Here is a 57,671-nt window from a genome sequence, read left to right as displayed (position 1 = left end):
ACAAGCATATGTCCCATTTCAGGGTGGCTGAAACCTTCTACAAAAGTGCCATTTTGCAAGGCACCGCCACCAATACCTGTTCCAATCGTGTAGTAAACAATAGTGGAACGCCCTTTTCCATTCCCCGCGACATATTCTCCGTAAGCAGCTGCATTGACATCGGTGGTAAAGACAATCGGTAGTTCTTTTAAATTTTTATTTAAATAACCGATAAAATCAAAATTCTGCCAAGCTTTTTTTGGCGTAGAGGTGATATATCCGTATGTTGCTGAATTGGGATGAATATCAATCGGTCCAAAAGAACCTATTCCAATCGCTGCCAGTTGTTCTTGGTGTTTTTTGAAGAAATCAATAACGTTATTCATCGTTTCTATCGGCGTGGTTGTAGGGATTTGTATTCTTTCAATTACTTCTAAATCTTTCGTACCTACTGCGCAGACAAATTTTGTTCCGCCAGCTTCAATTGCTCCATATAACATAAAACATTTGCTCCTTTGCAGTTAAGTCGTTTTACCTTGAATCAGCTTTACTGGTAAAACGTAATGTGATTCCAGTGGTTTTTCAGCATCTTGGATTCTTTGCAGTAGCAAGTCTACAAGGATGTCGGCAATATCCGTTATTGGTTGAGCGATAGTAGACAGATGCGGAAAATAATTCTGGATAAATTTTGTTCCGTCATATCCAATGATTTTCAATTGCTCAGGGATGCGGATATCGAGCTCTTGACACAGATTGTATGCCAATACAGCTGTAAGATCATCTGTGCAAAAAATACTGTCAATCTCTTCATTTTGCAAAATCCGTTTAATTTCTAAATTTTTTAAAGCAGTGGAACGAGCAGTTGAATGGAATTGAAAAATCTGTGGTTCTAGCTGCTGCTCATCCATAAATTTCAAATAGCCGTTCATTCGGTCATTTGTGGGGGAGTTGGATTCTTGCGAGCCCGTCAAAATAGCGATTTTACGAGCTCCTTTTAGATAGAGATTTTCTGTCGCGAGATAACCGCCTCGGAAATTATCACTGCTGACGATTGGTGTTCCGTCTGCCAGATAGCGGTCAAAAGAGACGATTGGCAACTCAATATTTTCGTACTCCTGTATCCCGAGATTATGAGCGCCGGCGATGATGCCGTCCACTTTATTTGCTGCTAACATGTTGAGATAATTTCGTTCTTTTTCTTTATTATTAGCACTGTCACATAAGATCGAACGATAGCCTAAATCAAATAATTTACTTTCCAACTGTTCGACTAATTCGCCAAAAAACGGATTAGCAACTGTTGGGAAAATCAAGCCGATCAATTGAGTGTTTTTTCCTTGAAGTGAACGGGCTAACGAATTCGGCTGATAATTGAGTTCTTTCATTGCTTGATTCACTTTATCGATTGTTTTTTGACTTAAAGAACCATAATTATTTATCACTCTCGAGACAGTAGTAGGAGAGACTCCTGCTTTTTTTGCCACATCTGTCAATTTAACAGCCATTTTCTTCATCCTTTATTTGTTCATATTCCGCAGATGCCATAATTTCCCTTTAAATTCCCTGTCACTTTTTATATACAAGCCCGTTTGATCATCTGTCGGAAAGACACGGGCAGTCGCTGTTTGCTGTCCATCATTTACAAACACCTCTACAACGGAACGATCAACAAATATTTGTAGTTTCAGCGGTTTCTTTTCAATTGAGAATTCACGTACAGTTCCAAAATTTTCAGCGAAAGATTTGCCGGCATGGCTGCGATCCATACTCATTTTACCATGTATCGTATCAAAGGATAGTGTTAAACCGTGTTTTTGTTGATCATCTGCAAACAATAAAATAGTACCTTTCTGTGAGTAATCGAATTCTAACTGGAGTTCATATTGATTTATTTCCGCGTCAATAGTGGTTTCCAAACCGCTAAAGTGATAAGGTTTTCCTTTTCGCAACTGCGCTGTTTCTTTCACCGGTCGTTGATAGAGCTGCTCTTTTTCAATAGTAAGTTCTTTTACGATGCTCAAGCAGTGTGCCCATCCTTCTTCGTCAGTTGGATAGCTGATTTCAGGCAACCCAATCCAACTGATTGCCAAGGTTCGTCCATTTCCATCACTGAAACAATGCGTCGCGTAAATGTCAAATCCTTCATCTATATTTTTTATGTGAGTAGGGTCGGAAAGCTCATTTTTTTCAAAATCAAATGTTTGACCGATCACGTAAGTATTCGGGTAAATATTACTGTATGAGTGGATCTCGTGAGATAAACCTTGTGGGCAGAAGACCAGTAGTGCTTTGCCGTTCACAAATAATAGATTTGGACACTCGATCATAAAACCCATTTCTTCCTCTGTAAAACCCAAAGTTCCTAAAAACTGCCAATTTTGAAGATCTTTACTGTAATAAGTTAGGATACTTCCTTGTTTTTGTTCAGTTTGTGCTCCGACAATGAGCAAGTAACCGTCATCATAAGCAATCAGCTGAGGATCACGGATTTCTTGTGTATATCCCGGAGGTGGGGAGCTGATCAAAGGAGTCGGTATCTTAGTGATATTACCATTTTTGTCCATCCATGCCCCTAACTGGAAGGAATGACGTCCCCAATTCGAATCACGCACATTTCCGGTATATGCAAGGAACAGTTGATTATCAATCGGCAAAGCTGAACCTGAGTACACACCGTGACTGTCAAATGAATTATCCGGAATCAGTTTGAGGCCATCGTTTTTCCAATCTATCAGATTAACTGAGGAGAGATGGTACCAAGATTTCAGACCATGAACAGACCCCATCGGATATGCTTGATAAAATAGCTGCCATTTCCCGTCGAAATAGGAAAAACCATTCGGATCGTTCAATAAACCAGTAACTGGTTGTATATGGTAGCCTAAGCGCCAATGGGAAGAATTGATTTTTTTCTCTAAGGAATGCAAATGTTCTTCAGACCATTCTTTATATGGACGATAACGATCCGTTCGTGACCAATTTTCTTTAAGTTTCATGACAAACTCCTTGTAAACGTATTCTTGACGTTATAATATATTTTTTCTGATGAAATGTCAAACGAATATCAAAATAAAGTAGCTTATAAATGCTATTTTTTATATATAAAAAATTATTTTATTTAAGATTTGATAATCGATTGACAATTGTTTTAAATCATGGCATATTGTGCTTAAGAAAAATTTATAGTTACTGCTTCAATAATTTTGGATTAGGAGGAAATGAAATGGATTACAAAAAAGTAGCTGAAGAAATCAGCAAAGCGCTTGGAGAAGACAATGTACAAGCAGCTGCTCATTGTGCAACACGTTTACGGCTTGTCTTAAAAGATTCAGACAAAGTAGACCAGAAGGCTCTGGATGATAATGAAAGTGTGAAAGGAACTTTTGAAGCAAATGATCAATTTCAGATCATTATCGGAGCAGGTGATGTGAATAACGTATATGATGAATTCGTTAAGATCACCGGCGTAAAGGAAGCTTCAACTGACGTTTTGAAAGCGGTAGCATCGAATAAGAAGAATAATCCTGTCATGTCCTTTATCAAGGTGTTGTCAGATATCTTCGTTCCGATTGTCCCTGCATTGGTTGCGGGTGGACTGTTGATGGCTCTGAATAATGTTTTGACGGCACAGGATTTGTTTGGTCCTCAGTCAGTGGTTGAGTTGTATCCATCAGTGAAAGATTTTGCTGGCATCATTAATTTACTTGCTTCAGCGCCGTTTGCTTTTTTGCCGATTTTGGTAGGTTTTTCAGCAACTCGACGTTTTGGAGGCAATCCGTATCTTGGAGCAGCAATGGGGATGGCGATGGTCATGCCGGATTTAGTGAATGGATACAGTGTGACGAATGCTATTGCAGAAGGATCGATGCCTTATTGGAATATTTTTGGAATGAATGTGGCACAAGCCGGTTATCAAGGATCTGTTCTTCCAGTCCTTGCAGTTTCTTGGATTTTAGCTACTTTAGAAAAATTCTTCCATAAACGGTTGGCTAATGCTTTCGACTACACATTTACTCCAATGCTAGCTATTATTATTACTGGTTTTTTAACTTTTACAGTAGTAGGGCCGGTGATGCGTACTGTCGGAGACGGCTTAGCTGATGGATTAAGCTGGTTATACAGTACTACTGGAGCTTTCGGCTTAGGTGTCTTTGGTCTCTTCTATTCGCCGATAGTCATTACCGGATTACATCAAAGCTTTCCAGCAATCGAGACTACTTTACTAGCAGATGTTGCCAGAACGGGTGGCTCTTTTATCTTTCCAGTTGCCTCAATGGCAAATGTAGCGCAAGGAGCGGCTGCTTTGGCGATTATGCTGCTGACAAAAAATAAAAAGCAAAAGAGTCTAGCTACCACTGCAGGTGTTTCCGCTATGTTGGGGATTACTGAGCCAGCGATATTCGGTGTGAATTTGAAACTGAAATTTCCGTTTATTTGTGGAATGATTGCTGCAGGAATTGCTTCATTCTTTATCGGCTTGTTCCACGTATTAGCAGTTGCGATGGGACCGGCAAGCATCATTGGCTTTATTTCCATTGCACCTCGTTCGATTCCTTCATTCATGATCGGAATTGTTATCAGTATAATGATCGGTTTTTTAAGCACTTACTTCTATGGAAAAAAACATATGGAACTTCTAGCAGATGGTGAATCAAAAGGAACAGAAGCAGCTGAGTCAATCAGTTCAGCTCCTAAAGCGACTAGGAAACCGCAAGATGAAGTTTTAGCTGCATCAGTCAGCGGGAAGATTCTCCCTTTAACGAAGGTAAAAGATCCAGTTTTTTCCACTGAAATGATGGGAAGAGGTATAGCAGTCAAACCAGATGACGGGGTAGTCCATGCTCCAGCAGATGGTATATTGACAGTTGTCCACGAATCTAAACATGCATATGGCTTGAAAACAGAGAAAGGAGCGGAAGTACTGATCCATATCGGTATTGATACAGTGAATCTAAAAGGGGCCGGATTCACGACACAGCGACAATATGGTGAATTAGTGAAAAAAGGGGATATTCTCGGTACATTTGATCGTAAATTGCTTAAAGAAGAAGGGTACGACGATACAATTATGGAAATTGTCACTAATTCCTCTGCATATGCTAATGTAAAAATTCTTGAAAAAAACACGGTCAAAAGTGGTGAAGATATTCTGATAGTGAGTGAAACAGATGAAAAATAAATGGTGGAAAAATGCAGTAATCTATCAAATCTATCCTCGAAGTTTTCAAGATACAAATGGAGATGGCATTGGAGATATTCCTGGTATTCTTTCAAGGTTAGATTATCTATAAAAACTGGGAATCAATGCGATATGGTTAAGCCCGGTTTATGAATCACCTAATGATGATAATGGCTATGATATCAGTGACTACAGAAAAATAGGCGCAGAATATGGAACGATGGCAGATATGGATTTACTGATAAAAGAAGCACGACAAAGGGGAATAAGAGTCATCATGGATCTTGTTATCAATCATACGTCAGACAGACATCCATGGTTTCAATCGGCAAAAAAAGTGTTACCAGTCCCTATCACGACTATTATGTTTGGCGTAAAGAACCGAATGGATTAGAGTCGAACTTCGGCGGTTCAGCATGGACCTATGTGCCCGAAGTGAATCAATATTATCTGCACTTGCATTCGAAAAAGCAGCCGGAACAATCTATTACTAAAAATGGTCCTCTTTTACATGATTTATTGCAAGAAATGTACCAAAAAACATTTGGTCATTATGATGTAGTGACAGTGGGAGAGACTTGGGGGGCAACGCCCAAGATTGCGCAGCTGTATTCAAAAGAAGAACGCAAAGAATTATCAATGGTCTTTCAATTCGAGCATATTAATCTAGACAAACAGAATGGCAAACGAAAATGGGATCTAAAGGATTTAGATCCACAGGAATTACATCGGACTTTTTCTAAATGGCAGATTGAATTAGATGGTTGTGATTGGAATTCTTTATTTTGGAATAATCATGATCTCCCACGAATCATTTCTCGCTGGGGGGACGATCAAGAATATCGAACAATCAGTGGAAAAATGCTAGCGATATACCTCCATTTTATGCAAGGTACACCTTATATCTATCAAGGAGAAGAGATCGGCATGATCAATTATCCAGTAAAGAATATTGATGAGGTAGATGATATTGAAAGCCAAAGAATGTATGCAGAACGTATAAAAAAAAGGCTATTCGAAGGAAGAGTTGATCCAATCAATCAACTCGAAGGGGCGAGATAATGCTCGCCATCCGATGCAATGGAACAATCACAAAAATGGTGGATTTACAGAAGGAACTCCTTGGTTGCCAGTGGGGAATACAGAAGAGATCAATGTAGAAGCAGCATTAGCTGCTCAAAATTCCTTGTTTTATACGTATCAAAAACTGATCGAATTGCGCAAAGAATTACCTGTGATTGTCTATGGAAAATATCAAGTCATTGAGACAGAGGAACCGAATGTTTTAGCATATCTACGCAGTTTAAAAAACCAAAAAATACTAGTTGTAGTTAATTTTTCTGATCAAAAGACTACTTTTCCAATCGGTAAGTATCGTGTCAAACAATTCTTGATCCAAAATTACAAAAAGAAAATTACTAACAATTTACTCCCATATGAAGCTTTTAGCGCGCTGATCTATTAAGTGTTTTTTTCTATAGATGAATCTTTGTTATGAGGTAGATAGTTCAATGAAACAGTTATTCGATTTGTTTATAGAAAACAATTTAGTCAGCAAAAAGGGGGACAAACTTTTAATTGTCTCCCTTTAATTGTTAGGATGGAATATTATCACTCTTAAACAATAAGTTAAAAAAATACTCATTTACATAAAAAAAGATTATTTAGATGCGATAATATCATAGATAAAGAAACATTCATCATAAGAAACAGTGATCCCAAATTCTGTTTCAATATTTTTGAAGGCCTTTTTTACATGAAAAATTGTTTCATGAGAAAGTCTTGTGTCATCTTCTGATATAATTTTAAGTTCATGACCGTTTATCAATGTACGCTCAATTAAACACGCTGTATGAATCAAAAGTTTTAAAAGAATGGAATGAGTGAATTTTTTGTGGAAAGTACATTCCAATTCTTGGATGAAATCCATTAAGCTTTTTTGGATCTTATTCCCAGCTAATAAGTAGAGATATTTGTCCACTGCTTCAATTCCCATATCAAAAACGATATTTCTTGTGAATGAGTGGCTGCTGCCCTTTTTTGATTGTTGTTCTTCAGTCGTAAGATGACAAAGCATCTTATCTTTGAATAAAAAAATAGAACTACCTAAGGAAGCGTCTCGGCGCTTCCTTTTTCTATATGATCGTTTAATGACTGTAGGAATTCAGTATACCAAAAGAAAACCACCTTTTTGACTAAACTTGATAGTGGTCAATTTTTTATGATGGATAAGTATCTATACTTAGTCTCGTAAGAACGAAAAGGAAAAGAGGGAGAAAGATGAAATTTCAAAAGTGGATCCAAGAGCATCGAAATCATATCACCGCCTTATCAGCTGTGTTGATTATTTTTGGTTTTATCGGAAAATTTACTGGATTTGTCTTGTTCTATAACATTGCTCTAGCCATAGCTTCTATTATTGCGGTCATACCTATTATGATCTATGCGTATCAGGCAGTAAAAGTCAAAGTTATCTCAATTGATTTACTCGTTACTATTGCTGTGCTTGGTGCCTTTATGATCGGAGAATACAAGGAGTCAGCTATCGTTACATTCTTGTTTTTGTTTGGTAGTTATCTGGAACAAAAAACATTGACCAAAACGCGGGAATCAATCAAGGATTTGACCGAGATGGCCCCATCGACTGCCAGCGTTGTCCAAGAAGATGGAACGACTGAAGAAGTGGAAATCGATGACGTGGAAGAAGGCGATATCGTCTTAGTAAAAACTGGTGGAGCTATTCCTGTGGACGGCCGAGTCATTGACGGGAAAGGGTATGCGGATGAAGCCGCAGTGACGGGTGAATCACGACAAGTCGTCAAAATCAGTGGAGATGACGTATTTTCTGGAACGATTTTAGCAGATGGCTACGTGACGATTAAAGCAACTAAGGTCGGAGATGATACGACCTTTGCCAAAATTATCGAATTAGTAGAAGAAGCACAAGATACCAAATCACATGCGGAAAAATTCATTGATCGATTTTCTCAGTATTATACTCCAACCGTTTTACTTATTGCATTGCTTGTTGGTCTGATCAGTCGTGATTTTCGTTTAGCCATCACTGTTTTGGTTCTTGGTTGTCCTGGCGCTTTAGTCATTGGTGCGCCTGTTTCGAATGTAGCAGGAATCGGTAATGGAGCGAAACGGGGCATCTTAGTCAAAGGCGGTGAAGCAATGGATACTTTTTCCAAAATCGATACTTTTGTCTTTGATAAAACCGGTACATTGACCAAAGGAACTACTGCTGTATCCACTATCAAGAACTATACAGAGGATGAAGGGGACAGCTTAGCTTTAGTGGCTCGATTAGAAACGTTATCCGATCATCCTCTGGGGCGCGCCGTGATCCATTATGCTCAGGAGAAAGTCCTTGATTTTCAACAATTAGCAGTCAAAGATAATCAGACGATCAAGGGACAAGGAATCACAGCTGAGATTGATGGTCACGCAGTTTGTGCGGGCAACACCAAATTGATTGCCGCTCACAAACTTTCTCTTACACCAAAGCAAGTACAAGATTTACATCAATTACAACAAACAGGCAGCTCAGTCATTATTGTAGCAATCGACAAAAAAATTACTCAAATCATTGGTGTGTCAGATGTGATTCGACCAGAAGTCGCTGAACAATTAGCTAAGTTGAAACAAGCAGGAGCAAAACATTTAGTGATGCTGACAGGTGATAATCAGATGACTGCTGATTATGTTGCTGATATGTTAGGCATTGATGAAGTCCATGCTGAATTATTACCAGACGAAAAGGTTCAATTTGTGAAAAAATACCAAGAAGAAGGATTGCGCGTTGCTTTCATTGGAGATGGAATCAATGATTCTCCATCTTTGGCTGCGGCTGATATCGGGATTGCTATGGGATCAGGAACGGATGTCGCTATCGAAACGAGTGACGTTGTCTTGATGCAATCTAGTTTTGGATCGTTGGTTCATGCCTACCGTTTGGCTAAGAAAACTGTTTTGAATACCCGTGAAAATGTAGTGATTGCCATTGGTGTCGTCTCATTTTTACTCATCGGCTTATTTGCCGGATTTATTTACATGGCTAGTGGGATGTTCGTTCACGAAGCTAGTATCTTGATCGTTATCTTTAACGCAATGCGTTTATTGTATTTTGGACACGAAAGCAAAGAAAAAAATCGTAAAACTTGATAAGAATCAATTTTTTTATGGAAGCTGTAATCTAGAATAAGACTATCAAGAAAAAGGAAGGAAGAACTACGATGAAAAAAATGATTATGCAATTAGATACACTAACTTGTCCAAGCTGTATGCAAAAAATCGAACATGCGGTTTCTCAACAGCCTGGGGTAAGCAATACGAAAGTTTTGTTTAATGCGAGCAAAATCAAAGCAAACTTTGATCCAGATGAAGTCCACCCTGAACAATTAGCTGCAGTTGTGGAAAAATTAGGTTATGAAGTCCAATCAACAAAAGTAAAAGAGGCGTAAATCAATGAATATAGTGGAAGAAAAATTTGCTCAAGAAACAAAACAAGCAGATATCGACCATCATAAACCAACTGCTGGCGCCATGGTGGGACATGTATTAGCAAATTTTAAATTAGAAGAAATGAAATTGATCCAAGCACAATTGTATGTTTTGGGTACATCTTCGCAAGAATTAAGTACCCTTTTTTCGGAATATGCTGATCAAGAAGCGAGATGGTTCAATAAAATCTCTCATGAGTTAGTGATTGAGAATGAAATCGTTCCGTCTACTTTAGAAGAAGTCATGCGTTATGGAAAAATTTACGAACATGGTCAAAACAAATATTTACCAGCCTCAACAATGTTAGAAAACTTTGCAAAAGATTTCGATTTCCAAAATGTCTTTATCACACGGGCAATCAAGTTAGCTGAAAAAGAAGAAAAGTATGGCTTGCAACAATTGCTTGTTGAACTTTTAAGTTTCAATAAAGAAATCATCTACCAAGTACAAAGACTCCAAGGAAAAACTCTCCGACAAGATTTGGATGAAGAAGACGATGATGACTAAAAGTCTATGTTTCTTCAAATACAAATATAAAGTGTGAGAAAAACAGGAAAAAAACACAACGTTTTGTCTTAAAAATAAAATAAAAAGAAGCACCCGCTGATGTTGTCTATAAGACATCAGCGGGTGCTTCTTAGTTTTTAAATGGTTTAAAAGATGGATGAGAAAATACAAAAAATCAATAAAATCACATTGCTTATTTGATAGAATAAAGAAGTGGGAGAGTAATCGAAAGGAGTTTTTTTAATTGAAAAAGAGGATTTTATTAACAATGGGCCTAGCTTTTTTGTTAGCTGGTTGTACCAACGGGAATGAACCAAGAAAAGAATCAACAAAAGAAACAATTGCAACTATTACAACAACTAGCACAGAGAGCAAGTCAACTGCAACAAGTACAGAAACAGCAGATACCTCTACTTCGTCAGAGTCTTCCAAAACGACTGAAACGACTCAAACATCTACTTCAAGTTCTTCTTTAGAGGCTTCATCTTCCTCTTCAGAAAGCAGCGAACAAGTTGAACAAACACTGTGGAATGCAGACAAAGCCGCACAATTAGAGGCATTTATGACCACATGGGGCCAAACAATGGGGCAACAATACAAAAGTTATACGAATCAAATGAGTGTGGACTTATATGGTCTTAAAGTCCCTCAAGCTATTTTGAATGGGGAGTGGAAGATGGCTATTGGTGGAGTGCCTGCTTCTGCAGAATGGTCAGAAAGTGGGACAGGTCAAGCAGATTATCAAATTACAGCCGTCTATTCCGATGCAGAGACAGAACCATATCTGAAAAAGCACGTCTATCTATTTGGATTTCAGCAAAATCAGCCAAAAGTATTGGTGACACAACAAAATCAGGGGAATCCCGATAATTATCTTTACTTCAACGAGACAGCGAATAATGAATTGAAAAATGGCTTTAATCAAATCGTTTATGGGTAAGTAAATTAGTGAGAGAAAGAAGAGACTCAGTGGAAAATATTAATTGATTGCTATGTCTAAGAATTAAGATGAAGGATGAAACTTCCAGTTTCATCCTTCATCTTAATTACGTTTTACTTGGATAACTTTAATAATAACGATAAATAGTTTTCTCTCGACTTCTTTAGAGATTGAATAAACCCTCCAATACTAAAACTGAATGTTGCAAGAGCATGAATTGCCAATTGTATTGTTAGAATTTTTAGAAAATTACACCTTTAGTTTCTTTAGATAAAATGATACAATGATTGTTAAAATTGTGAAAGGGTGGTCATTTGTTAGAGAAGTTTTTGGATATGTCGTTAGTTCAACGTATTGTTGTTGGTATTTTAGTCGGAATATTGTTGGGTATCTTTTTCCCCACATGGACATTTATTTCAATATTGGGGACGTTGTTTGTCAGTTGCTTGAAAGCAATTGCGCCTCTTTTAGTTTTTTTCTTGACGATGGCTTCAATTGCCAAACATAAAATAGGAAATAAGACATTTGTGAAGCCTATTTTAGTCTTATATTTAGTAGGAACATTGCTTTCGGCACTTGTAGCAGTGATTATAAGTTCAATTTTTACTGTTCCTATTACTTTACAAGAAACAGTATCTGAACAAGCACCGCAAAATTTGGAAAGTGTTTTATCTACGATGTTGACAAATGTCACACAAAATCCTGTTCAATCGCTTATTGATGCGAATTATCTTGGTGTCTTATTCTGGGCTGTGTTGTTAGGTCTAGCTTTTCGATCACGTTCAGAATCGACAAAAGAATTGGTGGATCAAATATCTGTAGCATTATCACAAGTCGTACAAGTGATTATTGCATTCGCTCCGATAGGGATTTTAGGATTGGTTTATCAATCGATTGCCACGACTGGAATCGCTGGATTGGCAGAGTATCTGCAGCTTTTACTTGTGTTGATCGGCACGATGCTGTTTGTCACATTAGTTGTGTACCCGTTCCTCACGTTTTTGTTTATTAAAGAAAACCCCTATCCATTGATTCTCTTTTGTTTGAAAGAAAGCGCGCTTCCAGCTTTCTTTACCCGAAGTTCTGCCGCAAATATTCCGATAAACATGATGCTGGCTGAAAAATTGAAATTGACGAAAGAGTCTTATTCCATATCGATCCCATTAGGTGCTACGATCAATATGGGCGGTGCTGCGATTACCATTTCCGTGATGTCATTGATGGCTGTACATTCCTTAGGGATTGAAGCACCGTTTGTTTTGAAAGTCCTTTTATGTATTTTGTCTGCTTTAGCTGCTTGTGGGGCTTCAGGTGTTGCGGGCGGTTCACTGTTATTGATTCCACTAGCATGTAGTTTGTTTGGTATCTCTAATGATGTTGCGATGCAAATCGTCGGTATCGGATTTATTATCGGTGTTATCCAAGATTCAATGGAAACTGCCTTAAATTCGTCAAGTGATCTGTTGTTTACTGCAATAGGAGAATTAGGCGCGCGTAAAAGAAGTGGAGAAAAAATCAAATTGAAAGATCGATTAGACGGATTAAATGAACATTGAACATTAGATATTTAGGGATGAACCTTAAGACGATTCAAATTTTTAATGAGTTATATAGATGTTCCTGTAGAATAGAGGTTCCTGTTAAATCGAGATAAAGTCGTTTATAATAACAATTAAAAGCATAGGTAATTGTTATTGGAGGCGCATCATGGATTTTTTACGTAAACTTGGTTTTTTCTTTTTACTATTAGGCGTGTTGAGTGATTTTTTGACTCCGTACGTATTAGGATTGTATTATCCTGAATTAGATCAAATGAAGAGTGTGATCAGTGTATTTGGAGAGGTTTTCAGTCCTGTAAGAAAGTCGTTTCTTATTTGGTCAGTGGTTTCAGGGATTTTTTTCATCCTGTCATTGCCTGCGTTGTATGCTGCATTTGCAAGTATATCTCGTGTGTTAGCTACCTTAGTTACAGCATCTATCGGTTTCTATGGTATAGGTGATTGTATTTTTACAGGTTTGTTCAGTATCAATACTCATGAATCTTCGTGGAATGTCTCGACATGGGTTCATAATATCGGATCAGGTTTAGGTTATAGTGGTTTTTTATTGTTTCCAGTTCTTCTTTTCTTGATCTATCGAAAAAATGAGCAACTGGACGTAAGCCACTTATACCTTGGACTGTCTGTGATCAGTTTGCTTTTTGCGGCGATTTATGGTCTGGCAAGAATCCCTTCTATAAATTCTTGGCCATTACTGAATAAAATAGGATTTTGCCAAAGAATCAGTTTTTTCTTTAATTATGTGCCCATTGCCTGGTTGAGTATCTTGCATCTCAAACAGTAAAACTTGAGTCGTCAAATTGAACAGTCAGCGGACATTTCGTCCGTTGGCTGTTTTTTTGTTTTTCTGAAATATAGTTCCATAATTTTCTTGTATAACTTCTGTTTTAGCGTATATTAACTGAGAAAGAGCAGTGTATGATTTCTCAGGTTATTTTAATCTTTTATTTGGTCTAGTTCTCCTTATAAGAAAAAATTATAGTGAATATAGAAGGTGATGGAAATGAGTGTAATACAATATCAAGAAAGCAAACTTCGAAGAGTAGCGATCCTGAACAGACTGTCCAATTTCGAGCATGTAAGCTACCAGCAACTTTCTGAAGAATATTATGTTTCCAGAAGCAGTATCGCAAATGATATTTCTTACATCAAATATGTATTTGCGAAAGAAGGGTTGAATCTCAGTTTTGATCGTTTCGGGACATATTTTGAAGGAAATGAAATACAGGTTCAGAAGGTACTGAAGCGTATGATCCTGAATCATTTTGATGAATTGGAGATCGTAAGAGAAATAGTGGATCGAAAGCTTCTAGAAACAGTCGAACGATCTTTTCGCGAGAGCATTGCAGACAAGCAAATTGAGATACCAGAAAGCTACTTTTCAAGTATCATCGTTTCGAACTTATTGATGATTCAGCGTTCAAGAGAAGGGAAGAAAATCAGCTTAAAAGGTAAAAATCAATATGGAAAGTATTTTTTAGAATTCAATAAATATCCCCTCGTTTGTGAATTGCTGCATCAGTTAGAGGAACAGCGTATTTACCAATTTTCGCAAGAAGAAGTACAGTATTTGACTTATGTTATTGTGGGAAGTGGTTTACGCTTTTTCATGAAAAATGAAACGATCCCTTTGGTATTTCGAGAAAAAATCCGGCAATTGATCCAAAAAGTGAGTAGAGGCATTCAGATAGATCTTACCCAAGATAGTCGTTTAGAAGAAGATCTGCTTGTACATCTGTATCAGCTGCTTTTACGTATTGAGGCTCAAACGACCATCGTAAATCCTTTGATAGATGAGATAAAACAAAATTATCCTTCTTTGTATGGTGTTGTCTGGTTTGCGTTAAATGATTTTCGCTGGCCTTATCAAGTAAGCTTGTCCGAAGATGAAGTAGGTTTTGTAGCTATCCATTTCCAAGCAGCAATCGAGCGTGTCAAACGATTAAATAGACTCTTATTCGTATGTCCCAATGGCATGGGAACCAGTTCATTTGTTTCTGCAAAAATCAGAAGAATCTTACCTGATATCGATAGTATCGAAACAGCATCTGTCGATAAATTGAACAGACTAGATTTGTTTGACGTAGATTTGATTATCTCCACTGTCGATATACCTAAGCAAATTAGACCAGTAGTAAGAATTTCTCCAATGGTTACTGCTAGAGATATGAAACGTATCATGAATCATTATATCGATCTGGTCATAGATAACGAACAAATAAACATTGAAGGCTCGATATCTGAAAAAGTGAAACATCTTATTTCCTCTAATGTCTATTTTGATCACTTGGATTCAAAAGAAGCTGCTATCCGTTTTTTGGTTGATCAGCAACAGTTTGAGAATGAAGATTTGAAACAACGATTTCTCCACTCTATTTTTGAGCGTGAGGAAATCCAATCAACATACTTGGAGAATGGTTTTGCTATTCCTCATGGCAATCCTAATGTCGTTAAACAAACTTCGGTTGCTGTATTGATAGCAGACAAGCCATTTTCATGGGGATATCAAAAGGCAGATATCGTTGTTCTGCTAATGATCCGAGAAGAAGATGTGAAAGAAGTCGAACCTGTGATGAAAATGGTCATGCAAGGAATAGAGGATAAAAATTGGTTTATTTCAAAAATGTTGGAGGTCAGAGAATGAGTACTATCAATAAATTGCTGCCGAAAAATCAAATCCAAGTAATAGAAACGGCTGAAAATTGGATGAAAGCAGTCGAAATCGCTAGCAATCCATTATTAAAAAACAAAATGATAACGCATACGTATTTAGAAAACATGATCCGAAGTGTAGAGGAAAATGGACCATATATGGTGTTGGCTGATTATTTTGCGCTGATGCACGCAAAACCAGGTCTTGGAGTAAACGAGCAAAGTATGAGTCTTTTAGTCGTAAAAGATGCCGTAGATATGAAAGGGAAACCAGTCCATATTTTTTTGGTTTTAGCTGCCAAAAACCACGAAAGCCATCTGGAGAGATTGAAAGATATCATGGAAATATTTATGGACAATGAAAAATATCAAACGATTTTATCAGGAAATAAAGAAACGATCATTCAGTTATTTGCATAAGGAGGAAGAAAAATGAAAATTTTAGCAGTATGTGGATTTGGTGTGGGGAGTTCTATGGTTTTGAAAATGTCTCTTGATAAAGTAATTAAGGAGCTTAGTTTAAAGGCGACAGTGGAAAATACAGATTTATCCACTGCCAAAGCAACGATGGCAGATGTTTATTTTACAAGTCATGAATTACTTCCAGAACTAAAAGCTTCTGTAAAAGCGCCTGTTTATCCTATTAAAAAGTATATGGATACTTCAGAAATAAAGGCGCAATTGGAACAATATCTAGCTGATAAGGGGGAATAAAAGAATGAATTTCATTAGTGAACACATCTTGAAGAATCCGCCCGTCTTGTTAGGTTTGATTGCGATGCTCGGGCTGATCATCCAGCGAAAATCATTTTCAGAAACGATTAAGGGAGCTTTGACCGCTGCATTTGGTATGGTTGCTTTGACCGCCGGAGTCAATATGCTGGTCGGAACGATTTCTCCAATCAATGTAGCTGTCCAAACACAGTTGGGTGTAGAAGTGACAGAAGGACTATCTGATGTGACGTTTACTGCAGAATATGGCGGAACGGTCGGATTAGCTATGTTTTTAGGATTAGTTATCCATTTATTGATTGCTCGGTTTACACCTGTGAAGACGATCTTTTTAACAGGTCATATGCTTTGGTGGTTTCCTTTCGTATTTGTAGCAGCTGGTGTGGAAGCAGGACTGTCAGGGGGAGCATTGATTGGAATCAGCGGGATTTTATCGGCTTGTTATTGGTCTTTCATGCCGTGGATCATGCGCAAATATGTCTGGGATGCTACGGGAGATGATTCTTTCCTGATTGGTCATCCAACGGGTGTTTTGTCTTTAGTTTCAGGATTTGTAGCAAAACGAGTAGGAAATAAAGAAAAATCGACAGAAGATATCAAAGTACCTGAGAATCTTTCATTTTTCCGAGAAATCTCAATTACAGGTGCACTAGTCATGTTCTTGATGAATACCGTAGTTGGGATCATCGCACCTGTTTTGATACCAGAAGGGGATAATCTCCTGATGTTTTCGATTGAAGCAGGGTTGAATTTTGGTGCAGGACTACTCATTATGCTATATGGTGTCCGACTACTGATCAATCAAATCATCCCAGCGTTTCAAGGGATTGCAGAAAAAGTCGTACCGGGAGCGAAACCAGCATTTGATGTGCCTATTTTATTCAATTATCGACCAAATGCAGTAATTATCGGTTTTATCGTGGCAATGATCACTTCTACGATTTTAGTTGTTTTGGCGAATTCATTCCATCTATTCGGCGTGTTGCTTGTGCCATTAGTAATCACAAGTTTCTTTGAATGTGGTGGTGCAGCAGTCATCGGTGAAGGTCAAGGTGGCTTTCGTGGAGCGGTTGTCGGAACAATCACAGCTTCATTTGTCATGGTCATATTAGCTGGTTTTTCAGCTATTGTTTTTAGTACGACGATCCAAAGCTGGATATTGATTTTCGGCGGAAACGATTTGTCGTTATGGGGAATGATCGGTAGAGGATTCAGCGGTTTGTTTGGAGGGTTCTAGATGTTCAAATATATGGATAAAATCAAACAGTTATTAGATTTGGTTGAAAAGGAAGAAAAAAAGTCAATCAAAGAAGCAATCGATGTATTGACCCAAGCGAATCTGCAAAAACGTTCGGTCTATATTTTTGGTGCTAGTCATGCTGGTATCTTAGCGGAAGAGATGTATTATCGGGCAGGTGGGATGATGACCATCAATGCTATCTTTGGACGAGAAGTGATGCTAGATCGTTCCCCTATCACCTTTACCAGTCAAATGGAACGTTTAGAAGGATATGGAACGAATTTAGCAAAAACAATTTCATTTAAAAATCAAGATGTATTGATCCTTCACTCGGTATCGGGAAGAAACCCAATCATTATTGATTTAGCGTTAACTGCAAAAGCGAAGGGCGTAAAAATCATTAGTTTGACGAATGTCCAATATTCACGATCGGTGACTAGTCGTCATTCATCAGGGAAACGATTGTTTGAGGTTTCTGATATAGTTATCGATAACCATGGGGATATAGGAGATGCTTGCTGTGAGCTGACAGGTATCGTACAAAAAGCCGGTCCTTCCTCTACTGTAATCGGTGCAGCCATCCTCAATACGATCATCGTGGAAGTTTGCGAACAGCTTATTGCAAATGGGATAAAACATCCTCCTATATTTTATTCGGCGAATTTAGATGGGGGCGATCTGCGAAACGCGGAATTATATGAGGAATATAAAGAAGTGATTCATTATGAATTCATGTAATTCATAATGGCAATTTATCTTTTAGAATATAAGTGAAATAAAAGGGCTGCGACAAAAGTATTGTCACAGTCCCTTATTTCGAACAAAGGGTGTTCCAGAAGTATCTTTCGGAAATAAACCCAAATTTCTTGAATTATTTAAAAGAAAATCGTTTTTTCAAGATAATAGTGAATAAGAAGATGATCCATCCAACGATAGTGAGCATCCAACCTGTCGTTAAACCAGGTGTATGATAGATCAGTTTGATTTGATGATTACCTGGATTGAGGAGTAATCCTGTATACATATAATTCGATTGGATAATTGGTATTTTCTTTCCGTTATCATAAGCAGTCCATCCTTTTTCATAAGGGATGGTTAATAAAAGCAATTTTTCTTTTTCCAGATTTAGTTCACCAGATACTTCATTTGCCGAAAAATGGACATTCTGAAGTGTGTTTTCCCTTAATTTAGCTATTTCCGTACTTAATTGACTATAGTCACGCGTATATAACTCAATAGAATCAAATGTATAGACTCCTTGATTTCTAAAGCTGACTTGAATAGTTTGATTAGGTTGCACTGCCCCTAAATTAAGTAAGGAATTTTTGATCCCTACGTACCATCCTTGATATTGATTTCGAAAATTAAACTCTTTTGACAGTTGTCCATAAGTTACTTTTAAATACGTGGCAGTCTCAGTTGGAAGAAATAATCCTGGTTGTGTATTAGGATAATTTATTCCCTTAAACCGTAGAAACAAATAATTATTTGTCAATTCAGATGGAGCGTCTACAGAGAACGTAACAGTTGCATTGTTCTTAGAAACGATATACTGATTTCCTTTTATCTCTACTCCATCCGTTTGCTGAATATGATCGTTCAGTTTTTTGATTCCTTTATCGGTCATCTGATTTTTCTTTAGACCAGAGATATCTTTATTTATAATAACACTTTTTGTCATACTATCCATAATAGCTAATGAACTAGTTTGAGTATCATTTTGTTTGATATAGGAATCGTACGTATAGCCAAAAGGTAGGAAATTTGTATTCTGATAGATTTCTACATCTTGACCATTTTTATTGATTGTTTGTAAATAAGTATAACCAAAAGGAATATCTTGATTAGTGTCAGTTTTTAGTTTTGCGTAATATTTGCTATTTGCTAAAGTGCCTAATTCTGCACGACTATCTAGCCCATAATATTCATAGTCACTGTTGATATTGTTCTCAATAGACTGATTGAAGGAAAAAATATTTTTATTTGCTAAACTAAAATAAAAATTCGTACTATTTATTCCCCTTAACAAAGCATTGTTTTCTTCGGAACGAGGATTTCCAGTTTTAGACAATTCATACCGAGACCAGTCAGTATCTTTATTGATAATATCTGAGATAGCTGAACTTTTTGGTGCCCAATAATCATTTTCTACGATATTTTTATCAGTATAACTGTTAATGATAAGGGGATTGATTTTGATATTTGTTTGAAAGGCTCCATAAACTAGAGCATTCAAAAATACCAGTATACTCAACGCGATTTTTGTTTTTTTCGAATTAGCAAACAATAAAAAGATAGTTGAATAGAGCAACAGGAAGATCAAACCGATATAAGGCGGTACATCACGCTTATAGTTTGCAAAAGTGAAAAGGATAAAGAAAAAGAAAACAATAAAAGAAATATGCACAAACCGTTTTCTTTTTGATAAATCAGTTGCGGATTCAACTAAAACAGGTAAGTATTTTGCTGTTAGAAAAGCCCAAAAGAATGCATAACCAAACATCCAACGATTCGTGCTATAAGAGAATCCGTTGAAAAGACTACCAAAAAATGGAAAGAATAAAAAAATAGTCAACAAGCTAATGGCTAAAAGATCAAGTCTTGCAAAATTATTTTTTTGCTTAGAACGATATAAAATAACGGATAATACAAAAACGATGATTGGGAAAAAGGCTGTGACAGTTGAGGCTTCTCCTCCGTAAACTGGTGAAATAAAGTTTTTCACAAAATTCAAATAAAATGATTTCGTGTAAAAAGGTAAGAGCGTTGAATGAATCTCCCCACGTCCAGCATTGAAAAATTGATTAATTACGGGAATGAAAATAACGGAGCCCATCATTATTCCTAATACGTAACTACCAATAGATTTGAATAAAAGAGAAAACAACACTTTATAGTCCTTTAAAGTATAAAGTTCAAAATATCTGTAAACAGCGTATAAAAAGATTAAGATAGAAAGCATATAAAAGAAATAAAAGTTGCTGATAACAGAAATGAAAATCATAAACGTAAAGAGTTTATATCCTCTTTTCTCGAAGATATACTCAAGCCCCAAACATAGCAATGGTAGATAAATCATCGGATTGATGAAGTAAGGGTGTTTCCAAGCAGAACTTAGTACGAAACCAGAGAATACATAAATGAATGTGGCGATAAAAGTTTGATAGTTGGCCATTTTCTTATATCGAAGAAAGATCGATATAGAGATTCCGGAAAAGAAAATGCGTAACATGATTGCTAATGAAAAGGCAAATTCTGCATACTTTGGTTTAGCAAATACTGCTAATAGTGAAAACGGATCACCAATGATATAGTAATGTAATGTTCCTAAAATATCTTGACCATAACCAATACTAAAATCATAAGTTGGGATAGAAAAGTTATGATCAATCAAAATATTTTTGATTATTTCCCGAATATATTCGCCAAAATAAACAAATGAAACAAAGTGTTGGGATTGACCATCCCATAGCTCAACAGGGGCTTTTCCAGCAATAGGCCACCACATATAAAGACTAACGATAACGACCCATAAGCAGATGCTTAAAATAGAATAGTAAGTGAAAGCATCTTTTTTTAACAGTTTTTTCAAAACAAGTTCCTCCGATAATAGATTAAAGAATATATATCAAGTATAGACAATGAGAATTAGGAAAACTAGCATTATTTTAAAATGAGTATCTGAAAATCAAGGGGACATCAATAGTTTGCAAGCTACGCTATTTAGATTATGTTATACTCATGAAGCAAATAAATTGTAACTGATCATAAAGGAGTTAAATAAATATGAGAAACATCAAGTTGACAATCGAATATGACGGAAAAAGATATTCAGGCTGGCAAAGACTTGGAGATGACGATAAAACCATCCAAGGGAAAATCGAAAAAGTGTTGCATCAGATGACAAATGAAGAAATAGAAATTATTGGATCAGGAAGAACAGACGCCGGCACGCATGCGCGAGGACAAGTGGCAAATTTCAAAACAAACACAGAAATTGAGCTGTCAGAAATGATCGACTTTATGAATCGTTACCTTCCGCGAGATATTGTCATCAAAAGAATCGAAGAGATGCCTGAGCGCTTCCATGCAAGATATAATGCGGTGGGCAAAAAATACAGCTATTATGTTTGGAACAACGTGATTCCTTCAGCATTTGAACGAAACCACAGCTTTTATTTTCCTCAAGAGTTGGATATGGATAAGCTGAATGCAGCTTGCGAAAAATTGATGGGTACACATGATTTCATTGGTTTTTCTGCATTGAAAAAATCAAAAAAATCTACGGTACGTACGATTGATGAATTATCTATCGAACGTAAGGGAGAAATGCTTCATTTTACTTTTGTCGGAGACGGATTTCTATATAAAATGGTGCGAATCATCATGGGAACATTACTAGAAATCGGTACAGGTGCCATGCCGATAGAAACAATCGATGAAATATTCGAAAGCAAAGTGCGGCAACATGCAGGAGAAACCGTCCCTGCACAAGGTCTGTTTTTGGATGAAGTTTATTATCGTTCATAAAAAAAGAATCATCTTTACTCGACTTCTGAGAACTGGAAAACATCCCTTTTTTCAGAGGTCGTTTTTTAGTTAAATCAAACCATAGACCATAGAGTATGCTTTTTAAGATAAAGATCATCTTATATCATCTGAAGCCGCTTATCTTCTTTGAATAAATACGATTCAATCGCTTATTTCCTCACTTTATGATAAATTACAGCTAAAGTCACTAGCTTGTCTTCTTCGGAAAGGAGGAGAGTCTATGGATAAGGAACAAGTATTCATTCAAACTCTTTATAATCTGATTTTAAATCCGAATACACGAGATTGGGAACGAAAAGTATTGATCCAGACAAAGAATGACATAAGAGAAAATACATCCGTTAAAGAACAGTTATCGAAACTAGAAGCAACACTACGTCCATTAGCTATCCGGATGAACCTAACGCCTGATGTAATGGATTTTTATTTATTGCTTACAGAAGGATTTGACACGCAGCAAAAATATGACTTTTCCAAGCATGCTATGCAAGATGCTGACTATCAAGAACGTGCAGTATTTGCAGGGGGATGTTTCTGGTGCATGGTCGAGCCGTTTGAATCGAAAAAAGGGATCCTATCTGTTTTGTCAGGATACACGGGCGGACATGTTGAAAAACCAAATTATGATCAAGTGAGCGGTGGCTACACAGGTCACATGGAAGCTGTGGAGATCATTTATGATACGAGAGAGATAAGTTATAGCGATTTATTGACAATCTATTGGCAAATAACTGATCCCACAGATGCCTTTGGACAATTTCAAGATAGAGGGAAGCAATACCGTCCGGTGATTTTTTATCAAGACGAACGTCAGAAAGAATTAGCGGAGCAATCGAAACAGGAACTAGTCAGTTCAGGAACGTTCCACCAACCAATCGTCACAAAAATTGAACCAGCTAGTACGTTTTGGCCAGCAGAAAATTATCATCAGCAATTTTACAAAAAACAACCAAAACGCTATAAAAAAATTCAGCAAGCACGTAAGCAATTTCTGATTTATCAACGAATAAAAAACAAATGGTAAAAAAATACAAGAAAAAATCATTTTGACTAACTCCTTTTCTTTAAAATGTAGTAAACTAAAAGCAGAATAAAAGAAAGCGTTTTAAAAATGGTGAGGAGGAGAAAATTTGTATATTGCAGATAGTGCACGTTATGAAAAAATGGAATATCGTAAATCCGGTCATTCAGGTTTAAAATTACCAATTTTATCTCTCGGATTATGGCAAAATTTTGGAGATTATGATCCTATCCATAACCAAAGAGAGATTTTAAGAGGTGCTTTCGATATGGGAATTACCCATTTCGACCTTGCGAATAATTACGGAGGCCCTGCTGGAGCTGCAGAGAAAAACTTCGGGCGTATTTTTAGAGAAGACTTTCAAGCCTACCGTGATGAACTGATTATTTCTAGCAAAGCAGGTTATCATATGTGGGAAGGTCCATACGGAGAATGGGGCTCGCGTAAATCTATCATTTCAAGTTGTGATCAGAGTCTCCAAAGAATGGGGCTAGATTATGTTGACATCTTCTATCATCATCGTCCAGACCCTGATACACCTTTGGAAGAAACAGCAGAAGCATTGATGCAACTTGTAAGACAAGGAAAAGCATTATATATTGGTATATCCAACTATAATGGAGAAGACACCAAAAAAATGACTGAAATTTTAAAAAGAAAAGAAGCACCGTTCATTATTCATCAGATGCGCTACAATATGTTTTCTCGTGAACTACTAGAAGACGACTTATCTCCAGTATTAGAAGAAGAAGGGCTAGGAGCAATCACGTTCAGCCCGCTTGCCCAAGGTTTGCTGACAAATCGTTATCTGCATGGGATTCCTGAAGATTCTAGAGCACATCGTAAGGAAATACCATTCCTTTCAGAAGAACAAGTTGGATCAACTCTGGAAAAAATCAAAGCACTGCAGACAATCGCCGTATCACGAGGACAATCATTAGCGCAAATGGCCCTTGCATGGAATTTGCGACAAAAATCTGTTACGAGTGTACTGGTTGGAGCAAGTCGGTTAAGTCAGTTACAAGAAAGTGTTCGAATGATGGATAATTTAGATTTCTCACCAGAAGAAGAATTGAAAATCGACCAAATTCTAGAATAGAAAAGATGTAATCAAATTTTTTATCCATCTATCAAAAAATGAACAAAAAATGTCATCAAGAATCGAATGAAGAACATCTATTATTGAACATCATACGTTTTGTCGTTCAAAATAAAAAGGATCGAAGGCTAGGAGTGAATTTTATCCTAGTCTTTTTTTATGGTAAATAGCTTCGTTTGTATATCCATGAACGGATGAATCGATTTTTTATACAAAAAATCATCAGACGATTCAAACGTGTTATAATAATTACGAAAAAATACATCAGATGAAAAGGAGGTATATGGTTTGGAAGAAAATAAAACCCTAGTAGAAGTAACCACGGACAAGATCCTTAGATATTTAAAGGAAAAGCAGTTGCAAGTAGGAGATAAGTTGCCGAATGAATATGAGTTGTCCGATTATTTAGAGGTGGGACGCAGCACGGTGCGAGAAGCTGTCCGAGCGCTTGCTTCTAGGAATATTCTTGAAGTTCGGCAAGGGGCGGGGACATTCGTCAGTGATAAGCGAGGGATTGCTAATGATCCGCTCGGTTTTTCTTTGATTGAAGATCAGGATCGGATGATACGAGACTTGTTTGAGCTGAGATATTTATTGGAGCCAAAGATGGCAGGGTTAGCGGCGGAATATGCAACGAAAAATCAAATCAGCCGAATGAAAAGCTTAACGCAAAAGATTGAAACGTCTTTTCGAGAAGGTACACAAGATCATGTTCAATTAGACATCGATTTTCATACGACGATTGCAGAAGCTAGCGGAAACGTAGCGTTACTGCATATCATTCCGATCATTAATGAATCGATTGCTTTATTTAATAAAAATTATGATATCCAGCATTTGAAAATCGAGACGATCGATATCCATACAGAAATCGTTCAGGCTATCGAGAGGCGGAATGTACTTGCGGCATTTGATGCGATGACTGTCCATATGGCAATAAATCGGAGAGAATTACAGAAAATAATTGGGAAGAAAGAAACTAATTGACAGTTCATCTGATGTATTTTATGATAAATACATCAGATGAATTTTTGTTTTATATTTGGTAAAACGGACAAGCAAATAGTTTTTATTCACCGAAATGTAAGCGCTGACTAACAGACAAAAAGAGATGGCGGCAAGGAGAAGAAGTAGGAATGAGGGGATCTGGAATGAGTTTTATGGATAAATTAGCCAATGTTTTAGGGAATGTGGCAACGAGAATCAATAATTTAAGGTATATCATGGTGATAAAAAACGCATTTGCTGCATTGATTCCGGTAATTATTACGGGTGCTTTTGGCACGTTGTTTTCAGCAATGGTCTTTGATTCGGAAAATGGGTTAGCACAGATAAGTTTTTTGCGTTTTTTAGAAGAATTAAAACCTATCGCATCTGCCATCAGCTATGTCACACTAAGTTTCTTGACCATCTATGCTGTTTTTCTGATAGGGATCGAATTAGCAAAGCTGAATAAAGTGGATGGTGTATTCCCTGGTATCATCGCAGTGATGTCTTATTTATCTGTTAATCCAACTGTTTATGAATTAGTGAATGAAAATCAGACTGTTATAGTAGAAAACGTATTGGCTAAACAATATACAGATACGAAAGGGTTATTTTTGGGAATGTTGGTCTCCATCCTTTCCATTGAACTTTATTGCTGGTTGAGGAAACAGAAGAAACTACAGCTGAGAATGCCTGATACCGTGCCAACGAATGTTTCTGCCAGTTTTTCTGCGTTATTTCCCACGATTCTGACAGTATCAGGTATCGCGGCTGCGGGATTTATCATCAAAGAACTTACAGGGATGTACCTTTATGATATCATTTACAATATCGTACAACGCCCATTAGAAGGTGTCGTTCAAGGGCTACCTGGTATCTTGTTACTGATGTTTATTGCACAAGTCTTTTGGGTGATTGGTATCCATGGGAATCAAATGGTGAAGCCAATTCGAGAACCGTTGCTTTTAGCGGCAATTGCTGTAAATACGGAAGCTTTTGAAGCTGGAAAAGAAGTACCAAACATTATCACTATGCCATTTTGGGATATGTATATGAGTATGGGCGGGTCTGGGGTCACGATAGGTCTACTGATAGCAGTATTGCTAGTGGGAAAACGAGAAGATATGAAACAAATCGCCAAGTTATCTCTTGCTCCTGGGATCTTCAATATCAATGAACCAGTTATTTTTGGTATGCCGATCATGCTGAATCCTATTTTAGCTATCCCGTTTATCTTAACGCCGCTTGTTACAGGAACGATCGGTTATTTTGCAACCGCTTTAGGATTTGCGGCAAAAGCAGTTGTAATGGTTCCTTGGCCGATGCCGCCGATTGTCAATGCTTATCTGGCCACAGCAGGAAATATCGGTGCAGTTATTACGCAACTTGTTTGTATTGTTGTTTCTATTTTGATTTATCTGCCATTCGTAAAAGTAGCAAATCGTGTGGAAAATGATGGGATCTAAAAAAACAGGAGGAAATCATGAAAATTACTATTCCAGAAAATTTTATTCTTGGTGCAGCATCTTCTGCTTGGCAAACGGAAGGTTGGAAAGGAAAAAAAGAAGGACAGGATTCGTTTATAGATAGCTGGTATAAAAATGAACATTTTGTTTGGCATGATGGGTATGGTCCAGCCGTAGCAACTAATTTTATGGAGCAGTACCAACAGGATATAGATTTGATGAAATCCATCCATCTAACACATTATCGGACTTCTATCAATTGGGCTCGTTTTTTCACTGATTACGAGAATTGTATAGTAGATGAAGAATATGCTCAGCATATAAGTGAAATGATCGACTCTTTGATCGAAGCAGACGTAGAACCGATGATTTGTTTAGAACACTACGAAGTCCCTGCTTTTCTTTTGGAAAAATATGATGGTTGGTCTTCAAGAAAAGTGGTTGATTTTTATGCTAAGTACGCAAAGATTGCTTTTGATCGTTACGGTGACAGGGTAAAAAACTGGTTTACATTCAACGAACCAATCGTTCCCCAAACGCGTTGCTATTTGGATGCTGTTCGCTGGCCGCATGAACAAAACACAAAAAAATGGATGATGTGGAATTATCACAAAGTTTTAGCAACGGCTAAAGCTGTAGAAATTTACCATAGTGGCAATTATGGCGGAAGGATTGGCTGTATTTTAAATCCTGAGATGGTCTATGCTCGTTCCAGTTCTCCAGAAGATCAAAAAGCTGCTTATATGTATGATCTGTTTTATAATCGAGTATTTTTTGATCCGATGGTAAAAGGATACTACACAGAAGAGTTCCTGGAGTTGTGTCGAAAACAATCGATTTATTTTGATCCTGCAACAGAGGATTTAGAAACGATCCAACATCATACAGTAGATTTCCTTGGAATCAATCAATATTACCCTAAACGCGTTCGTGCTCCTCGTTATCAATGGAATGAAGAGACACCGTTTCATCCAGAACGATATTATGAAGTCTTTGATTTACCTGGAAAGAAAATGAACAATTCCAGAGGGTGGGAGATCTATCCAAAAATCATGTATGATATAGCTATGTATCTAAAAGAAAATTATCGTAATATTCCTTGGCTGATAACAGAAAACGGTATGGGAAGAGAACATGAAGAACAGTATATGGATGAGAAAGGGATCGTGCAAGATGACTATCGTATCGAATTTATCGGACAGCATTTGCGTTATTTGATCAAAGCAGCAGAAGAAGGTGCCAATTGCGAAGGTTATATGCTATGGGCATTCACTGACTGTGTTTCACCAATGAATGCATTTAAGAATCGATATGGATTAGTTCGAATCGAATTGAACGATGAACGAAGCAGAACACTGAAAAAGTCTGCTTCATGGTATCAGTCTCTGATTGATAAGAGAGAATTAAGCTTACCTGATGAAGCCTATAAATAACTAGAATTTTTTCGAAGATATTGATTCTATTTGCTGGTTATTTGAAATAAAAGAGGTTGTGAAAGAAGCATTTTAACCTCTTATTCAAAAAAGTTGTGACAAAAGATTTGTCATAACTTTTTTTGTGCACGTTAAAAGAAATAAACACAATAAAAAAGAATTTGTGTGTTTAGTGTGCGCTTTCTTTTTTAGTGTGTATGCAACTTGGTATAGACCATAAACGTGATAATATCAACTTTTTAAAGCGCTTTTAAAGTTGGCACACTACTTGCTTTATATACAAGTGTAAGAATAGAAAGGAACGTGTTTAAAATGGAAAAGAGAACAATCATGCTTGTATGTTCAGCTGGAATGAGTACAAGCCTCCTAGTCACAAAAATGCAAAAGGCAGCAGAAGCAAAAGGAATGGAAGCAGATATCTTTGCTGTCTCTGCCTCAGATGCAGATAATCAACTAGAATCTAAAAATGTAGACGTTTTACTTTTAGGTCCGCAAGTACGTTTTATGCAAAATCAATTTGCTGAAAAGCTAGCACCTAAAGGCATTCCTTTAGATGTAATCAATATGGCTGACTATGGCATGATGAATGGTGAAAAAGTACTTGACCAAGCAGAAAAACTAATAAATAAATAATAAAAATATCGGAGGAAACAAGAAATGGAAGATCAAAAAAATCTAGAAGCCATCATGGGTCTGATTATGTTTGGCGGAAATGCAAAAAGCGATGCAATGGAAGCGATTGCTGCGGCGAAAAAAGGAGATTTTACTTTAGCAGAGGAAAAAATCAAAGATGCAGAGGAATCTTTAGTCCAAGCACATCACTCTCAAACAGAGATGCTGACGCAAGAAGCACAAGGAAACCACGTTGAAGTAACACTTTTGACAGTTCACAGTCAAGATCACCTCATGACATCTATTGCTTTTACAGATTTAGCAAAAGAGATCATTGATCTGTATCGTCGGTTGGACGCGTAATCCACAGTAAAGAAAAGAGGGAAGATTTATGGATAAATTTGTTGCATTTATGGAGAAACATTTTATACCTGTCGCATCAAAAATTGGTGCACAACGGCATTTAGTTGCGATTCGAGATTCATTTATGGTGAGTATGCCGTTAATGATTTTAGGAGCATTAGCAGTAATGATCAATAACTTACCGATTCCCGGTTTCCAAGAATTGATGAATTCAATTTTTGGCGGTGAATCATGGAAAGGATTCGGGGCTGCAGCTTGGAACGGCACATTTGCCATTCTTTCTGTCTTGATTGCTTTCTTACTTGCGTATCATTTAGCTAACGGCTACCGAAAAGACGGTGTTTCCGCAGGTGTGATTTCTTTAGGCTCTTTCTTTGCTTTAGGCGGAGCATTAGGTATGAGCTCAAACGGTTTGTTTATTGCTATTATTGTTGGGATTATTTCAACAGAAATCTTTGTACGTTTAAGCGGAAATGAAAAATTGATTATCAAAATGCCTGATGGTGTGCCACCAGCAGTTGCGAAAGCATTTGCTTCATTACTGCCAGCAATGATCACTATCTCTGCCTTTGCTTTAGTTGCTGCAATTTTTGCTGCATTTGGGGTTGATGATATCGTGGGTTCATTCTATACAGTGGTCCAAGAACCATTTATGGGACTTGCGAACTCTTATCCATCTGCATTATTGCTTGCATTTATCACCCCATTCTTATGGTTCTTTGGTTTACACGGGGCGAATATGGTCGATCCTTTGATGCAAACGATCAATGCGCCAGCAATCGAAGCAAATGTCAATGCGATCGCAGCTGGACATAGCGCGCCATTTATCGTGAACAAACCTTTCTTCGACAGCTTTGTCAATTTAGGAGGAACAGGTGCAACATTAGGTTTACTGTTAGCTATTTATTTAGTAGGACGTAAAAACAAACCATATATGGTTGTAACAAACTTGTCGATTGCGCCAGGTGTTTTCAATATCAATGAACCAACGATGTTTGGTTTACCAATCGTATTGAATCCAATTATGTTCATTCCATTTATTTTGACACCAATGGTTTTAGTTAGTGTTGCGTACTTTGCGACTTCTACAGGTTTAGTGCCAGCAGCTACCGTTATGCCACCATGGGTAACGCCACCAATTATTGGCGGTGTAGTGGCAACGAAGAGTATTGCAGGTGGTGTACTGGCCGCTGTCAATCTGATCCTTTCTATTTTGATCTATCTGCCGTTCGTCAAGGTAGCTACGATCCAAAAAAGAAGAAAAGAAGCTTTGGATGCTTAATGAATAAAGAAAGCAGAACCGGTTATCTGGTTCTGCTTTTTTTATGAAAACAAGTAATTTAAAACTTAGGATCGAATAATGAATGAGAAAATCGAGGTATATTTGTCTTGGAATTTGTGTATAAATAAAAAATCCCATTCATTCAAAAAAATCGAGCGATTGAAAAGCTATTTGAAATACAAGGTGCTATAATAGACCAAATATGAATGGGAGAGAGTACAAATGGAGAGAAGAACAGTCATAAAATTGCGGGATCGACCGACGTTGATAAAAGAAACAGCCGAATGGTTTGCTTCAAAATGGCATCTGCCAGTTGCTGTTTATGAAGAAAGTATCCAAGCAAGCACGAGAAAAAATGCATCGGTTCCGCAATGGTATGTGGTGTTGGATGAGTGGGGAGAGATTATTGCAGGTGCAGGTGTTGTTGACAATGATTTTCATGATCGAGTAGATTTGACTCCAAATGTCTGTGCGCTGTTTGTTGAAAAAGACTACCGAAACCAACGGATTGCCAAAATGATTTTAGAAACGATCAAGCAAGACTTTGCAGAAATGGGCGTAAAGATGCTTTATCTTGTGACGGACCATACGGATTTTTATGAAAAATACAATTGGCAATTTATCGGGATGGCTCAGGATAATGAAGGAATTCCTGTGCGAGTGTACCAAATGCCGCTGTAAGAGTAGGTACATGAAACAGCATATAGAGAAGGAAACCGAAAAATTGTTCTATACTTAGAAATTTTTTCGAATCGCAGTATGCGAAATATGCACAACACAAGAATAACAAAAAAGCATGGAGAAGGCTAAACGGCCTTCCCATGCTTTTTCCTTGTTCTTTTCTCGTCGTAAATAAAAATGTTCCTAACGATTCTGAGAATAGGACGAATCGTCAAGAAAATAGCACCAGCCAAATAAAAATAGGTGCCATATCGATCGGGGATTTTAGTTAAGGAAGCAAGGCTTCCAAAAATATAGAAAATCCCGGTTAATAAATCGACAGCTAGTGAGATCAATGTGTAACGGTTTTGGAAATAGAAGCGGAAGCGACGCCCTCGTATTTCGATATCTTCTTCTTTTCCTATTTCAATCTCATGGGTATTTTGTTTGATTTTGGGCATAAAGAAAATCACCTGTATTTTTTACTGATTTCAAGGTTTCAAAACAACTTTTATATTTTTATCTTCTTTTTTGTCAAAGATCTCATATGCTTGTGCTGCTTCTTCTAGTGGTAGCGAATGAGTAATGATCTGTGTAGGATCAAATAGTCCTTCTGCAATCATTTCGTAGATTTTCGGCATCAGATGGATAATGGGTGCCTGTCCATGTTTGACCGCAATATCTCGCATGAAAAACTCTTGAAGCGGGTAAGAAGAAGCTGGCGTCATATACACACCAGTTACTTGGACGGTTCCGAATTTTTTGACAGCTTGCGAAGCCATCTGTAAAGGCGAAATCGTGCCGCTTTGTAGGCTCACCAAATTTTTTGCTTTTTCTTTTACAGGCTCTAACCCGTCCATTCCTACACAATCGATGATGACATCGGCACCACCTTTAGCCAACTCATATAATTCCGTTCCAGCTTGTGCTGTGTCTTCTAAGAAATAAGTTTCCACGCCGTTGTAATTAGCCGCTTTATCTAAACGATGTTGTACTGGATCCACTGCAATCACGCGCTCTGCTCCAGCCATTACAGCGAATTTTTGAGCAAATAGACCGACTGGACCAGATCCTAGAATCACAACTGTATCGCCTTTTTTTACGCCTGCATTTTCAACGCTCCAATAAGCTGTAGGCAAAATATCTGATAGAAACAAAACTTTTTCATCAGGAAGATTATTATCTGGAACGACAAACGAAGTAGAGTCTGCATAAGGTACTCTTAGGTATTCTGCTTGCCCACCCCAATGATTGCCATTCAACTTGCCAAATCCGAAAAGCCCACCATATAACTGATCTGGATTTGATTCATCACATTGGCTTTCCATGTGATTCAGGCAGAAATGACAATGACCACAACTGATATTAAAAGGGATAACCACTCGTTGCCCTTTTTTCAATGTTTGAACTTGTGATCCTACTTCTTCAACGATTCCCATAGGTTCGTGACCTACAACATACCCTTTTTCCAAAACTGCTTCACCATGATGGTAAAGATGCAGATCGGATCCGCAAATGGCGGTTGCTGTGATACGGATGATTGCGTCTGTTGGTTCTAATATTCTTGGATCATCTACGTTTCTGATTTCCATTTTTTGTTTTCCTTGCCAAGTGACTGCTTTCATTGGAGATGCTCCTTTCAGATTCACAAAATTGTCTGCATTATTGGTACTACAGATAGTTTCATTCTAAAGGAGTTCTTATCTTTTTGATAATGAAACGCTTTTTTCTCAAAATAAAAATCCTCAAAAAAGCAAGAGTTCCAAATTTTTTTTTTATTAGAAAAAGAAGGTGTGTGCCTTCATTGTATCCTTACGTACAGTAAAGTATAGTTGAACTATTGAATCATTTTAACTATTTAAACAATAACCAATCATCATTCGTTTCAGTGAAAAAACAAATACGAGGAGGCGTAATGAAACAAATTCAAAATAAATGGAATAAACGGATCATTGTTATGATTAGTTCTGTCTGCCTGTTTTGCCTGACTGTTATGCTTTGTTTAATAAGCACCTTGGCAAATCAACATTTTATGTTAGAGCAAAACATGCAATCGGACTATGCGAAAAAAGTAGCTGCTGAGATCAATCAAGAGATCCAAAGCTATCATTATGAGATTGGAGCTCCGGCTGAAGCATTGGAAAAGATTGTTTCTGAAGAACTAGTACAAAAAAATATCGAGCTTTTCATCCGCAACAGATATGAAAAAGAACCAGTAGAACTGATCGGAGAAAAGGAAGTAGAAGAAAAGCTCCAAGAGATAATCAATACATACAAACAAGAAGAAGCAGAGGATGATCCATTTGCTAGTGAAGAAAACAATTTACTCATCTATATGACTTCTGGGATTTTTCGATGAGGAATACAATCAATTTATTTGATGTCGTTCATCGATCAGATATTGACGATACGAGAGCGAATGGTTTCTTTTCTTCCAGTGATTAGTAGTATCTTACTTGTATTGCTGAGCGGAGTGTTTTATTTATACAGAATGTCTTGGAAAAAAGTTCTTTGGTCATTTGCAGTGGTGATTGGAGGAGCAGGCTTCCAATTATTAAGTCTGTCAGTCAGTCTCTATTTGTACGATATGACCAGTCAGTTAGATATTCGAACCCAAGCACTGCAACATTTGTTAGACACATATATTTTGTCATTCATCCAATTTTTTAGTGTAGTGGCAATCGTTGAAGTAGTGATAGCAGCTGGATTATGGTGGATTGGCAAGAGAGTGAATACTGAAAAAATGGTTTTTTCAAAAAGAAACGAATATAAATAACAAGAGGTTGTGACATGAAATCTGTCACAACCTCTTGTTATGAATAAACGGTGTTCAAAAGCCAGTTTCTCGGTATTAAGCCAAATTTATGCAAAAATGTAGAAAGCCATTTCCCAAAAATTTTTCTTAATACTCGAAACTAAACGACTTTTTCACAACCTCTTGGTAAACGGTGTTCAAAAGCTTGCATTTGCGGTAATAAGCCTAACCAAACGAAAAATATGAGAAGCTATTTTTGCTTGGCTGTTCTTATTACTTGATGCAAGGCAGCTTTTTCACAACCTCCTGATTATTCAAACATTTTTTTTGCGGCACGAGCTAGAGTAGGGATGTCTTTGTCGTAACGCGGTGTTTTGACAAGACGGGACATAGGGATGCCCGCAAAATGGAAAGCAGCGATTTCTCCAGAACGTACAGCACTTTGTTCAGTAAAGATCATCTGATAAGGCTGCTCAACAAATTCTCCTGTAAAGGCCAGATTGGTTGAATGTTTAGGAATGACTTTTGGTCGATCACTTTTTGCACGGTTATTAAATAATGCGGAAGCATAAGGCATATAGACAGGGATATTATTTATTACGCTGTCGAAAATCTCTGTTTCTTTTTCACGAATATTCACTGGTCCAGGATCTACTTTTGAAAGTTGTCCAATCAGTTCTTCCAACATTTCTTTTCCGTTCATCTTAATATACTGTTTATCCACAAATTCGCCACGTCGTCTTGGATAAAGGAAATAACCCCAAATAACTGTTTCATTTGGTTTTTGAGACGTAAAATGCGGTTGATGATGCACGACGATAGACATATTGACATCTTTTTGGCCTAACGACGTGATCGGTGTGGTTGAAATAAATGAATTCAAGGCATTTCCTGGTTCTTGAGTCGTGATACGGGTGATTTCATTCAACAACAAATGGTTTTTCGTCGTCAGGGTAAAGCTGACCCATTCGCTCGCATCTCGATCCGCGAAAAATTTATCGGGATTTCCTAAGTTATAGAAACGTTCGCTGGCTTTTTTCCAGAGACTAGAAGCTGCACCATAATCCATATTTTCTACAGCTGGTGTTTCGTAATCTCCCAAAGTAGCTGAATCTGTAATGGAACCATTCGTGAAAATGACCGCTGTATCTTCATCTACCGTGACATGTTCCTCTTCCTGAGTCAATGTATTGGTCATTTTCAAACCAGTCACAGTGATTTCATCTTGCATCGGTGTTTCTTTGAATTCCCAGTCAGTGACACGGCGGTTCAAAATGATTTTGCATCCTTGTTCTTTCAAGTACTCGATCAAAGGAAGCATGATACTTTCGTACTGATTGTAACGTGTTCGATTGACGCCCACTAAATGTTCGATTTGAGTGAATTCATAAATCATTTGATGCATATAGCGACGCAATTCTTGAGCAGAACTACGTGTTCTGAAAGCAAATGTTGTTTCCCACATAAACCAGAAGTTTGTTTCAAAAAAGTGTGGATCATCTTTGAAATATTCTTCGATAGTGATATTGTCTAGTTTTTCTTCTTCTGAATCAGGCATGGCAATCAGTTTAGTCAGAAGAATACGGTCCTTGTTGTTGAAGCCCAGTTTTCCGCCGTCAATGATCCCTTTACCACCTTCCATCAAACGTGCTTTGTCAAAGGTACGGTGTTTTGCATCAAAATCTCTTGTATCTTCTTCAGCAGTCATTCCTGGCTCAGTAACAGAAGGTATTCGACTTAATAGATCCATCAAATCTACATAGGTACGGTAATTAAGCATACGACCGCCTCGAGCAATATAGCCTTTTTGGTTTTCTAATGGATGATTTTTATTCCAATATTCATCCACTACAGTGTCGGTCGGTGCACCATCATTTGAACCGTGATCATCCAATGAATAAAAGGTAATCTGATCCCCTTTCCATTTGCCTTCTTGAATCAAATAAACAGCCGCTGCCATATTGGCAATACCGGCACCAATCATTATTGCTTTACTTTTTCTCATTGTGATTCCTCCAATGTCTTCCAAGTATGTCCGTAGTGATTCAACGAAATAGGATGCTAGATGGATTCAAATTCATCATATAAATGACTGTCATCTTCGAATAGCCCTGTTTTTTTTCCTAGATATGCAGCGCCAAGGGCAAGCAAACCTAAACCGATGCCGACTTTGATTAATTTTTTACTCATGAAAAACGCCTCCTTGTTTTCTCTTTCTATATCCAAGGATAGTTCGTTTTTATGAGAATGCCAAATGATAGGGTGAGAAGAAAAAGGAAATTTTGACAAAAAAGAAGAAGTGTCTGAATGCCGTGTAAGAAAACAAGAAAATGGAAGAAGGAAAAAAGTAGAAAAAGACGTACAAAAAATAACAATAAATATTTTTGATGAATGATAAAACAACGTACAAAAAGTCTGAATAGCAGAAAAAAGTGAATCATATTAAAAAAATTATATGATATAATTTTAGTGAAAATGGTTTCCTGTCTGGCAAGAAGATGAAGGGATGATTTTGAAAAGCAAAGCACAAAAAAAGCGCCGAGAACAGCGCTGCTTTAAAAAAGCTGATGACGGACAAAGCCTTATTTTAACTTGCTATATTGATTTGAATGCTACCAATATATTTATTATAGCAAAAATCACAGCTTTTACAATAGGTGTTTTCGTTTTTTCAATTATGATGAGCTGTTGGATGAAAGGATGATTTAGCGCATGAAGAAAGAGTATACGATCGGATTAGATATCGGGACCAATTCCGTCGGGTGGTCCGTATTGACAGATGACTATCGACTGGTTTCCAAAAAGATGAAAGTAGCAGGAAATACAGAAAAGAGTAGCACGAAGAAAAACTTTTGGGGTGTTCGACTTTTTGACGAAGGCCAGACTGCCGAAGCAAGAAGAAGCAAGCGGACCGCGCGCAGGAGGTTAGCGAGACGCAGACAACGAATCCTTGAACTGCAGAAAATATTCGCACCAGAGATCTTAAAAATAGACGAACACTTTTTTGCTCGACTGAATGAAAGTTTTTTAGTCCTAGATGAAAAGAAACAGTCGAGACATCCGGTCTTTGCTACGATCAAGCAAGAAAAAAGCTACCATCAGACTTACCCGACGATCTATCATTTGAGACAAGCGCTAGCTGACTCTTCAGAGAAAGCGGACATCCGTCTCGTTTATTTAGCGATGGCTCATCTCTTGAAATATCGGGGACATTTTTTGATTGAGGGTGAATTAAATACGGAGAATTCCTCAGTGACAGAGACTTTTCGTCAATTTCTGAGCACATATAACCAGCAATTCAGCGAAGCAGACGACAAACAAACAGAAAAATTAGACGAAGCGGTCGATTGTTCTTTCGTTTTTACAGAAAAGATGTCGAAAACAAAAAAAGCAGAAACGCTCCTGAAATATTTTCCTCATGAAAAATCCAATGGTTATCTCAGTCAATTTATAAAATTAATGGTAGGGAATCAGGGGAATTTCAAAAATGTATTTGGATTAGAAGAAGAAGCAAAACTGCAATTTTCAAAAGAAACATATGAAGAAGACCTTGAAGAATTGTTAGAGAAAATCGGAGATGATTACATCGATCTTTTTGTCCAAGCGAAAAATGTTTATGATGCTGTCTTGTTATCTGAGATTCTTTCTGACAGCACGAAAAATACACGAGCGAAGCTTTCAGCAGGGATGATCAGACGCTATGACGCACATAAAGAAGACTTGGTCCTTCTGAAACGATTTGTGAAAGAGAATCTGCCGAAGAAATATCGCGCCTTTTTTGGGGATAATTCAGTCAACGGATATGCAGGGTATATCGAAGGGCATGCGACACAAGAAGATTTCTATAAATTTGTCAAAAAAGAACTGACAGGTATCCGAGGCAGCGAGGTGTTCCTGACAAAGATCGAACAAGAGAATTTTTTGAGAAAACAGCGCACATTTGATAACGGTGTGATCCCGCATCAGATCCATTTGACCGAGCTGAGAGCAATTATTGCAAACCAGAAAAAGCATTATCCTTTTTTAAAAGAAGAACAAGAAAAGCTGGAAAGTTTATTGACCTTCAAGATACCGTATTATGTTGGTCCGTTAGCAAAAAAACAGGAAAATAGTCCATTTGCGTGGCTTATCAGAAAATCAGAGGAAAAGATCAAACCTTGGAACTTACCTGAAATAGTGGATATGGAGGGCTCTGCTGTCCGGTTTATCGAACGAATGATCAACACAGATATGTACATACCACACAACAAGGTATTGCCAAAAAACAGCCTGTTGTATCAGAAATTTTCGATCTATAATGAGTTGACTAAAGTAAGATATCAAGACGAACGTGGTCAGATGAACTATTTTTCCAGCATAGAGAAGAAAGAAATCTTTCATGAATTGTTCGAAAAGAATCGAAAGGTAACCAAAAAAGATTTACAAGAATTCTTGTATTTGAAATACGATATCAAACACGCGGAACTGTCCGGCATCGAAAAAGCATTCAACGCTTCCTATACAACGTACCACGATTTTTTGACCATGAGTGAAAATAAAAGAGAAATGAAACAATGGCTGGAAGATCCTGAATTGGCATCAATGTTTGAAGAAATCATCAAAACGCTGACTGTTTTTGAGGATCGGGAAATGATTAAAACAAGGCTGAGTCATCATGAAGCGACTTTAGGTAAACACATAATCAAGAAACTTACAAAAAAACATTACACTGGTTGGGGTAGATTATCGAAAGAACTGATTCAAGGAATCCGAGACAAACAATCGAACAAAACAATCTTAGACTATTTGATCAATGATGACGATTTTCCTCATCATCGAAATCGTAACTTCATGCAGCTGATCAATGATGATAGTTTATCGTTCAAAAAAGAAATCAAAAAAGCACAAATGATCACAGACACAGAAAATCTGGAAGAAATTGTCAAAGAATTAACAGGCAGTCCGGCTATCAAAAAAGGTATCCTCCAAAGTTTGAAGATTGTAGATGAAATCGTTGGCATCATGGGCTATGAACCAGCAAACATCGTGGTCGAGATGGCCAGAGAAAATCAAACGACGGGCAGAGGACTCAAAAGTTCACGGCCGCGGTTGAAAGCTTTGGAAGAATCACTTAAAGATTTCGGCAGTCAATTGCTGAAAGAGTATCCGACCGATAACAGCTCCCTGCAAAAAGACCGATTATATCTCTATTATTTGCAGAATGGTCGAGACATGTATACAGGTGCGCCTTTAGATATCCATCGATTATCAGATTACGATATCGACCATATTATCCCAAGAAGTTTTACGACCGATAACTCAATCGATAACAAAGTTTTAGTTTCCTCAAAAGAAAATCGTCTGAAAAAAGACGATGTACCAAGTGAGAAAGTCGTGAAAAAAATGCGCAGTTTCTGGTACGACCTTTATTCGTCTAAGCTGATCAGTAAAAGAAAACTTGATAATCTGACAAAAATCAAATTGACGGAAGAAGACAAGGCAGGATTCATCAAACGGCAGTTGGTGGAAACGCGTCAGATTACCAAACACGTAGCCGGTATTTTACATCATCGGTTCAATAAAGCAGAAGACACAAATGAACCGATACGTAAAGTTCGGATCATCACGCTCAAATCTGCACTAGTCAGTCAATTCAGAAACCGTTTCGGGATCTATAAAGTACGTGAGATTAATGAATATCATCACGCACATGATGCATATCTGAACGGTGTGGTCGCTCTTGCTCTTTTGAAGAAATATCCGCAACTAGCACCGGAATTCGTTTATGGCGAATATCTGAAGTTCAATGCGCATAAAGCAAACAAAGCGACGGTAAAAAAAGAATTTTATTCGAACATCATGAAATTTTTCGAAAGTGACACACCGGTTTGCGATGAAAATGGCGAGATTTTCTGGGACAAATCAAAAAGTATCGCACAGGTAAAAAAAGTCATCAATCACCACCATATGAATATCGTGAAAAAAACAGAAATTCAAAAAGGAGGCTTCTCAAAGGAAACAGTTGAGCCTAAAAAAGATTCTTCTAAGCTGTTACCTCGGAAAAACAACTGGGATCCAGCTAAATACGGCGGGTTAGGTAGCCCAAACGTTGCTTACACAGTCGCTTTCACTTATGAAAAAGGAAAAGCGCGCAAACGGACAAATGCGCTAGAAGGCATCACAATCATGGAGAGAGAAGCATTTGAACAATCCCCCGTTTTATTTTTGAAAAACAAAGGGTACGAACAGGCAGAAATTGAGATGAAATTGCCTAAGTACGCGCTATTTGAACTAGAAAACGGGCGTAAACGAATGGTCGCAAGCAATAAGGAAGCACAAAAAGCCAATTCATTTCTCTTGCCGGAGCATCTAGTCACACTTCTTTATCATGCAAAACAGTACGATGAGATTTCTCATAAAGAAAGTTTTGATTATGTGAATGAACACCACAAGGAGTTTTCAGAAGTGTTTGCCCGTGTCCTCGAATTTGCAGGGAAATATACCTTGGCAGAGAAAAATATTGAGAAACTGGAAAAAATTTACAAAGAAAACCAAACGGATGATCTAGCTAAACTAGCAAGTTCTTTTGTCAATCTCATGCAGTTCAATGCGATGGGCGCACCGGCTGATTTCAAATTTTTTGATGTGACGATCCCGCGAAAAAGGTACACTAGCTTGACTGAAATCTGGCAGTCAACGATTATTCATCAATCAATCACCGGATTATATGAAACTCGTATCAGGATGGGGAAATAAATGGGATGGCGCACAGTAGTGGTCAACACACATTCAAAATTAGCATACGTAAATAATCATTTGATTTTCAAAAATGCTGAAAAAACCGAACGTCTCCATCTGTCAGAAATTGATGTGCTGTTATTGGAAACCACAGATATCACTATCACAACGATGCTCTTGAAACGATTAGTCGATGAGAAAATACTCGTGTTGTTTTGTGATGACAAGCGACTTCCTGTTGCTAAGCTGTTGCCGTTCTACAGTAGACATGACAGCAGTTTGCAGTTAACGCGACAATTGGCGTGGTCTCCTGAAAAAAAGGGGCAGGTATGGACAGCAATTATTTCCCAGAAAATCCAGAACCAAAGCAATTTCTTGCAAAAGCAATTATTTACTGAAAAAGCAGAGTCAATACAAGAATTGCACGAAGGTTTACTTGAATTTGACCCAACGAATCGCGAAGGCCATGCTGCAAGAATCTATTTTCAAACATTGTTCGGCACGAAGTTTACTCGTGAAGAAAACAATGAGATCAATGCAGGATTAGATTACGGATATACACTGTTGTTGAGCATGTTTGCCCGAGAAATCGTCAAAAATGGTTGCATGATACAATTTGGATTGAAACATGCGAATCAATTCAATGATTTTAATTTGGCTAGTGATTTCATGGAACCATTCCGACCGGTCATAGACGAGATTGTTTATCGCTACCGCAACTGCGAATTTCCTGTGATCAAGCGGCGTTTGTTTGATTTATTTACCAATAAATACAGTTATGGAAAAAAAGAAATGTTTCTTACCAACATCGTATCGGATTATACGAGTAAAGTAATCAAAGTATTGAATAACGAGACGGAAGGAGTCCCTCAATTTCGGATATGAGTTATCGTTATATGAGAATGATTTTAATGTTTGATATGCCTACTGAAACAGACGATGAACGAAAAGCATACAGGAAATTCAGAAAATTTTTATTGAGCGAAGGATTCATCATGCATCAGTTTTCCGTGTACAGTAAATTGTTGCTGAATCCTACAGCTAGCCAAGCAATGCTGAAACGATTAAAAAGCAATAACCCTAAAAAAGGATTTGTCACACTACTCACGGTAACGGAAAAACAATTCGCGCGTATGGTTTATTTGAGCGGGGAAAGAGATACAAGTGTGGCTAATTCGGATAAGCGAGTCATTTATCTAGGGGAGGACGAAGATGCTGAATCTTAATTTTCCATTATTGGAACAGCCTCTGTCACTGGAAAAAGCTACATTTTTAATCGTAGAAGATGTCACTGTGTTTGCAAAAATCGTGAAATGGTTCTATCAGTACAGTGAATCCCATGAACTAAAGCTGTTCAACGATAAATACAAAGAATTAAAAGAGTCAGATTTACTGATTATCACAGATGTTTTAGGTTTTGACATCAATTCGGCATCGACTTTAAAATTGATCTACGCAGATTTGGAGCGTCAGCTCAATGAAAAAGTAGAAGTGAAATCAATGATTGATAAACTGACAGCGACAATCAGTGAGCTGATCGGGTACGAGTTGTTGGATCACGAACTCGATTTAGAAGGAGACGAGATCACGGTCTTGGAATTATTCAAAGCATTGGGTATCAAGATCGAGACAAGAAGTGATACTATTTTTGAGAAATTACTTGAGTTGCTTCAGGTTTATAAATACTTGTCTAAGAAAAAATTATTGGTTTTGATCAATGTGTGTTCCTATCTCACGGAAGAAGAAATAAGCGAAGTGCAAGATTATATTTCGTTATATCATATGGAAGTGCTATTTGTAGAGCCGCGTTCGATCAAAGGGATAAAACAATTTGTCTTGGATAAAGACTATTTCTTGAACTTGGAAAACATGGTATAATGGTAAAAAAGAGAAGCGTTCAAAGCTGAAGTTTTGCTATGAACGAGTAGCGTGATTATGAAACATTGACGGAAAAATTTTTTCTGCGAGGTTTTAGAGCTATGCTGATTTGAATGCTTCCAAAACCAGTACGTACTGCTAGTTTACCATCATCAGGTTTTAGAGCTATGCTGATTTGAATGCTTCCAAAACTATTGGAGAAGAGTATAATGCTCGGTTCGGGTTTTAGAGCTATGCTGATTTGAATGCTTCCAAAACGTTGGTAAACCATATGCTTTAGACACGTCAGTTTTAGAGCTATGCTGATTTGAATGCTTCCAAAACAATAGTTTTCGGTGGAGTTCGACGCTTGGCGTTTTAGAGCTATGCTGATTTGAATGCTTCCAAAACTCAAGTCACCTCGCTTTCTAGAGGTTTGGGGTTTTAGAGCTATGCTGATTTGAATGCTTCCAAAACCAGTACGTACTGCTAGTTTACCATCATCATGTTTTAGAGCTATGCTGATTTGAATACTACTCTAGAAAAACAGCCTTGCACTTATCGAAAGAGGATTAGTGTCAAGGGTGTTTTTCATATGAGTGGACGGAATTATCTGTTTTCTTTTACAATTGATAATAGATACTTTGCTGTATAGTCAGTAGCTGATATAAAAGTATCGGCTCTTAAATGGAAAAAAGATAGGTGGCGACGCAATGTTTAACACACAATTGATCGGTTATTTAGAATGGATCATTGCTATTTTAAATATTTGTTCTATCGGTATCTTAATTGCTGGGATCGTTCTTGTTCTATTCAAACTTTTTGATTGGTCTCATGTCAAGAAAAACTATGCAGAACGTAATGCTCGTAATGCAGATACAAGAAAACTGTTAGCAAGTTATATTTTGTTAAGCTTGGAAGTACTAGTCGTTGCTGATATCATCGAGTCAGTTATCAAGCCGACTTGGACAGATATTTTGAAGCTTGCACTTATTATTATCATTCGAACAGTCATTTCTTATTTCTTGAATCAGGAAATAGAAGACAAAGAGAAACAAAGAAGAGGAGAGGTAGGATGACGACAGAGTTGATGCAGTTTCTTCTTCCATATTTTGAAAAACTTGTACTGGGACTTGATATTTTTGCTATCTGTTTATTGATTTGGGGAGTTTGTCTGTCGATTAAGGATTTCTTGAAATACTTATTTGTCCATACAGAAGCGAAAAACGACCGAGTCAGCGAGAACAATGCTATTAAAAAGATGTTAGGAGGCTATATACTTCTAAGTTTGGAAATTCTTGTTTCAGCTGGAATCATCGAATCGATTATCAAGCCTACTTTGCAGGATATTTTCCAACTAGCTGCATTGGTAGTTATCCGAACGATCATTTCTTATTTTTTAAATAAAGAAATCGGGCCAGTAGACGTTCCAAATAAGTGAGGTTATGAGCCCGCCGTTTATCGAGAGGTTGTTAAGAAGTGGGCAGATTCAAGGAATGAGAAGAAATTTACGAAAATTTCGGCTTATTTCCGAAGAAGTTACTTTTGGAATATTGTTTACTCAGAATAAGAGGCTGTGACACAATGTTTGTCACAGCCTCTTATTTATTTTGCACAGCTGAAACGATTGCTCGTTCGATCGTATTGATTGAAATAGGAATAATATTCTCATATTGGACTGCATCCGGTGTATATAATGTACGTTCACATAACACTCTGTTCGAGGATTGCTGTGCATACTTCTTTATATCAGATATACTTGCATAAATTGTTGGTGCAACTTGAAAATCAAAAGTAGTTACAGCTTCCAAGGCTTCCCGATAAATCAGATAATGAACATCCGAATTTGTGACGATATAGATAGTCAGACGTTCTTTTGTCAGACGGAGAATTCCACTTAATTCGATGACAAAAGCTCGCATGCAATTAGGATTAAACCGTAGATCATAAGGTAGTCGTTTGGCCCAACTGGAAAAAAGAGTTTGGACTTCTTTATACAAATTTGTCTGTTCCTCATTTAGAAGATAAAATTTTTCTGGCATGAATAATTGATAGTTATCCCAAGCCGAACGCATCAGATGAATCAGCGCACGTTCAAATGGCTGATTCCCGAATAATTCTTGATGGAAATGAGTTTCAAAAGTAGCAACTAGTTCTTTTATTTCGGGAGTATTGTCAATAAACACTTGGTGTAGCTGTTGAAAATCTTCCGCAATCAACTGATAAGAATGGCAACCATAATTACAAAGATTGAACAGTGTCAAAATAAAGGCAAATTCTTCTTTTTTATAATAGGTTTGGAAATCAGTGGTTTCCCATGCTGACTCGACATAATTGTAAATAGGACGTTTTTTGATTTCTTCGATAAATGTTGGATCTATTGTCACAGTACATAACTGTTGGCGTAAGAAACTAATAGCAAAACCAATCGATAAGATTTCTTTATTTTCTTTATCATAAAATCTACCGCTATTCTCCGTTACAGATTCAATGAAACGATCCGCACGTTCAAAAAATGATTCAGGTAGCTCCCAGGACTTAAAGCTGCCTAAACGATAAGCCACATTAAGAAGCAACAGACGTCTTTCCATTTCAGTGAATCGAGGGGAGTAGCGGTCGATTTCGATCCCACAATCATGAAAATAAGCCAATACTTGTTTTTTTAAGGAGTAAGCTTTGCTGACAGAGATGAATTCACACTCAGTTAGTTGGAGATAATCAGGTTCATTTTCTTCCAAATAAAGCAGGCAAGTTTTTAAAAACAACGAATTTTGGGTCAATTGCTGCATGATCTTACATCGAGGTATATGTTCTGAAAAATATAAAGTGTAACAATCTTTTTCTCGATGCGTATAAACAATTTGTTCTTCAAATTCTTTTTTTATGTTATTGATATCATTGAGTAAAGTGGTTTTGCAAACATGTAGAAGATAGGAGAGCTTTTCTAGATTGACTTCTTTATTTACATAGAATTGCCCACATAAAAACAGCTGTCTCAAAATATTCTTCTCAATATATTCTTCAATCATAGTAAAGCCTCCATCTTGTATTTTTTTGCACAATATGGAAAATATTATGACATGTTTTCTTTTTGAAATCATCAGTTAATTTCTGAAAAAGCCTGTAAATTCCGTTAATAAAAGATTTTTATGTTATAAAAATTGAAAAATAAATATTTTCATTAGAAAATAGATTGTGAATTTTTAACAATTAAACGGAATGCAAATACAGTTGATGAATGAATGATAGTCATTTAAGTTATTTGTTCGTTTTTTTTAGACTATCCATTTTAGAAGTCTGATTTATTAAAAAATTGTTCGTTTTTCCACGTTTAATTATCAGAAAAATCCGACTTTATTTATTTTTGTTTGAAATATTCTACGTGAATCTGATGTTATAAAAAAATTTTTCTCATTTTTGGCGCTATAGTGAAGTGGTGTTACAGATAAGTACATGTATCTGCGAGACATTGACCAACGAAATATGGAGGGAAGAAACATAATGGAAAATAGACAACTGGTTATTCTGGCAAATTAGTTGTATTCCCCCTGTTTTCCATCTATTTTTCCCACGAGATAAGTGCCGTTATCCTATAAGAGGCAACAAGCGACAATCTAATATTTATGTTTTTTGCTCGGCAAAACGAATTATTTCAGACTTCCCTGAAATAATCGATACGCCTGAAAAATCTTCCTACGTATAATAAAAGTATCAATTAAGTAGGAGGAGATAGGATGAACTGGTACAAATTGACGGTAGAAGATACATTGAAAAACCATCAAACATCAACAGAAGGGTTGTCGCAAGAAGAACGGCAGAAACGCCTGACTGATCAAGGATATAATGAGATAGAAGCAAGACAGCAGACAAAACGATGGAAAAAAATAGCAAAACACTTTACTGATCTGCTGATGATCGTGTTGATCATTGCCTCTTTTTTGAAATTTGCTTCGAGCGAATACATCGAAGGAAGTATTATTTTATTCGTAGTGATCGTCAACGGACTCGTTAGTTATTGGCAAGAAAGAAAAGCAGAAGAATCGTTGAATGGTTTGAAGTAGCTGATGGGACAAGAAGCGATAGTACTATCGAACGGGATGCAAGTAAAAATCCCTGCGAAAGAACTAGTAAAAGGAGATGTCATTGTCTTACGTGCCGGATATGTCGTTCCAGCAGATGTTCGGTTAATCGAAGTACATGATCTACTAGTAGAAGAATCGATTTTGACGGGAGAATCAGAAGCATCTGAAAAAAATCATTCCGTTTTGGCAGCAGAAGAATCAATCGGTGACCAGAAAAATATGGCTTTTTCAGGAACACTTGTACAATTTGGTTCTGCAGTCGGTGTCGTTGTAGAAACAGGAAACACGACAGAAATCGGTAAAATCAATCAAGCACTGCAATCGGTCGAACAACAAACGACGCCTCTGATCAAAAAGATCAACCGATTGAACAAACAAATTTTCAAGGCATTCTTTGTTTAATCTTGTTCTTAGTTGTTTTTACAACATTCCGCTATGGCATGGATTGGCATATCCTTCTTTCAGCTATGATCGCTTTGGTGGTGTCAATGGTACCCGAAGGATTACCAGCTGTTTTGACCATGATCCTATCCGTTGGAGTACATGAAATGGCAAAAGAAAAGGCGATCATCAAAGGACTTCCTTCGGTAGAAACATTAGGTTCTATGACAGTGATCTGTTCAGATAAGACAGGGACATTGACAAAAAATGAAATGACAGTTGTGGATGTAGCAGCAAAAGAAGAAACTCGCGTACTGTCTATTATGAAAAATTGTCAGGAATTAAAGACGAAAGAAGAACAGAAAATAGAAAATTTAAGTGGCAATCCGACAGAACTTGCACTGATTCGACACACAGAAACAGCCAATCTGCCTTTGAAAAAAATAGAAGCAAAGATTCCGTTCAGCTCTGAATACAAATATATGGCAACGATGCATACGGAGGAAAAAGGAACGGTGATTTACGTCAAAGGTGCGCCAGAAGTATTATTGGCTAAATCAACTCTTTCTTATTCAGAACAAGAAGCATGGGGTCAAACAGCCACAGCGTTTGCGAAAAAAGGTCAGCGTGTTTTAGGATTTGCTTACAAAAAAGTAGATTCGAAACAGGAACTCACGCATGAGTCTTTAACCCAATTAACTTTTGCAGGGATTGCCGGGTTGATTGATCCGCCAAAAGAAAGTGCAGTCAAAGCTGTAAAGGAATGCCAACAAGCAGGGATCTCAGTGAAAATGATTACAGGGGATCACAAAGATACAGCAAAAGCAATCGCGGAACAAATTGGCTTAAAACATACTGCTAAAGTTTTAGAAGGAATCGATTTGGATCTTATGTCTGAAGAAGAGTTGACTCGACAAGTACCAAAAGTCGATGTCTTTGCTCGAACGACACCAGAACACAAACTGCGAATCGTGAAAGCTTTGCAGAAAAATGGAGAAATCGTCGGAATGACCGGAGACGGCGTAAATGATGCACCTGCTTTGAAAAGAGCCGATATAGGAATCGCTATGGGAATCGCTATGGGAATCAAAGGTAGTGAAGTAAGCAAACAGGCAGCTGATATGGTTTTAGGAGATGATAATTTCCATACGATTGCAAAAGCCGTAAAAGAAGGTCGGCGCATTTTGGATAACTTGCAAAAGACCATCAATTTCTTCTTACCAACTGCATTAGCTCAAGGATTGATTTTGATTTGGGCGCTGATACTGAATCGCCCGCTACCTTTGTCCCCAGTACAGATTTTATGGGTCAATATGGTAACGACAATCACTTTATCTTATGCATTAGGGTTCGAGTCGCCAGATCCAGAAATCATGAAGCGTCCACCGAGAGATCCAAAGCAAGGAATCCTATCTGGTTATCATTTGTTTCGGATCATCTATGTCGCACTACTGATCATGGTTCCTGCCTATTTATTGGCTATGCAATTTGAAGGGCAAAGCTTACAGCAAACCATTCTTCTGCAAAATATCGTCTTAGCTCAAGCTGTTTACATGATCAATTGCAGAGAGTTGTCCAAGCCGTCACTGAACCAAGGTCTTTTGCAAAACAAATCGCTTTTTCTTTCATTAGGTATCCTTGCTTTATTGCAGGGGATGGTTATTTTTCTGCCAATCGGTCAGCAGCTGATCGGTACAGTAAGTTTAACGATGACACAACAGTTATTGATTGGGGCAAATGTGATTCTTCTATTCTTAGTTGTAGAAATAGAAAAAGGGATCATGAATAAACTGTTTCGCAAAAAAGAAAAAACAGCTAGAGAATTCAGTCGCTAGCCGTTACTATAAAAAAGTTTTGAAAGTGAGTTCAGTCAAACGATTGAGCTCATTTTTCGTTGGAATAGAAGAAATGTATACAATAGGGATATCTAGAGAATCCAACGGGAAATTGGAAATCAAGATATCTGTTTTTTCAAAAGAAATAGTGGAAAGATCGGTTAGTTCGATAGGTAAGAAGCAGACACGTTTTCCCAAGTAATCTTTTAATTCCTGCTGCAAGAACGCCTTCCATGAAGGTTCTCCTTGGAAAATAAAATAGACATTGAACAAATTCGGTTTGATAGAAAAAATCGTTTGTTGGATCAGTAAAGACAAGAGTTGAAGAAAGTAATTTGGTTCATTGATTTCCATTTCTTTTTTTAGATCGTTCAGTAAATTCTCTTTCTGCTGATACAAGTGTGCATATTGCTGATCATACGTCTCTAAAAAACGATGGTATTGGCGTTCCAAAGGTTCGATCAGTATTGGCGATTCATGATATTTTAATACGAGGAGAGCCAAGTTATCAGTCAGAGATGTTTTTTTAGTTGATCAAGAGACAGCTCTGAAGCTAGTTCCTCTACAAACGTTTCGAGGACCTCTAAAAATGGAGAATGATGCAGGCAGCGAGCGATTTCTTGTCCATAGTTATTGTTGTAATTCCAACTTTCCAGAAAGCAGAAAGAAGCAAAAGAAAGCTCAGTGTCTTTAAGGTAAATACCTTCCTTTAAATACAATTTTTTCAATGCAGAGTCATACAGGGAGGAGAGTGTGCTGTTGATATGGATAGAAGAATCTAACCGGCAATTCGCTTTTATACGGATCGTATTGATAAAGAACCAACATGTTCCGAAAATCTCTTCTGTTTCAACAGCTAGTTCAGTTTGACTGAGGTTTCTTAAAAATTGAAAATAATGGGATTCATGGATTGAATAATCCTCGAAAAAATAGTTGTTATGAGTGAAAGGAATCAGCAATCGATGATAGAAAGTACGAATCACACGCTCTTTTCCAAGAATACAAGCTGTATATTTCGTCAAATCGATCTGCAAGTCGTAACTTGCTAAACGCTGATTGATTTTAGTCACATGTCTTTTCAATGTCCCATAAGAAAGCCCATGATCCGCTAGAAAATCAGGGACAGCAACTTTTTTTGTAAAAAGCAGATTTTTCAGCAGTTCGACACTGACTGATTGTTTGAAAAAAATCTCCCAAAGGTCATTTGTTAATAAATTTTGCTGGTTTTGCAAACTGATTCCTGCTTGATCGCTGAAGATGTCCCAGCCTTCGGGCAGATGAGAGCGAATAGATTGAAGGTCAGAAAAAATCGTTCGTTCGGTTGTCCCTATGATTTCAGCTAATTCATTTACGGTTATCTTTGTATGATTCAGCAATTGTTCGACTAAAGAAACATGACGTCGAATATCTTTTTCGGTAATGATTTTTTTCATTAGTGAATACATAAACCAGGCTCCCTTCTATTCTAAGAATACGGAGAAAATAAACGGTGGTCAAGTTTCATCTGATCTTTCAACCAGTATTCATTTTTCTATTCTTACGTGGTATGTTTGAATAAAGAGAATCAATAAGAAAGAGATGGAAGCAGATGCTAACGGAAAAAGAACTAATCGATCACATCGATGAAACATACAATTTGTCTCCAGAATATATTTTTAAAAAATTCCCTGATTATTGCGTATTCAGACATCAAAAAAGCAAAAAATGGTTTGGGGTCCTGATGTCTGTTCCAGAAGAAAAAATCTATGATGATGCAAGTGACCATAGGATCATCGATATCCTTGATTTGAAGGTCGATCCTGAACTTGGCGGTATTTTGCGAGGAAAAGAGGGGTATTTTCCAGCCTATCACATGAATAAAGAACATTGGATCTCTGTTGATCTACGTAAAATAGAAAAACTAGATGAACTAGCAGGTTTGATTGATGAAAGTTTCAAATCAACGCAATGAATGTATAGGACAATAGAGAAGAGGTTGTGACAGAAGTGTTTAGCTTCAAGAAATAAGAAGGAATTTACGAAAATAGCTTCTCAAATTTTTGGGAAATTTGGGCTTATTTCTGAAGAAGTTACTTCTGGAACACCGTTTGTTCGAAAAAAAGAGCTGCGACAAGAATTTTGTCACAGCTCTTTTCTTTTTATTTTCCTAAATAAAATTCTCGCATCGTTTTTGCAATCATTTTGATCAAAGGATGATCTTCTGTGAAGCTAGAAGATAAATAAATTGTTCGTGTCAAGGGCAAATCTTTGATTTCCCGCAAGACGAAAGGATCATTTTTATCGTAAGACCAAGAAACTTTTGGGAAAAAGCTAACAGCTAAGCCTTGCTTGACAATAGAACGTAATGTCGCAGGATCATCTGTCGTCGAACTGATCGTCAATTCGATACTTTTCGCTTCAAGTGCTGCATCCAGTGTATGACGGAAGGCATTGCTCTTTGACAGCATCAAGATGGGGGTGCGTTGGATATCTTCTAATTGCAGATGTTCTTTTTTCGCAAGAGGATGTTCCTTAGGAATGGCTACATAAACAGGTTCTTTCATGATAGGAATATTGGTCATGCCAGGCTTCATCTCCGAAGTGATGTACAAGTACAGGGTCGGTAATATCATCTGGTAAATGATGTTGCATGATCGTTAATTGGATATCAGGATGCTTTTCCATAAAAATTCGGACCAAGTTCGGAATAGAAACAGAGGCTACCTCTAAATACAAAATGACGGAAGTAACGATCTTCTCATTGACCGAAGACAATAATTTGATTCCTTCTTCTAATGTGTCTAATGTTTTGACTGCATATGGATAGAATTCTTCTGCATAAACAGTTGTCTCAATGTTTCTACCGCTATGGTAAAACAAAGGGACTCCTAATTCGTTTTCCAAATGTTTGATCGCACGGCTCAAGGCAGGTTGAGAAATAAATAATTCTTTGGCTGCTTGGGTGACATTTTTTGTTTCGAACACTTTTTTAAAATACTGTAGATGAAGCAATTTCATAATTATCCATCCCATCCATACCTTTTTGTTATGGTTTTTTCTTTTTTTGGCATTTTTTATTATAGCAGAAATTGACTAAGATAGCAGTGGAAAAAGTAAGTGCTAAGGAGGCGAGGCTCATGAGTACAGGTTTCTTATTTCCTGGGCAAGGCAGTCAGAAGTTAGGGATGTTAGCGGATATCCCTGAAATGTACATGGAACGTTTAGAAAATGTGACGGGGTATCGGTTAGTTGATAAAGAAGAAAACTATCAAGATACGGTTTTTATCCAGCTAGCATTACTGACAAAAGCAGTATTTTATTTAGATGAAATGGAAAAAAACGGTATTCAGCCTGATGTTGTAGCAGGACATTCGATCGGTGCTTTTTGTGCAGCTGTTGCTTGTCGATCTTTGACATTTGAAAATGCAGCGGAACTAGTCTATCACCGCGCAGTCTTAATGAAAGAAGCTTATCCAAGCGGTTATGCAATGGGCGTAGTAGTAGGTGTGACGAGAAGCGAAGCAGAGGAAATTGTAGCAAAAACATTTGATCCTGACCACCCAGTTTATTTGTCAAATGAAAATTGTCCCATGCAACATACGTTATCTGGGAGTATCGAAGGTTTATCCGTTACGTTGGCAGAAGCCAAACGGCACCAAGCGCAAACAGCGAAGCTGCTGAAAGTTCCTGTGCCATCTCACTGTCTCTTGATGAATGATACGGTCAAGAAATTCAAGCCGTATATGCAGTCTGTCCATCTATCTGATGCTAGATGTTTGTATATAAAAAATACGGATGGAAGAGCCACTCAGGACGCAGAAGAGATTCGTAAAGATTTGTTGGAAAACCTAGCTTTCCCTGTGCAATGGAACCAAATGATGGACTTGGCAAAAGAATTAGGAATGGATCTGACGATTGAATTTCCCCCCGGCAATACTTTGACAAAGCTGATTCATACAAAATTTGGTGTAGATAAAGGGATCCGTACGATCAATCTAGACCAACATGGTATTGATGACGCCACGTTTCTATATCAAAAATGGAGATGACTAATTATGGAAAAACCAAACCGCAACTGGGCTTCTAAACGCGAAAAAAAAGCGCAGCGATTGGAAAAAATCAGCAACTTGCTCAATGGCAAGTATGTAGAAACTGAAAAAATCGTAGAAGTGATGGAAAAACTGATTGCTCCCGGCGACAAAGTTGTATTAGAAGGCGACAATCAAAAACAAGCAAGTTTTCTTTCAGAAAGTCTTGAAAAAGTAGATGCAGAAAAAGTGAATGATCTGCATTTGATTATGTCTAGTATCTCACGACCAGAACATTTGAATATTTTTGAAAAAGGAATCGCAAGTAAGATCGATTTTTCTTATGCAGGTGCACAAAGCTTGCGTGTCGCCCAAATGATTGAAGACGGCACAATGAAATTAGGTGATATCCATACTTATTTGGAACTTTATGGACGCTTATTCATCGATTTGATTCCAAATGTCGTTTTAGTAGCTGCAGATAAAGCAGACAAAGACGGCAACTTGTATACAGGTTTCAATACAGAAGAAACACCAACAATCGTCGAAGCCGCAGCTTTCAAAGATGGTATCGTGATCGTTCAAGTCAATGAAGTCGTTGATAAACTTCCTCGTGTCGATATTCCTGGAGACTGGGTAGATGTTGTTGTAAAAGCAGATCAACCTTATCAATTAGAAGCACTATTTACGCGCGATCCTCAAAACATCACAGAATTGCAAATCCTAATGGCGATGATGGCAATCAAAGGAATCTACGCAGAACACGGCGTACAATCTTTGAATCATGGTATTGGATTCAATACAGCAGCTATCGAATTGTTATTGCCAACTTATGGCGAATCACTAGGGTTGAAAGGGAAAATCGCGAAGAACTGGGTATTGAACCCACATCCAACGATGATTCCAGCTATCGAATCAGGTTGGGTTGAAAGCATCCATAGTTTCGGTGGCGAAGTCGGTATGGAAAAATATATTGCTGCTCGTCCAGATGTATTCTTTGTCGGAAAAGACGGCACGATGCGTAGTAACCGAACATTATCACAAGCTGCAGGACAATATGCCATCGATATGTTTATCGGTTCAACCTTGCAACTAGACTATGAAGGAAATTCTTCGACCGTAACAAAAGGACGTCTATCTGGCTTTGGCGGTGCGCCTAACATGGGACATAATCCTGGCGGTCGTCGTCATTCTACACCAGCATGGCAATCACTTCGCAACAATGATGATCCATTAGGGAAAGGACAAAAATTAGTTGTTCAAATGGTGGAAACATATGGTTCAAATAAAAAACCAGTCTTTGTCGAAGAATTAGATGCACTAGCTGTTCAAAAACAAGCAGGCTTAGCCAATGCACCAGTGATGATCTATAGCGAAGACACCACACATATCGTGACAGAAGAAGGAATTGCTTATTTGTACAAAGCAAAAACAAAAGAAGAACGCCAAGCAGCAATTGCAGCAATCGGCGGTGTTACACCTCTTGGAATGACAAGTACGAAAGAATCACTAGACCGTTTGCGCGATGCCGGCATCGTGAAATTGCCAGAAGATCTAGGCATCAAACGTAGTGAAGCGAAACGTTCATTATTAGCTGCACAAACCATCGATGATTTGATCGAATGGTCAGATGGCCTGTATGAGCCGCCAATGAAATTCAGAACTTGGTCATAAAATTGGCGAGAAAAACCTTTTGTCGCCATTTACCCAGGTGGAAGAAGAAAGACGAATAAGCAGAACGTGTATGCTCTGTTTTACAAAAAGGGGAGAGATCCATGGAACAATTAGCTTATAAATATCCAACGAAACAGCCGATCAATAAGAAAATCCATGTAGGAGTGGTCGGTTCAGGTGATTTGGAAATCTTGATGTTTCCAACAGAAAAAAAAGAATCTACTGTAAAAATCTGTACAGGAAGCGATGGCTTCGGCGAAGTATGGAACAACGTATTAACGAGATTTTTTGATCGTTATCCAATTTCAGCAGATATCGTGATCAATGACTTCGGTGCTACACCAGGAGTTGTGTACCTACGATTGACGCAAGCAATGGAGGAACTTTCAGATGAAAAATAGTTTTGTAGAATTAAACGCCAGAGAACGAGTGAACGCTCTACTTGACAATGGACGTGAATTGATTGATCCATTCGATCAAATCATCGCGCCAAGTTTGCCGGCACAAGGAATCGTCCCTGAAAGTGATGACGGGATTGTTGTCAGCCGTGGCACGATCAATGGCAAACAAGCAGTAGTAATCGCTATGGAAGGAAAATTCCAAGGTGGCGGTATCGGTGAAGTTTCCGGTGCAAAAATCGTTGCTGCACTCGAACATGTATTAGAAGAAAACAAAAAAGGAAATGAAATTTTTCCAGTCATCGTACTAGATACAGGCGGTGTTCGTCTGCAAGAAGCGAACTACGGACTGTTATCTATTTCAGAAATCGGAAATGTAATCATTGCTTTGAAACAATATGTACCAGTCATCGGTTTGATCCCAGGACGTGTAGGATCATTTGGCGGTATGTCGATTACTTCAGCATTGATGAGTTATTTAATCGCAACAAAAAAAGCGAGAGTCGGTTTGAATGGTCCAGAAGTTATTGAGCAAGAAGCAGGTGTTCGAGAATTTGATTCTAGTGACAAAGACTTGATTTGGAATACATTAGGATCTCGTCAACGGGTAGAATCAAAAATCATTGATGAACTAGTGACTGATAGTGTAGAAGCAATCAAAGCTGCTGTCATCGCAGCAATGGACGAACGAAAAGACACGCATCGCAGTGAAAGCTCAGCATTTTATTTATCATTACTTGATTCTTTGGATCTTTCAAAACCAATGAGCATTGACGATTACAATGAAGCAATTGCTAACCATCAAGCAAAATCAATGGACTTACCAGAAGTAGCAGAAGGAAATGAACCAGCTGCAACAAGTGTTGGTTACGATTGGTTTGCGGCACTAACTGGCATGAAAAATCCAACTTCTTCTATTAGTACTGTGTATTATGGTAAATCAAGTAAATTCATAGAAGAAGCCATCGTGACATCGATCGTACCTGATCCTAAAAATCCGATGTACCGTGTACGAAACGGTGAAGTTGGTTTAGTTGAAGGTTTCCGCATGGGACAAATTTTAACTCATGTTTACGAAGAAGATAAAGATAAAAAAGTGAAACGGCCAATCGTCGTTGTGATCGATGTACCAAGCCAAGCATACGGTTATAACGAAGAATTGATCGGTATCCATGTGGCTTTGGCTAATAGTGCTGCTGCTTATGCAAAACTCCGTCAAGCTGGACATCCAGTTATTGGATTGATTGCAGGAAATGCTATTTCAGGTGCGTTTTTAGCACATGGATTACAATCAAGCCGCTTGATTGCTTTAAATAATAAAGAAATCACTGTCCAAGCGATGTCTAAAGAAAGTGCTGCACGTGTGACAAAACGTTCGGTTGCTGAAATCGAAGCAGCTGCTGAAAAAGTTCCAGCTATCGCTTACGATATCAATAATTATACAAAACTAGGAGCAATCTATCATTTCCTAGAAGATATCACCGACCAAGCTGCTTCAGAACAAAATGTCAGCAAAGTCATCGAAGCAATCAATGAAGCCATTCAAGATGTCCGCAATACAAATGATACGATGCTGACAAATCGATACACGAATGAAACAGCCAAAACATTCGGACGTGTCGAAACAAATAAAGTCCGTGCCAAAATGGACGAAGAATGGGATGCATAAAAAATGATTCAAGCACATGATATTGTTCTTTTTGATAAAAAGGAAATCAAGAAAGAGTTGCCAGGATGGTTGAAGCTTTCTCAACAAGTGTATGGTGTCGTTCGGCGTGCTGAACCTGCTGATCGGGGGGGGTTGCCGATTGGTCTGCGAGGTACGGCACGAAATCAGCGCTTGGCTCTTGAGATTCCAAGTGACTCTGTTCAAAAAGTGATCTATCCATGGACAATCATTGATCGAGAATCTTTTCGAGAAAAGGAAGTTGCCTCCTTTCCTGTTTATCAGCAATTTCATGCGGCTAGAAACATATTATCAGGGTGCAAATGGGGGATCGGCGGCAGCTTAGGATTTGAATTATCAACTGGGATTCCGGCAGTAAAAGAAACCAGCGATTTTGATTTGCTGCTGTACGCAGATTCACCGATTGAATTGCCAATTCAGGCAATTCAATCGCATCCTGCTTTTTTTGAGCAATTCGATACCCAAGTCATTACATCAAAAGGCGGATTTTCGCTAAAAGAATACTTGCGGACACCAGAGAAAAAACTCCTGTTGAAAACAACAACAGGGCCAAAACTAACCAAAGAGATTTGGTAATAAACTAAAAGTGAGAGAAAGCGATGTTTGAAAACAAAAAAATCAAAATCAACGTAAGTGACTTCCAGAAAGTATCAGCTGTAACGGCTGTTATGATGCAAACGATATTGAGCTTTGCTTTGGCAAACAGCCACAGCGCAACAAATACAGCTTTTCTTGGTACCTTTTACGTCATCGTTAAATACACAGCACCAATGTTTATTTTTGCAATTGTCTATAATATGGTAAAAACAAGTCAGCATTTGTCTTATTGGGAATTTTTGAAAGAAAAGTTTTTTGAACTAGTCGTTCCGTATCTTCTATGGACGACGGCTTATCTTTGGCTATTCCCAGCAGTCCAACAACAAACTCCGTATACGGATACTGCAAGCTTTTTACTGAAATATGTCACAGGTGATGGAGCGCCTCATTTATGGTATACCGTGATGATGCTGCAGATCCAATTGTTCATGCCGTTTTTTGTTTGGCTCGGTTACAAAGTATTTGCTAATAAAAAATATGTATGGCCAGTATTGATTGGTTCAACGATTTTATATGTTGCATGGTATCTGTTCTATCAAACACAAGTATTGACTGGTCCTTATCATGACAGCTGGTACTTGTTAGATCGGTTTGTTGCTAGTTTCATGATTTACGGGATTTATGGGGTAGCCGCATTTGTTTATCACGAAAAAGTCTATCAATATTTGGACAGAGTACGTTATCTTTTCTTACCTGTTGGCTTAGTTATCGCGTTCTTTTCTGTCCGTTCATTGCTCGCACATCCAGGAGACTTGAGCTTTGCGAATGCGCCTTACTTGAATACGATCCAAAGTTTGTACAGTTTAGTCATCATCTTTGCTGTCTTCATGGGCGCTTCAAAAATGATTGTAAACGATTCGCCAAAATTACCATTGTTCAAATGGTTGTCTGTTTATGCTTACCGTACGTATTT

At 37.7% G+C, this 57,671-nt stretch carries 46 protein-coding genes, 5 pseudogenes and 1 CRISPR repeat array (2 of these 52 only partly in view); of the genes and pseudogenes, 39 read left to right on the top strand and 12 right to left on the bottom strand.

Annotated features, from left to right (window positions below):
• The 3 genes in view from HMPREF2731_RS07595 to HMPREF2731_RS07585 are tightly spaced (at most 21 nt apart) and all read right to left on the bottom strand, a layout consistent with a single transcriptional unit that may run on beyond the window.
• A protein-coding gene (locus HMPREF2731_RS07595; protein WP_002310603.1) for an ROK family protein crosses the window boundary here: on the bottom strand, window positions 1-479 show its 5' portion. Its footprint begins 403 nt before the window's first position; the window shows 479 of its 882 coding nt (coding positions 1-479); the start codon lies at window positions 477-479; its stop codon lies off the left edge, out of view.
• Between the two features lie 21 nt (window positions 480-500).
• Window positions 501-1,484: a LacI family DNA-binding transcriptional regulator gene (locus HMPREF2731_RS07590; protein WP_002310605.1), complete on the bottom strand. Its 984-nt coding sequence runs from the start codon at window positions 1,482-1,484 to the stop codon at window positions 501-503.
• A 12-nt stretch (window positions 1,485-1,496) separates the two neighbouring features.
• Window positions 1,497-2,975 (bottom strand): sucrose-6-phosphate hydrolase, encoded by a 1,479-nt coding sequence (locus tag HMPREF2731_RS07585; RefSeq protein ID WP_002314000.1) that lies wholly within the window; start codon window positions 2,973-2,975, stop codon window positions 1,497-1,499.
• Window positions 2,976-3,202: 227 nt separating this feature from the next.
• Between HMPREF2731_RS07585 and HMPREF2731_RS07580 the strand changes: the two genes are divergently transcribed.
• Together HMPREF2731_RS07580 and HMPREF2731_RS15340 are read left to right on the top strand one after the other, a co-directional pair.
• Entirely contained in the window at window positions 3,203-5,158 is a 1,956-nt protein-coding gene (locus tag HMPREF2731_RS07580; RefSeq protein ID WP_002314001.1) for a sucrose-specific PTS transporter subunit IIBC, read from the top strand.
• A pseudogene (locus tag HMPREF2731_RS15340) lies at window positions 5,148-6,623 on the top strand (alpha-glucosidase). The gene HMPREF2731_RS07580 and the pseudogene HMPREF2731_RS15340 overlap by 11 nt, the downstream one beginning before the upstream one ends.
• A gap of 195 nt (window positions 6,624-6,818) precedes the next feature.
• Here the strand turns inward: HMPREF2731_RS15340 and HMPREF2731_RS07570 are convergent.
• The gene (locus HMPREF2731_RS07570) at window positions 6,819-7,235 is read right to left on the bottom strand and encodes a PRD domain-containing protein (protein WP_231601448.1); all 417 of its coding nucleotides are present in this window, start codon (window positions 7,233-7,235) and stop codon (window positions 6,819-6,821) included.
• A 203-nt stretch (window positions 7,236-7,438) separates the two neighbouring features.
• On the opposite strand from HMPREF2731_RS07570, the gene HMPREF2731_RS07565 reads away from it, so the two are divergent.
• From HMPREF2731_RS07565 to HMPREF2731_RS07515, 11 genes are all read left to right on the top strand, one after another.
• Window positions 7,439-9,325, top strand: a complete 1,887-nt coding sequence (locus HMPREF2731_RS07565; protein ID WP_002310612.1) for a heavy metal translocating P-type ATPase — start codon at window positions 7,439-7,441, stop codon at window positions 9,323-9,325.
• A gap of 71 nt (window positions 9,326-9,396) precedes the next feature.
• Window positions 9,397-9,624, top strand: a complete 228-nt coding sequence (locus tag HMPREF2731_RS07560; RefSeq protein ID WP_002310613.1) for a heavy-metal-associated domain-containing protein — start codon at window positions 9,397-9,399, stop codon at window positions 9,622-9,624.
• A 4-nt stretch (window positions 9,625-9,628) separates the two neighbouring features.
• Window positions 9,629-10,171 (top strand): ferritin-like domain-containing protein, encoded by a 543-nt coding sequence (locus HMPREF2731_RS07555; RefSeq protein ID WP_002310614.1) that lies wholly within the window; start codon window positions 9,629-9,631, stop codon window positions 10,169-10,171.
• A 244-nt stretch (window positions 10,172-10,415) separates the two neighbouring features.
• The gene (locus HMPREF2731_RS07550) at window positions 10,416-11,111 is read left to right on the top strand and encodes a DUF4767 domain-containing protein (protein WP_002344641.1); all 696 of its coding nucleotides are present in this window, start codon (window positions 10,416-10,418) and stop codon (window positions 11,109-11,111) included.
• 335 nt (window positions 11,112-11,446) lie between these two features.
• Window positions 11,447-12,667, top strand: a complete 1,221-nt coding sequence (sstT, locus tag HMPREF2731_RS07545) for a serine/threonine transporter SstT (protein ID WP_070872667.1) — start codon at window positions 11,447-11,449, stop codon at window positions 12,665-12,667.
• Between the two features lie 151 nt (window positions 12,668-12,818).
• The gene (locus HMPREF2731_RS07540) at window positions 12,819-13,454 is read left to right on the top strand and encodes a DUF998 domain-containing protein (protein WP_002314006.1); all 636 of its coding nucleotides are present in this window, start codon (window positions 12,819-12,821) and stop codon (window positions 13,452-13,454) included.
• Window positions 13,455-13,673: 219 nt separating this feature from the next.
• Window positions 13,674-15,314 (top strand): BglG family transcription antiterminator, encoded by a 1,641-nt coding sequence (locus HMPREF2731_RS07535; RefSeq protein WP_002320725.1) that lies wholly within the window; start codon window positions 13,674-13,676, stop codon window positions 15,312-15,314.
• Complete coding sequence (locus tag HMPREF2731_RS07530) at window positions 15,311-15,742, top strand: PTS sugar transporter subunit IIA (protein WP_002310620.1); 432 nt, start codon at window positions 15,311-15,313, stop codon at window positions 15,740-15,742. The genes HMPREF2731_RS07535 and HMPREF2731_RS07530 overlap by 4 nt, the downstream gene beginning before the upstream one ends.
• A gap of 12 nt (window positions 15,743-15,754) precedes the next feature.
• Complete coding sequence (locus tag HMPREF2731_RS07525) at window positions 15,755-16,036, top strand: PTS sugar transporter subunit IIB (protein WP_070872665.1); 282 nt, start codon at window positions 15,755-15,757, stop codon at window positions 16,034-16,036.
• Window positions 16,037-16,040: 4 nt separating this feature from the next.
• Complete coding sequence (locus tag HMPREF2731_RS07520; RefSeq protein ID WP_002330727.1) at window positions 16,041-17,291, top strand: PTS ascorbate transporter subunit IIC; 1,251 nt, start codon at window positions 16,041-16,043, stop codon at window positions 17,289-17,291.
• Complete coding sequence (locus HMPREF2731_RS07515) at window positions 17,292-18,032, top strand: sugar isomerase domain-containing protein (RefSeq protein WP_002314009.1); 741 nt, start codon at window positions 17,292-17,294, stop codon at window positions 18,030-18,032.
• Window positions 18,033-18,165: 133 nt separating this feature from the next.
• Here HMPREF2731_RS07515 and HMPREF2731_RS07510 read toward each other — a convergent pair whose 3' ends face one another.
• Window positions 18,166-20,886 (bottom strand): YfhO family protein, encoded by a 2,721-nt coding sequence (locus HMPREF2731_RS07510; RefSeq protein WP_002314010.1) that lies wholly within the window; start codon window positions 20,884-20,886, stop codon window positions 18,166-18,168.
• 194 nt (window positions 20,887-21,080) lie between these two features.
• On the opposite strand from HMPREF2731_RS07510, the gene truA reads away from it, so the two are divergent.
• From truA to HMPREF2731_RS07460, 10 genes are all read left to right on the top strand, one after another.
• On the top strand, window positions 21,081-21,824 hold the full coding sequence (gene truA / locus HMPREF2731_RS07505) for a tRNA pseudouridine(38-40) synthase TruA (RefSeq protein ID WP_002312684.1): 744 nt from the start codon (window positions 21,081-21,083) through the stop codon (window positions 21,822-21,824).
• Window positions 21,825-22,065: 241 nt separating this feature from the next.
• Window positions 22,066-22,869 carry a peptide-methionine (S)-S-oxide reductase MsrA gene (gene msrA / locus HMPREF2731_RS07500; protein ID WP_002310626.1) on the top strand — a complete coding sequence of 268 codons (804 nt, stop codon included), beginning with the start codon at window positions 22,066-22,068 and terminating at the stop codon, window positions 22,867-22,869.
• Window positions 22,870-23,008: 139 nt separating this feature from the next.
• Window positions 23,009-23,965, top strand: a complete 957-nt coding sequence (locus tag HMPREF2731_RS07495) for an aldo/keto reductase (protein WP_002348342.1) — start codon at window positions 23,009-23,011, stop codon at window positions 23,963-23,965.
• A gap of 288 nt (window positions 23,966-24,253) precedes the next feature.
• Window positions 24,254-24,952: a FadR/GntR family transcriptional regulator gene (locus HMPREF2731_RS07490; protein ID WP_002310628.1), complete on the top strand. Its 699-nt coding sequence runs from the start codon at window positions 24,254-24,256 to the stop codon at window positions 24,950-24,952.
• A gap of 149 nt (window positions 24,953-25,101) precedes the next feature.
• Complete coding sequence (locus HMPREF2731_RS07485; RefSeq protein WP_002320722.1) at window positions 25,102-26,418, top strand: PTS sugar transporter subunit IIC; 1,317 nt, start codon at window positions 25,102-25,104, stop codon at window positions 26,416-26,418.
• 17 nt (window positions 26,419-26,435) lie between these two features.
• The gene (locus HMPREF2731_RS07480) at window positions 26,436-27,851 is read left to right on the top strand and encodes a glycoside hydrolase family 1 protein (protein WP_002310630.1); all 1,416 of its coding nucleotides are present in this window, start codon (window positions 26,436-26,438) and stop codon (window positions 27,849-27,851) included.
• Window positions 27,852-28,163: 312 nt separating this feature from the next.
• Window positions 28,164-28,484, top strand: a complete 321-nt coding sequence (locus HMPREF2731_RS07475; RefSeq protein ID WP_002292494.1) for a PTS sugar transporter subunit IIB — start codon at window positions 28,164-28,166, stop codon at window positions 28,482-28,484.
• Between the two features lie 24 nt (window positions 28,485-28,508).
• Window positions 28,509-28,826: a PTS lactose/cellobiose transporter subunit IIA gene (locus HMPREF2731_RS07470; RefSeq protein ID WP_002310632.1), complete on the top strand. Its 318-nt coding sequence runs from the start codon at window positions 28,509-28,511 to the stop codon at window positions 28,824-28,826.
• A gap of 28 nt (window positions 28,827-28,854) precedes the next feature.
• The gene (locus HMPREF2731_RS07465; RefSeq protein ID WP_070872664.1) at window positions 28,855-30,108 is read left to right on the top strand and encodes a PTS sugar transporter subunit IIC; all 1,254 of its coding nucleotides are present in this window, start codon (window positions 28,855-28,857) and stop codon (window positions 30,106-30,108) included.
• 222 nt (window positions 30,109-30,330) lie between these two features.
• Window positions 30,331-30,789: a GNAT family N-acetyltransferase gene (locus HMPREF2731_RS07460; protein ID WP_002310634.1), complete on the top strand. Its 459-nt coding sequence runs from the start codon at window positions 30,331-30,333 to the stop codon at window positions 30,787-30,789.
• A gap of 125 nt (window positions 30,790-30,914) precedes the next feature.
• Here HMPREF2731_RS07460 and HMPREF2731_RS07455 read toward each other — a convergent pair whose 3' ends face one another.
• Complete coding sequence (locus HMPREF2731_RS07455; RefSeq protein WP_070872663.1) at window positions 30,915-31,229, bottom strand: YrhK family protein; 315 nt, start codon at window positions 31,227-31,229, stop codon at window positions 30,915-30,917.
• Between the two features lie 30 nt (window positions 31,230-31,259).
• Entirely contained in the window at window positions 31,260-32,393 is a 1,134-nt protein-coding gene (locus tag HMPREF2731_RS07450; RefSeq protein WP_002292500.1) for an alcohol dehydrogenase catalytic domain-containing protein, read from the bottom strand.
• A gap of 290 nt (window positions 32,394-32,683) precedes the next feature.
• On the opposite strand from HMPREF2731_RS07450, the pseudogene HMPREF2731_RS15530 reads away from it, so the two are divergent.
• A pseudogene (locus tag HMPREF2731_RS15530) lies at window positions 32,684-33,544 on the top strand (hypothetical protein).
• Window positions 33,545-33,833: 289 nt separating this feature from the next.
• Here HMPREF2731_RS15530 and HMPREF2731_RS07440 read toward each other — a convergent pair.
• Window positions 33,834-35,528 carry an oleate hydratase gene (locus tag HMPREF2731_RS07440; protein ID WP_002310641.1) on the bottom strand — a complete coding sequence of 565 codons (1,695 nt, stop codon included), beginning with the start codon at window positions 35,526-35,528 and terminating at the stop codon, window positions 33,834-33,836.
• Between the two features lie 56 nt (window positions 35,529-35,584).
• Window positions 35,585-35,713 (bottom strand): hypothetical protein, encoded by a 129-nt coding sequence (locus HMPREF2731_RS07435; protein WP_002287569.1) that lies wholly within the window; start codon window positions 35,711-35,713, stop codon window positions 35,585-35,587.
• A 316-nt stretch (window positions 35,714-36,029) separates the two neighbouring features.
• Here HMPREF2731_RS07435 and HMPREF2731_RS07430 point away from each other — a divergent pair, with 316 nt between their 5' ends.
• The 7 genes from HMPREF2731_RS07430 (at window position 36,030) to HMPREF2731_RS07400 (ending at window position 43,538) form a co-directional block, all read left to right on the top strand.
• Window positions 36,030-36,227 carry a hypothetical protein gene (locus HMPREF2731_RS07430; protein ID WP_002310643.1) on the top strand — a complete coding sequence of 66 codons (198 nt, stop codon included), beginning with the start codon at window positions 36,030-36,032 and terminating at the stop codon, window positions 36,225-36,227.
• An 8-nt stretch (window positions 36,228-36,235) separates the two neighbouring features.
• The gene (cas9, locus tag HMPREF2731_RS07425) at window positions 36,236-40,258 is read left to right on the top strand and encodes a type II CRISPR RNA-guided endonuclease Cas9 (RefSeq protein WP_002320716.1); all 4,023 of its coding nucleotides are present in this window, start codon (window positions 36,236-36,238) and stop codon (window positions 40,256-40,258) included.
• Entirely contained in the window at window positions 40,259-41,125 is an 867-nt protein-coding gene (gene cas1, locus HMPREF2731_RS07420) for a type II CRISPR-associated endonuclease Cas1 (protein WP_002314016.1), read from the top strand.
• Window positions 41,122-41,466 (top strand): CRISPR-associated endonuclease Cas2, encoded by a 345-nt coding sequence (cas2, locus tag HMPREF2731_RS07415; protein ID WP_070872662.1) that lies wholly within the window; start codon window positions 41,122-41,124, stop codon window positions 41,464-41,466. The genes cas1 and cas2 overlap by 4 nt, the downstream gene beginning before the upstream one ends.
• Window positions 41,456-42,118, top strand: a complete 663-nt coding sequence (csn2, locus tag HMPREF2731_RS07410; protein WP_025477066.1) for a type II-A CRISPR-associated protein Csn2 — start codon at window positions 41,456-41,458, stop codon at window positions 42,116-42,118. The genes cas2 and csn2 overlap by 11 nt, the downstream gene beginning before the upstream one ends.
• A 90-nt stretch (window positions 42,119-42,208) precedes the next feature.
• A CRISPR array of direct repeats spans window positions 42,209-42,640; the repeat unit is 36 nt; unit sequence GTTTTAGAGCTATGCTGATTTGAATGCTTCCAAAAC.
• Between the two features lie 170 nt (window positions 42,641-42,810).
• A complete protein-coding gene (locus HMPREF2731_RS07405) occupies window positions 42,811-43,176 on the top strand; it encodes a DUF1622 domain-containing protein (protein ID WP_002310651.1) in 366 nt (121 codons plus the stop codon).
• On the top strand, window positions 43,173-43,538 hold the full coding sequence (locus HMPREF2731_RS07400; RefSeq protein ID WP_002292507.1) for a DUF1622 domain-containing protein: 366 nt from the start codon (window positions 43,173-43,175) through the stop codon (window positions 43,536-43,538). The genes HMPREF2731_RS07405 and HMPREF2731_RS07400 overlap by 4 nt, the downstream gene beginning before the upstream one ends.
• 160 nt (window positions 43,539-43,698) lie before the next feature.
• On the opposite strand, the gene HMPREF2731_RS07395 is transcribed toward HMPREF2731_RS07400, so the two are convergent.
• Entirely contained in the window at window positions 43,699-45,126 is a 1,428-nt protein-coding gene (locus tag HMPREF2731_RS07395) for a helix-turn-helix domain-containing protein (protein WP_002310652.1), read from the bottom strand.
• Between the two features lie 705 nt (window positions 45,127-45,831).
• Here HMPREF2731_RS07395 and HMPREF2731_RS07390 point away from each other — a divergent pair.
• Window positions 45,832-48,395: pseudogene (locus HMPREF2731_RS07390) on the top strand (HAD-IC family P-type ATPase).
• Window positions 48,396-48,401: 6 nt separating this feature from the next.
• Here the strand turns inward: HMPREF2731_RS07390 and HMPREF2731_RS15325 are convergent.
• Window positions 48,402-49,840: pseudogene (locus tag HMPREF2731_RS15325) on the bottom strand (helix-turn-helix domain-containing protein).
• 143 nt (window positions 49,841-49,983) lie between these two features.
• Between HMPREF2731_RS15325 and HMPREF2731_RS07380 the strand changes: the two are divergent.
• Window positions 49,984-50,346: an MmcQ/YjbR family DNA-binding protein gene (locus HMPREF2731_RS07380; RefSeq protein ID WP_002310656.1), complete on the top strand. Its 363-nt coding sequence runs from the start codon at window positions 49,984-49,986 to the stop codon at window positions 50,344-50,346.
• Window positions 50,347-50,533: 187 nt separating this feature from the next.
• Here the strand turns inward: HMPREF2731_RS07380 and HMPREF2731_RS07375 are convergent.
• Window positions 50,534-51,392 (bottom strand): annotated as a pseudogene (locus HMPREF2731_RS07375) (LysR family transcriptional regulator).
• A gap of 119 nt (window positions 51,393-51,511) precedes the next feature.
• Here HMPREF2731_RS07375 and HMPREF2731_RS07370 point away from each other — a divergent pair.
• The 6 genes from HMPREF2731_RS07370 to HMPREF2731_RS07345 all read left to right on the top strand — a co-directional run.
• Window positions 51,512-52,423, top strand: a complete 912-nt coding sequence (locus HMPREF2731_RS07370; RefSeq protein WP_070872661.1) for an ACP S-malonyltransferase — start codon at window positions 51,512-51,514, stop codon at window positions 52,421-52,423.
• Between the two features lie 6 nt (window positions 52,424-52,429).
• On the top strand, window positions 52,430-54,076 hold the full coding sequence (mdcA, locus tag HMPREF2731_RS07365; protein ID WP_002310660.1) for a malonate decarboxylase subunit alpha: 1,647 nt from the start codon (window positions 52,430-52,432) through the stop codon (window positions 54,074-54,076).
• Window positions 54,077-54,177: 101 nt separating this feature from the next.
• The gene (locus tag HMPREF2731_RS07360; RefSeq protein ID WP_002292523.1) at window positions 54,178-54,477 is read left to right on the top strand and encodes a malonate decarboxylase subunit delta; all 300 of its coding nucleotides are present in this window, start codon (window positions 54,178-54,180) and stop codon (window positions 54,475-54,477) included.
• Window positions 54,467-56,143 (top strand): biotin-independent malonate decarboxylase subunit beta, encoded by a 1,677-nt coding sequence (mdcD, locus tag HMPREF2731_RS07355; protein WP_002314020.1) that lies wholly within the window; start codon window positions 54,467-54,469, stop codon window positions 56,141-56,143. The genes HMPREF2731_RS07360 and mdcD overlap by 11 nt, the downstream gene beginning before the upstream one ends.
• 3 nt (window positions 56,144-56,146) lie before the next feature.
• Entirely contained in the window at window positions 56,147-56,737 is a 591-nt protein-coding gene (locus tag HMPREF2731_RS07350; RefSeq protein WP_002314021.1) for a malonate decarboxylase holo-ACP synthase, read from the top strand.
• Between the two features lie 23 nt (window positions 56,738-56,760).
• Window positions 56,761-57,671, top strand: the 5' portion of a protein-coding gene (locus HMPREF2731_RS07345) for an acyltransferase family protein (protein WP_002314022.1). The gene runs 175 nt beyond the window's last position; 911 of the gene's 1,086 nt are visible here — the first part of the coding sequence; its start codon is at window positions 56,761-56,763; the stop codon falls past the right edge of the window.

It is taken from the genome of Enterococcus sp. HMSC072F02, from assembly GCF_001837725.1.
Classification (GTDB): domain Bacteria; phylum Bacillota; class Bacilli; order Lactobacillales; family Enterococcaceae; genus Enterococcus_B; species Enterococcus_B lactis.
Note: the sequence above shows the minus strand (reverse complement) of the source record. Positions and strands in the feature narration are given on the sequence as shown.

Excerpts from the sequence above, each read along its gene's own strand:
- HMPREF2731_RS07590 (WP_002310605.1), bottom strand. The coding sequence starts at position 1,484 with ATGGCTGTTAAATTGACAGATGTGGCAAAAAAAGCAGGAGTCTCTCCT.
- HMPREF2731_RS07585 (WP_002314000.1), bottom strand. The coding sequence starts at position 2,975 with ATGAAACTTAAAGAAAATTGGTCACGAACGGATCGTTATCGTCCATAT.
- HMPREF2731_RS07580 (WP_002314001.1), top strand. The coding sequence starts at position 3,203 with ATGGATTACAAAAAAGTAGCTGAAGAAATCAGCAAAGCGCTTGGAGAA.
- HMPREF2731_RS07570 (WP_231601448.1), bottom strand. The coding sequence starts at position 7,235 with ATGCTTTGTCATCTTACGACTGAAGAACAACAATCAAAAAAGGGCAGC.
- HMPREF2731_RS07565 (WP_002310612.1), top strand. The coding sequence starts at position 7,439 with ATGAAATTTCAAAAGTGGATCCAAGAGCATCGAAATCATATCACCGCC.
- HMPREF2731_RS07560 (WP_002310613.1), top strand. The coding sequence starts at position 9,397 with ATGAAAAAAATGATTATGCAATTAGATACACTAACTTGTCCAAGCTGT.
- HMPREF2731_RS07555 (WP_002310614.1), top strand. The coding sequence starts at position 9,629 with ATGAATATAGTGGAAGAAAAATTTGCTCAAGAAACAAAACAAGCAGAT.
- sstT (WP_070872667.1), top strand. The coding sequence starts at position 11,447 with ATGTCGTTAGTTCAACGTATTGTTGTTGGTATTTTAGTCGGAATATTG.
- HMPREF2731_RS07540 (WP_002314006.1), top strand. The coding sequence starts at position 12,819 with ATGGATTTTTTACGTAAACTTGGTTTTTTCTTTTTACTATTAGGCGTG.
- HMPREF2731_RS07535 (WP_002320725.1), top strand. The coding sequence starts at position 13,674 with ATGAGTGTAATACAATATCAAGAAAGCAAACTTCGAAGAGTAGCGATC.
- HMPREF2731_RS07530 (WP_002310620.1), top strand. The coding sequence starts at position 15,311 with ATGAGTACTATCAATAAATTGCTGCCGAAAAATCAAATCCAAGTAATA.
- HMPREF2731_RS07525 (WP_070872665.1), top strand. The coding sequence starts at position 15,755 with ATGAAAATTTTAGCAGTATGTGGATTTGGTGTGGGGAGTTCTATGGTT.
- HMPREF2731_RS07520 (WP_002330727.1), top strand. The coding sequence starts at position 16,041 with ATGAATTTCATTAGTGAACACATCTTGAAGAATCCGCCCGTCTTGTTA.
- HMPREF2731_RS07515 (WP_002314009.1), top strand. The coding sequence starts at position 17,292 with ATGTTCAAATATATGGATAAAATCAAACAGTTATTAGATTTGGTTGAA.
- truA (WP_002312684.1), top strand. The coding sequence starts at position 21,081 with ATGAGAAACATCAAGTTGACAATCGAATATGACGGAAAAAGATATTCA.
- msrA (WP_002310626.1), top strand. The coding sequence starts at position 22,066 with ATGGATAAGGAACAAGTATTCATTCAAACTCTTTATAATCTGATTTTA.
- HMPREF2731_RS07495 (WP_002348342.1), top strand. The coding sequence starts at position 23,009 with ATGGAATATCGTAAATCCGGTCATTCAGGTTTAAAATTACCAATTTTA.
- HMPREF2731_RS07485 (WP_002320722.1), top strand. The coding sequence starts at position 25,102 with ATGAGGGGATCTGGAATGAGTTTTATGGATAAATTAGCCAATGTTTTA.
- HMPREF2731_RS07480 (WP_002310630.1), top strand. The coding sequence starts at position 26,436 with ATGAAAATTACTATTCCAGAAAATTTTATTCTTGGTGCAGCATCTTCT.
- HMPREF2731_RS07475 (WP_002292494.1), top strand. The coding sequence starts at position 28,164 with ATGGAAAAGAGAACAATCATGCTTGTATGTTCAGCTGGAATGAGTACA.
- HMPREF2731_RS07470 (WP_002310632.1), top strand. The coding sequence starts at position 28,509 with ATGGAAGATCAAAAAAATCTAGAAGCCATCATGGGTCTGATTATGTTT.
- HMPREF2731_RS07465 (WP_070872664.1), top strand. The coding sequence starts at position 28,855 with ATGGATAAATTTGTTGCATTTATGGAGAAACATTTTATACCTGTCGCA.
- HMPREF2731_RS07460 (WP_002310634.1), top strand. The coding sequence starts at position 30,331 with ATGGAGAGAAGAACAGTCATAAAATTGCGGGATCGACCGACGTTGATA.
- HMPREF2731_RS07455 (WP_070872663.1), bottom strand. The coding sequence starts at position 31,229 with ATGCCCAAAATCAAACAAAATACCCATGAGATTGAAATAGGAAAAGAA.
- HMPREF2731_RS07450 (WP_002292500.1), bottom strand. The coding sequence starts at position 32,393 with ATGAAAGCAGTCACTTGGCAAGGAAAACAAAAAATGGAAATCAGAAAC.
- HMPREF2731_RS07440 (WP_002310641.1), bottom strand. The coding sequence starts at position 35,528 with ATGAGAAAAAGTAAAGCAATAATGATTGGTGCCGGTATTGCCAATATG.
- HMPREF2731_RS07435 (WP_002287569.1), bottom strand. The coding sequence starts at position 35,713 with ATGAGTAAAAAATTAATCAAAGTCGGCATCGGTTTAGGTTTGCTTGCC.
- HMPREF2731_RS07430 (WP_002310643.1), top strand. The coding sequence starts at position 36,030 with ATGATTTTGAAAAGCAAAGCACAAAAAAAGCGCCGAGAACAGCGCTGC.
- cas9 (WP_002320716.1), top strand. The coding sequence starts at position 36,236 with ATGAAGAAAGAGTATACGATCGGATTAGATATCGGGACCAATTCCGTC.
- cas1 (WP_002314016.1), top strand. The coding sequence starts at position 40,259 with ATGGGATGGCGCACAGTAGTGGTCAACACACATTCAAAATTAGCATAC.
- cas2 (WP_070872662.1), top strand. The coding sequence starts at position 41,122 with ATGAGTTATCGTTATATGAGAATGATTTTAATGTTTGATATGCCTACT.
- HMPREF2731_RS07405 (WP_002310651.1), top strand. The coding sequence starts at position 42,811 with ATGTTTAACACACAATTGATCGGTTATTTAGAATGGATCATTGCTATT.
- HMPREF2731_RS07400 (WP_002292507.1), top strand. The coding sequence starts at position 43,173 with ATGACGACAGAGTTGATGCAGTTTCTTCTTCCATATTTTGAAAAACTT.
- HMPREF2731_RS07395 (WP_002310652.1), bottom strand. The coding sequence starts at position 45,126 with ATGATTGAAGAATATATTGAGAAGAATATTTTGAGACAGCTGTTTTTA.
- HMPREF2731_RS07380 (WP_002310656.1), top strand. The coding sequence starts at position 49,984 with ATGCTAACGGAAAAAGAACTAATCGATCACATCGATGAAACATACAAT.
- HMPREF2731_RS07370 (WP_070872661.1), top strand. The coding sequence starts at position 51,512 with ATGAGTACAGGTTTCTTATTTCCTGGGCAAGGCAGTCAGAAGTTAGGG.
- mdcA (WP_002310660.1), top strand. The coding sequence starts at position 52,430 with ATGGAAAAACCAAACCGCAACTGGGCTTCTAAACGCGAAAAAAAAGCG.
- HMPREF2731_RS07360 (WP_002292523.1), top strand. The coding sequence starts at position 54,178 with ATGGAACAATTAGCTTATAAATATCCAACGAAACAGCCGATCAATAAG.
- mdcD (WP_002314020.1), top strand. The coding sequence starts at position 54,467 with ATGAAAAATAGTTTTGTAGAATTAAACGCCAGAGAACGAGTGAACGCT.
- HMPREF2731_RS07350 (WP_002314021.1), top strand. The coding sequence starts at position 56,147 with ATGATTCAAGCACATGATATTGTTCTTTTTGATAAAAAGGAAATCAAG.